This window comes from Echinicola strongylocentroti (genome assembly GCF_003260975.1).
Lineage (GTDB): Bacteria > Bacteroidota > Bacteroidia > Cytophagales > Cyclobacteriaceae > Echinicola > Echinicola strongylocentroti.
In genome coordinates, this window is record NZ_CP030041.1 from 4,251,201 (window position 1) to 4,308,871 (window position 57,671).

The window sequence follows — 57,671 nt, forward strand, 5'->3', positions numbered from 1 at the left end:
GAATGAAGAGACCGTTTACGATATCGAAGGTAAAAAGACCGATTACATTACCGCCGAGATCACGGGATTGAGCACCGAAGGGATCAGGTTGTTTGCCGATAGCACCATTGTCAGGGATCTTTACCTTGATAAAATCGAGATTGGCAAAACCATCGAGTTGGAGAATATCTATTATGATTTTGACAAATGGGAGATCCGACCGGATGCAGCATTGGAGCTTGATAAATTGGTCAAAATCCTAGAGGACAATCCAACGATGAAAATTGAGCTGAATTCCCATACAGATAGCCGCGGATCAGATTCCTATAACCAGACACTTTCTGAAAAACGTGCCCAGTCAGCAGTGGATTACATCATCTCAAAAGGTGTGTCCAGGGTGAGAATTGAGGCAAAAGGCTATGGAGAGTCCAGGTTGCTAAACGACTGTGACGATGGGGTGGAATGTACCGATGAGCAACACCAAGATAATCGTCGTACTGAATTTACGATTGTGGATTATTAAGGAGAGAAGTTTTTTCTAAGTAACACTTTGCCCTAGGAGGGATGAGTTCGGTAGTAGTTAATAATACCCTTCACGTTAATTTTTTAGGTGTCAAGACTGTCCGTTGGGCGGTCTTGGCCTTTTTATGTGTGTTTTTTATCCTGCCTACTCAAGTCAAGGGACAGAAGGTGTATGCGGATAATTATATAGGTAAAAGCGGTAACGTTCCTAGTAGTATTATTGACGCTTTATTTCCCCCGTATAATAAACTGACTGCGATAAATGGAGGTGAAGCTGCCTTGGGAGGTGACGAGCAATATGCGAGGTTACTATCTAGCGCAGGTCTTATTGTTGATATAGGTGCATATAAGGGGTATGTTGAGATCCAATATGATGAGATTGTCCCCGCCAATACACCAACTTATATCAGAGTGAATGGCGATGCGGGATTACTTGAACAATTATTAGGAGGGACGCTAGGTGAGCTTTTGAGTGGGGTGGCCGGCAGCATCCTGGGAAAGCAAATAATCAAAGTAGAAGCAAAAAATTCAAATGGGAATGTGTTATTTGACCGAAGTACACTTGGAGGACTGGGGGCTGATGACCTTAAAATGGTCAAAGATAGAAATGGTAATTACCACTTAAAGTTTACCCCAAACGTGCCTTATCAAAGGCTAAAAATTACCAACCTGACTACTGCTTTAGCTGGTCTTGGGGTTGAATTTTATCTTGATGTGTATGAAGCTTTTTATTTTGGTAATGAATGCAATTATGCTCCCGAATTTATCTCTTACTATGGAAGTGGAATTAATTTAGACGCGTTAAATCTAGGCGGAGGGATCGTGGAGCATCCTGAAAATGCCATTGATGATGATCCCTCCACAGCGTCTTCAGTGAGTCCTGGCTTATTGAACGTTCTAGGAAGTTCCACGCAGCAATTTTACTTCACACAAGCCTCTGCCCCTACAGATGAGGTGATGGTGACATTGAGTGGAGACCCTTCTCTAGTGAATATAGAATTGTTGAGTAATGTTTCCTTTAAAGCTTTTAATGGAGATTTGCAGGTATTTGAGCAAGATTTGGGAGCCTTGTCAGCAGAACTGTTGGGCTTGATCAAGCTGGACCTGCTGGGGCTTCTTGGGGAGGGAGAGGCGGCGACTTTCCCAGTTTCGCCGGGTGTTCCATTTGATCGGTTTGAGATCAGTGTAGGCTCTTTTTTGGATGTCGATGTGGGCGAAGCCCTGAATGTCCACGAGGTGGAACGCACTGTCGGCATGCCCGATTTTGGAGGGGTGACAGGTAATAATTATTCCATTTGTGAAGGACAGTCCCTGAGTGTATCACCGCAGAGCTATGGAGGAGCCTCTCTCCGCTGGTATGAAGCACAAGAAGGAGGTACTCCCATTGGTACCACCGAAAGCTTGGATATCGATGAAGTGACAGAAGATAAAACCTATTACGTATCCAGCGTAGACGAATGCAGCGGCTTGGAAGTAGCGTCCGCTAGGGTAGCAGTGGAAGTGGATGCATTGGCTGTGCCCGAAGAAGAGGATTATGAGGCACTTCCCAGTCAGGCGACCTATGGTGAAGGGGAAGTGGTGGTGTTGGAGCCCAATTTAGAATCGAGTGCTGGTATAGAGGATCCACAATTTAACTGGTCAATGGCACCAGATGGAGTGCCTGCCATTACAGATGAATGGGTAGTGGATAAGGGTGATCACACTGTGACTTACCGCTTACGACCCGATGGAGCGTTGGAGATCGAAGGGCTTCAGCCGGAAGATGAAATCGATGAAGTCTACTTGGTCCTGCAAAATGGTGATACGGGCTGTAAGGCCATTGAAGCAGTGGAGCAGGTGTTTGTCATCCTGCCCATCAGTGGGATGCGATTTGAGGGATATGCGAAAGGGGACGGGAATTATTTGAATTGGGAGTTTAGTGCCCGGACACCACTGATGCAGCTGATTGTCCAACGCGCTGGTCCAGAACTCCAATGGTACGAAATAGGAGATTTATCCCTGTCAGGTGATCATATTTATGGAGGTGTATTTGATTTTATGGATGAAACTCCTGTTGCTGGAGTGAATTTCTATAGGATCAAAACAGTACCGTTTGACGGTAAGGAAGGGTATTCAGCGGTAATCCGGTTGGATCGCGAGAGTAAAAGTCACCAGGTATTTAGTATTTTTCCAAATCCCGTAGTAGATACCCCTGTATTGAGAAACCATACTTCGAAAGAGTTTAATCATATTACCGTGCAGGTCATAGGCCAAAATGGAGAGGTGGTGGATGATTTTACGCTAGGCCAGTTGCTGTCGGGAGAAGCTAAGAAGCTCCACGGGGCCAAATCATTGAAGCCAGGGGTTTATGTTTACATGATCTATACCCAAGGACACACCCAGCGAATAAAAGTAATTTGGTAAAGATTAACTTAAAAGGCTGTATTTATCGGGTCACTTGATTTAGTCTGGACAGGATGTTTTGATAGTAATTTCTACCTACGGGAATCGATTGGTCTTTTATGATGATTTCTTTGGAATTAAGGGCGTCGATCTTATCCAGATTGACGATATGGGCCTTGTTGACTTTACAGAAAAGCATGGTTGGTAACTTGTTTAGGACGTCTTTGAGGACGTTTCTTAATGTGTATACGGTGTTGTTTTCTGTACTGATATGGGTATAGGATCCATCTGCCTTGATCCAGTTGATGTCATCGACGGCCACTTTTTTGAGATAGCCCTTGTCCCTGATAAAAATCGAGCCTTTGATTATTTTGTCATGAAAAATGAGTTCCGAAACTTTGTCGGAGTTTTTACTTTCAAAATTACTAATGGCCAAGGTAAGGGTGGTGATTAAAGTGTCCCTGGAAAAAGGCTTGACGATATACCCATCGGGAGAGATTTCTTTTACCCTATTGAGTGTTTCTTTGTCCGTGGAGCTTGTGAAAAAAATAACCGGAATACTGAACTTTTCACGAATGTCATGAGCTATGTCAATGCCGTTGCTGTTGCCTTTTAAATGGATGTCCAGCAATACCGCAGCAGGAGACTTTTCGAATAAGGTGCCTTCAATCTTCTCGTCTGAATCCAAGATACCGCAGACCTCATATCCTTCAGTTTCCAATAGGTCTTTGGTATTATCAGCCAGCTCAATATTGTCCTCTACGATCAGAATCTGTGTTTTCATAGGTTGTCAAACTTGTGATTTGTATGCAAAATATGTCAATAATAAGCAGAATTTTGGTAAAAAAACATAGGTTTTTCGTAAATGTATGGAAATACTTAAAAAGCCTGAATCGGATAGATCTGAGTTGGTAATATAAACCATATTTATGGGTTAAAAATACTGATAACCGTAAAAAATCAACAGAAATAGGTTAATAAATGACCTAATTATGTTACCTTACCTTTGAAAACAGTTCGATATAATCGGTAGGAGGGGAGGGGCGTAATGGTGATAGAATTTATCGTGTGATAGCAAGATTGTAGTGTTTTTTGTTGTAAAGTACCATGTCGATAGCAATCGTCATAAACTTGAAATTATATGTGGGGGAGTTTGTAGGGAGATCAAATGGCCATTGTTTTTGTATACAATGTCGAAGGACTTGAGAGGAATGTGAGGCCGTTTTTGCTATTGTCTGCTTACGTTTGCTATAAGGTGGATTAAGGCTAAGCATGTTTTTGATAGAGATGAAATAGGAGCTTTAGAAGGTTGCTGAGTGATTCGAGCAGGTTCTTCTAAAATTGGAAGATTATAATTTCATTAGCGAGGTATTGGGATAGTAAAAAAACCTTGTATTTTAAGAAGGAAGGGAATGTTGAAAAATTCATGTTCAATAAACACAAATAACCAGAATTTACTTTTTCAAGGAATTTATCATGAAAAAGGAAAGTACCAACGTAATATGTGTTCGTACAAGGAAGGGGTGACCATACTGAATATTTCTAAAGAGATTTTAAGCATACAGCGGTTGTATTCAAGTGGAAGGATATCTGCTGAAAAAGCGTTCCGGGAATTCGAACGAATGCTTTCTGAGATAGCGGGATTTAATTCCATCCTTTTTGGAAAATGTCAAAAAGATCGTGTGGAGACTTTTGTTTGTTTTGATTCTATCAGCAAGCCAAGCTCCGATTTAGTGTACTGGAACATTACCCAAAATTTGGCAAGCAATATAGTGAGAGCGCATATTGATGCGCTCCACCGCGGGGAGGTTGTCGTCTCTAAAGAGACCATCCAGTTGGATGATGCTGATTTTGTGATCGATAACTTTGTGCTGTTTCCGGTTTTTTTAGATGAGGGCCAGGAAGGTTTCTTATTGCTTTTGAATACCGATACCGAGGCTCTTCTGAGGAATGAGGAAGTGGCGCGGCTAATCGCTGATGCATTGGGGGTGGTGTATCTTTCAGAACAGCAAAAGGGGATATCCAATAAAGAAATAGGCCAAACCAAGAAAGAAGAACTTTTGGACATGTTGGTGGAGCATTCTTCTGATGTGATAGCTCTTTTTAATGTGGACTGGAAACCAAATTACCTATCTCCATCAATCGAGCGGGTTTTTGGATTTGATAGAAAGCAGCTGATGACTCCTTCTTTTTTTGAGCAATTTAGAAGTGGTGCCAGAGAATTTAAAAAGGTCGTAGTTAACGGAGTTGAAAAATACCGCTTTAGCCATCATGATGTTGCTGGTGAAAAGATATGGCTGGAATCGGTTTTTGATACTTTGTATAACAGTGAAGGTGATATCCATGGGTATTTTGCCATCATTAGGGATATTTCTGAAGAACTCGAGGGGAATAAGAAGATGAAAGAGACCTTAGAAAAAGAAAAGGCCTTGAATGAAATGAAATCGCAGTTCATTTCCATTACCTCCCATGAGTTCAAGACGCCCCTGTCCACAATCAAGTCGAGTGTTGAGATTTGTAATATAGAGCTGGAGCGGCAGCTTAGCAAGCATCCTTCTGAAGGAAAGTTCAGAAAGCATTTTAATAGGGTGAACAGTGAAGTGGATCGAATGAACTCGTTGCTGGTGAATCTCCTGAATCTCGAAAAAATCAACCAAGGAATCATTCAAGTTACTGTCAAAGACAAGAAGATCAATAGCTATCTTAGGGCTTTTTTGGAGGACTGGGTAGAGCATGATACAGTGGTGTTTGAGTCATCATTGCCGGATGGTTTTTCCTATCCCTTGGATGTGAGTCTTATGAATCAGGTGATGACCAATCTGGTAGAAAATGCCCTTAAATATGGCAGCAGGGATAGGCACGTGATAGTGGGGGCTAGCCAAGATGAAGGCAGGTTGATTTTGACCGTCAAGGATTTTGGGGATGGTATCCCCGTACATGAGCAAGAGCATCTTTTTAAGCCATTCTTTAGAGCGTCAAACTCCAATAAATATGACAAAGGGTCTGGGTTAGGCCTAATGATTACCAAGAAGTTCATTGAACTCCAAAACGGAACGGTCCGCTTTGAATCTGAGGAAGGCGAAGGTACTTGCTTCTACCTGACATTTCCGTTGGCATGATTCGAAGATAAAAAGGAGGAAATACCCTTAACTAAACGGCATTGATTACGGGGCTAACAATAACTTAGCTAGGTTCCCAACGTGTTCTACTGATCCGTATTTACACCTTGGCTTCCGTAAGAATCAAATGCCAGTATCTGATGTGATTTTCTTCTTCAAAATTCAATTTTTTTTTAAACTGGCCTTGTTTGTCCTTTTTCTGAACTAATTTAATGGTTTGTGAAATTAACCTGATTCAAAAAACATGAAAAGATTACTATTGCCCATTTTAGCTATTTGTATCTGCAGTGCCTGCTCCAAGTCCACCCAACAAGCCCATGAGTCTGATGGAACGGGGGATGATATCGTGTCCATTGACCTTAAACAGGGCTGGAAGTCATTATTTAATGGCAAAGATATGAACAACTGGAAGGTGAAGATTTCCAAGCATGAACTCTATGATAACTACGCCAATACCTTCCGGGTGGAAGATGGCATGATGAAGGTACGCTACGATGGTTACGAGGATTTTGACAAACAATATGGCCATATCTTTTATGATCAATCCTTTTCAGCCTATTTACTTCATCTTGAATATCGATTTGTGGGTGAACAAGCACCAGGTGGCGAAGGCTGGGCATTGAGAAACAGCGGGGCAATGCTCCATGGTCAAGCCCCCGAGAGCATGTTGAAGGACCAGGATTTCCCCATTTCCATTGAAGGGCAGCTTCTTGGTGGTGATGGAGAACATGATCGCACGACCAGTAATCTGTGTACCCCAGGGACGAATGTGGTGATGGATGGAGAGCTGTTTACGCCACACTGTGTGAGCTCCACATCTAAGACCTATCACGGGGAGCAATGGGTGTCGGCTGATTTTTTAGTATTGGCAGATTCCGTTGTCCAGCATATCGTAGAAGGGGATACGGTAATGACCTATTACTCTCCTCAGATTGGAGGCGGAAATGTCGACCCTGTTGATCCGGAAGTCAAGCAGGATGGTAAGCTGCTTTCTGAAGGTTATATTTCCTTGCAGAGCGAAAGTCATCCAGTTGATTTCAGAAAGGTCGAGTTGTTTGATTTGGCTCCTTATATGGATGATCAGGCCTCACTTAAGGCCGTTCTTGATGAGCTGAGAAAACGCTAAAGGATCGTTTGGAAAGGAATCCCTCCTTGACCCATCGGGATGATCTTGGGATAGGATAAATTATTTATTGGATTCCTTTCGCTTTTCTTCTGCCTTTTTGTTTTTGGGTTTCTTATAGAAAAACCACCAAAATATGCCCAGGACAATTACCACAAGAGGAAGTACCAAATAAATAATGATGTCCGAAGTGGTACTTAGGTCAATCGGTTTATCTGTTCTTGGGGTTCCTGTGGGGATTTGTGCATAGACATTTTGATAAGCAATGGCTATCAATCCCATCACAAGGGCTAGTATCCGGTGCATTCGTTTAGTCATCTGCTCCATAGTTGTGTAGGTTTGCTTAAAGTTATGGAATAGATGGGGGAAATGTAAGCGATTGAAGATTAAAAATGACTATTCTATGGTAGTTGGTGACGGTAAGTTCGGGCGAATCCGCATTGTGTGGAGGTGAAAAATAGGGGCGATATCGGAAAGTGACCAGGTGTGAAAAAGCCGGTGAAAGTCTTCACCGGCTTTTTTATATTAGAATGAAATGGCATGATCCGCTTGGACACTAATGCCCGCCCAGGCTTTTTTTGCTGTCCAATCTTCCTCAGGGGCTGTCCAGAATTCATGATCAGCGGGCAAGCCCAATGGTAAGAAACCCAACGTACACAAATAAAGGCTTCCTGTCGAGATATATGAATCTCCCATTTCCGGTTGATGGCCACAAAATCCGATGGTCAGCCAGCCGTCTTTATCAAAGGTACCAGGTGCTTCAAATTGCCTTTTGATAATGGCACTTAAAGCACTGCGGACTTGGGCGCCAGAAATAGCCTCTGGCAGGATGCCCAATAATGCGGTCTCTGCCAATGGCTGGAATGCCCCCACACGATAAGTGATGGACCTTCCTACGGGTGGATAGGTGCCTTCTGGCGAGATCAACCGTTCCTGCTGCTCGGCAAAACGGGTCATCCTTTTGCCAACGGTCTCATAGAGTTTTTCATAGCTTTTCTTTTTGGATGCAGCTACTTTCAGCACTTGGAGCATCATGGGCTGGATGACATAGCCGTTATAATAGTCCATGTGGAAGTTTTGGCCATCGCCGTACCAGCCGTCACCCACGTACCATTCGTCGTGTTTTTTGACGGCAAAATCTATCCGCATGAAATCCCCTCCTTCACCTACAAACAGTAAAAAGGCGTCCAGCATCGCCCCAAAGAGCAGCCAGTTGTTATAATACGGAGGGATAGCTTCTTTCTGATTTTTGATTTCTTGGACAAATCGTCGCTTCACTTCATCGTCCAGCGGCTCCCAAAGTGCTTCCGGTGCACGCATGATACCATGGACCAAAAATGCTCCGTCCACTAGAGGCTGGGAACCTTCGGTCCAGTTGAGGTAATCAGGAGAAGAAGGATCTACACTGTGTGCGATGCTCTTCAGTGCTTTTTCTTTGAGGTCTTTGCGCATATTTCCTTCTTCGTCAGAAGATTCCGGTAGTGCTAGCCAAGGAGCCACACCGGCCAGCGTTCTTCCTAAGGCCTCTAAGTGGGTGACGTTTTCACGACCTCTATAGGCTTTTGGAGGGGTTTCTACGGGCATGGTCGCGCGCAGTTTCCCTAGGCTCATCTGGGTGAGCATAGGAGAGGCAATTTTATATAGGGTCGCAGCCCAATAACTTCTGGAATTAGGGTTGGAGGTCTTGGCTTCCGCAAGAGAGGATTTAGCGGACAAGGTGCTCGGTAATACGCCAATGGCTCCTGCTGCAGGAATGTATTTTACGAAAGATCGTCTATTCATAATGTATGTATTTTATAATTTAAAATTAGTCTATTTGCACTAATTTTCAAGTAACATCTTAGTATTGGCAGTTATTTTTTTAGTACCGGTTCTGGGTGGTTTTTAGGATCGAAAGGATCGTAAAAGTAAATCCCCGCTTTTTGGTAAAGGGCAAGGTGATTTTTCAGTCTAGTGGAGAAGTCTTCAAAATCTTTTTGCTCTTCTGGCGTCCAAGCGATCTCTGCAAGCGCTGCCAGTCTGGGAAAAGTCAAATAGTCCAAGCGATCTTCATTAGTGACCGTTTCTGTCCATAAATTAGCCTGAAATCCCAGAATCAATGAAGTTTTGGAGGCAGGGATGTTCAGCTTGGTTAAGCTAAAATCATAGACACGCTGAAGTGGATTGAAATTACCGCCCCATTTTCTGCCAAAACGGTCATTTTCCTGCTGGACAAAATCAAAATATAGCGGTATTCTCGGGCAGATGACTGTGGGGATATCATTGTCCAATAGTTTTTGTAGCTGCTGAGGCTGATCATGACGCCACCAGAGCAAGATGCTTTGGCTCGTAGGGAGGCCAGCTTCGGCCATTTCGTCCCAAGCAAGTATGGTGTTGTTCAGGGAGAAGAGTGAGTCAGCCATTCGTTTCATAAAGTAATCCTCCACGTCCTTCAGGTCCTCCAATTGCTGGGAGGCCATCAGTTGTTGCACTTCTGGGTCATTTTTCCATTGTTGGTTCCCAAAACTCACTTCATCTCCACCTAGATGGATCATGTGCCCAGGGAAAAGCGCGTCAACTTCTCGGAGAATGTCTGTCAGGTATTGGTAAGTGCCCTCTTTGGCAGGATGAAAGGTGAATTCCGGATATTTTTCTGACCCACCGCCACTAAATTCAGGGTAAGCTTTGTTGGCCGCAGTGGCATGCCCCGGCATGTCGATCTCGGGAATGATATCGATTTTTCTTTCTGCTGCATAGCGGACGATTTCTTGGATTTGAGATTGGCTGTAGTATTGAGCGGGGGCGTAGGGATCGCTGTTATCGCCAATGCCGCCAACCAGCGCCAGTTTGGGGTACTTTTTGATGGCTATTCGCCATCCTTGCGCATCGGTAAGGTGCCAATGGAATTTGTTGAGCTTGTAATAGGCCATCCAGTCAAGTAGGGATTTTACTTTTTCCACACCAAAGAAGTGCCTCGACTCATCCAGCATGAATCCCCTCCAAGCGTATGCCGGAGAGTCGTTGATTTTCCAAGTAGGGATGGCCAGCTGACCGTGGGAAGCATCCGCTTGATCTGCCAATTGCAGCAGCGAGATGATGCCTTGGAATATGCCGGTTTCAGTAGCGGAAGTGATGGTGATACCGGTGGTCTGGTCGATAAACAGTTGGTAGCCGCCATCTTGGGTTTCCGTCAGGGCCAAGTTGATTCCGGATTTTGTCGCTTCGGAGGTTTGTATGCTAATGGGGAATGATTTTCTTTCAAGAAGTTCTTTTTGCAAAAAATAGGCCTCCTCTTTTAGCAGGTCATTTGAGTAGTGGATTTTTGTTTTTGGGGTGATGGAAAAGTATTCTTCTCCACCCTCGAAAGTGGTCGGTAGCGGAATGATTTCAGGGCTGCTTTGGCCGAAGGAAACCAAGGAGGATAAGTAAGCAAAAAAGAATAGGCAATATATTTTCATGGCTTAGGCATTTGCGGGGAAGGATGAATGTAATCAATAATTGAAATATAAGTAGCTGACAAACAAAAAATGCTGACAAACCAGTTGTTTACCGATTGTCAGCATTTTTCAGTGCGAAAGGTACTTAGTTAAGGAACCAATCTTGGTAGCGCTTCAAGGCTTCGATATAATAATAATCTGCATATGTCAGCGGTACGTCTACTTCAGAGTCGTGCGGTAGTGATCCCACACTGTGCAATAAAATAAAACCGCCGTTTTGGCCGAGTTTTGCACGGTACTTATCGGAAGAGAGGCTGATAATGGTTTTTTCAGCAGCAGTTACATATTCTTCAGCTTTGGCTTTATCTTTCGTGTATTTGCTCAGTTCTAAGAAGGCCGATGCATTGAGTGCTGCGGCAGACGCATCCCTATAGGTAGAGTCAGTGGCCGGCGCATCATAATCCCAGTAGGGAACCATGTCCTCGGGCATGTTGGGATGGTCAAGGATAAAAGCCGCAATGTTCTCTGCTTGGTCCAGATAAGCTTGGTTTTTGGTGTCACGATACATGACAATGTAGCCGTAAAGCCCCCAAGATTGCCCACGTGCCCAAGCGGAATCGTCAGCTTTGCCTTGGTGGGTTTTCTTTTCGACCACTTTTCCAGAAGTAGGGTCATAATCGACCACGTGATAGGAGCTGTAGTCATCCCGGAAATGGTGCTTTATGGTGCTGTCGGCGTGGGAAATATTAATGTTGCGGTATTTGTCATCACCGGAAGCCTCAGATGCCCAAAAGAGAAATTCCAAGTTCATCATGTTGTCAATGATCACCGGGTACTTCCAAGAACCGTGGTCCCAGGATTTGATCAGACCCGTTTCTGGGTGAAATCTCGTAGCCAGTGATTCCGCGCCTTGTAGCATTACCTCTTTATAATGCTCATTTCCAGTGATCCGATAAGCATTCCCAAAGCTGCAAAACAGCATAAAACCAAGGTCATGCGTACCGGTATTGTCTTTTTCCTTCTCCAGGATTTCCAGTTTCTGCTCGGCCAGCTCCAGCATGGTAGAGTCTCCAGACATTTCGAAGAGGTACAATAACGTGCCCGGGTAGAAACCTGAAGTCCACCAACTGGTTCCTGATGTGACAAATTTGTCCTCGTCCTTGAGGTAAGTCCTGGGAAGCTTGTCTTCTGGTACCAAAGAACTCAGGTGTTGGTACTGTTTGACGGAAAATGCTACATTTTCCTCAATAAATTCTTGGGTAATAGGTGTCTCGTTTGATGCCTCTTCTTTCTCCTTTTGCTTGGGCTGGCTACATGCACTTGCTAAGAAGCCTGCAGCCAAAAGAGAAAAGGTAAATGTGTAGGTGAGTTTCATGAGTGTTTGATAATTAAAATCCTTAGTTAGCTATTTTTTTATTGTTTTATAGGGATGTAGAGCGATTTTTATTAAAAAAGACCACTTGTAAATATATATTTTTTATAAAGTTATTTTAGAAAATGACCGCTATTTTCAAGCCAATATATTAAAATAAAATAGAAATTATTGCCTATAAGTTTTGATTTGTTTCATTTTTGTTAGTAAATAGTAAGATATTGAAAATATAATATCAGTTTTGTGCAGAAACTGGTAGTTTCTTTTTTGTGAAGAGAGTGCTGTATGAAGTGCCCGACCTGACTCGGTCAAGATTGTAAAAAAGGTAAGAAAGTAAAGCTGATAATGTCATGATAGCAAAGACCCAGGATTTAGAGGAAGTTTGGAGTGCCTTTCTAGATGGTGATGATGAAGCCTTGGGTTGTATTTATGCCGAAAATATAGACCGGCTTTATAATTATGGAAGACAGTTTACCAGAAATAAGTCTTTGGTGAAAGATGCTATCCAAGATGTCTTTTGCCAATTGATCGATGACCGTAAGAAGCTGGGGATTGCCCATTCGGTCAAAGCTTACTTGATGGCCTGTCTGCGCAGGAGGTTACTTGGCGCTCTTAAAGAGGAACGTAGGGATGCTGATGCGGTCCTTGATGAAGAAGCTTTTTTTATCTCTGTGGATGCCACATCCTATTTTATTGACTCCAATTTGTCCATGGACCAAAAGAAAATATTGGAACGATACTGTAATGAGCTTCCAGTTCGGCAGCGAGAGATCATCATGATGAGGTTTTTTGAGAACATGCCCTATGAGGAAATTGCCGAAGTGATGGGCTTGGCCAATGCCAAAACTGTCAGAACGATGATGTATCGCGGACTCAATAAACTTTCGGATTCGCTGACTCCTTATAAATCTCAGCTGTTGCAGGTGCTGATCATGATGGAGTTGATGAGGTGACGGCCCGAGGTGACAATCTCCCCACTTTCCCTTAACCAAACGACATTGAAACGGAGTTAAAAAACCCAAGCCCCCGATTCCGCAGCCCAGCTGTCGTCGCAGCACCAGTTTTTTCCCAAACCCCTTAGTGTATTGGCGCCTTCGTGGCACCTGTTTTTATTGCCACAAAGACACTACGTCACCAAGAAGACCTTGCTTTTTTTCTATTTCTTAGCATCCAGCCTTATTTTCCAAAGCAATAAGCAAGGTGTACTATTGAGATAAAAACCCAAGTCCCCCGACTCCGCAGCCCAGCTGTCGCAGCGCCAGTTTCCCCCCTTAGTGTCTTGGCGCCTTCGTGGCACCTGTTTTTATTGCCACAAAGGCACTACGTCACTAAGAGCACCTTACCTTGCTTTTTCTATTTCTTAGCATCCAAGCTTAGTTCCCAAAGCATTAAGCAAGGTGTACTATGGAGATAAAAAACCAAGCCCCCCGATTCCGCAGCCCAGCTGTCGTCGCAGCACCAGTTTTTTCCCACCCCCTTAGTGTCTTGGCGCCTTCGTGGCACCTGTTTTTATTGCCACAAAGACACTACGTCACCAAGAAGACCTTGCCTTACTTTTTCTATTTCTTAGCATCCAGCCTTAGTTCCCAAAGCAATAAGCAAGTGTACTATTGAGTTAAAAAACCAAGTCCCCCTATTCCGCAGCCCAGCTGTCGCAGCACCAGTTTTTTCCACTCCCTTAGTGTCTTGGCGCCTTCGTGGCACCTGTTTTTTTGACTTGAAGCCACTTTGAAACCTTCACTGATTATAGGCAATTAGACCATTTGACCACGATGTAAAACCTAGTGTTCAGAATTTTTTGAAAAAAAACGAATAATGGAGTGGTCTTTTGGTGATTTTCCCTCTCTACAATACAAAAGTAGCCTACTATAAGGAATTTTAGTATATGGATTTCAAAAGTATTGTTTTTAGGGAGTTGCTGGAGGATGAGTATTTCATCCAATGGCTGATAGCGCCTGATCAAGAATCGGACAAGTATTGGCAAGCATGGATGGTAAATAATCCAGACAAAGCGGCAGTTTTGAGAGATATCAAGGCAGTGGTCAACGCCATAGAGCCCAAGCACATTCATCAACTTGACAGCGATGAGAAAGCCGATATACTAGGACATGTCAGACAATATGCGGGTCAAAAAAAGCGGCAGGAAATGCTATGGAGCACCAAGCCCAAGCGAAAAAGGTGGGGCAATTGGGGTTTAATGGCTGCGTGTTTTGTCATCTTGGCCATTCTTACCGCCAATTTTTTCGGGGTGTTTGAGCCGGAAATGGCCACACCGGAGCTGACAAAAGAACGCATGGTGGTCAAGCAAACCTCCAAAGGGACCAAATCGAGCTTTTACTTACCGGACGGCACACTGGTGAAGCTGAACTCCAGCAGCTCATTGGAGTTTCCTATAGCTTTTACGGATAGCTTAAGGCAGGTAAAACTCATTGGACAGGCATTTTTTGAAGTAACCAGAAACGAAGCAGCACCTTTTATTGTGGAGACAGACCATATGGATGTCCAAGTGTTGGGGACCTCATTTGATGTGTTAAATGATGCAGAAGGCAAACGTTTTGAAGTGGCAGTGGCCTCTGGGAAGGTAAAAGTCAACTCCTACGCAGGCAATCAAGAAATCCTTGCCAAAACAGAAATGACCCGGTTAGATGTAAGCAGTGGCCAATTGATCAAAAGCCATTTTGACCCTACCTATCAGCTAGGCTGGAAGGACGGGATATTGGCATTTGAAGATGAGTCTTTTGAGGCGGTGTTCGGTCGGTTGGAAGACTGGTATGGAGTGGCCATTTCGGTGGATCCTGCGCTGACAATCGATAAATCCTATACGGGAAAATATGACAACCAGTCCCTTGAAAATGTCCTTACAGGAATGTCCTCAGTTCTTGGATTTCAATTCAAGATCAATGGCAAACAAGTGACCATCTCTCTATGAATATCTATTAAATAAAAACCCAAAATAAAATAGTAATGTTAACCATAACCAAAGAAAAATGAAAACACACCTACTTTCCAAATTGAAATATTTGGGGATGTTCGTCGCGGCTGTACTCATAAGTCTTGGCGACCTATCTGCCCATCAGTATGCTTATGCCAATTCGACTTGGACCCGGCACCAAAAGCTGGAGGATGTACAGGTGTCTTTGCGCATGAAGAATGCCAGTATGATTCAAGTCCTTAAGGAAATTGAATCATCCACTGCTTTCCATGTGGCATTTATGGAGGAGGAGCTTTCTAACGAGAAAAACATATCCCTCAATGTCAACAGTCAATCGTTGCTTCATGTGTTGGAAGAGTTGTCTCGGGATCACAATGTGCGGTTTACCCAAGTGAACAATACCATTCATGTTGCCGCAAAGAATGCCGCAGCCTCAGAAGAGATCATAGAGGAACGCAATATTTCAGGAAAGGTACTGGATGAAGAAGGAATCCCTATTCCAGGGGTCAATGTAATCGTCAAAGGAACCAAAAGGGTGACCGTAACAGATCTGGATGGTACATTTTCATTTGAGAATGTTTCCGACGATGCCGTTTTGGTCTTTTCCTTTATAGGTTTTGAATCACAAGAGATTACGGTGGCCCACAAGGAGGTGATTTCGGTGACCTTACTGGAGGATGTGGGTGATCTGGAAGAGGTCGTAGTGGTAGGGTATGGTACCCAGAAAAAAGCTAATCTGACCGGAGCAGTATCCACCGTAGAAGCCAAGGCTTTGGAGAACAGGCCAGTGAGCAACGTGGCAAATGCCCTTCAAGGCACCACTCCTGGTCTTAATATCACCCGTTCCGGAGGTCAGCCGGGAAATGAGAATGTGGGCATTCAGGTAAGGGGCGTGACCTCGGCCAATGGTGCTGTGGACCCGCTCTTGATGGTAGACGGTGTGCCATCACCGCTCTTTACGTTGCAAACCATCAACCCCAATGATATCGAGTCAGTCACTGTCCTAAAAGATGCTGCCGCAGCGGCTATTTATGGTGCTCAGGCCGCCGGGGGAGTGATCTTGGTGAAGACCAAAGGTGGAAAAAAAGGAAAGACGACGTTTGAATACTCCAATCAGTTCGGTACAGAATGGGCGCTGAATGTGCCAGAAAGGCTTTCACTATTGGATGAAGCGTTATACTCCAATCTGGCCAGGGCCAATGCAGGCCTAGGGCCAGAGTACAACGAACAAGCCTTGCAGTACATTCGTGACGGCGTCGAGTTTGTGCCAAGCGAAACCAACCCCAATAAATGGGTGACCTATAACCAACAAAGCATTAGGGACCAGGTACTAAGGGAGTCTTCCCCTATGCAGACGCATAATCTAAGCGCCAGAGGTGGCTCAGAAAACATAGATTACTTGGTTTCACTGGGCTATTATGACAAAAAAGGTGTCTTTAAACTGGGACCGGATAGTTTCGAGAGGTACAATGCCCGGTTTAATTTAGGAGCCAAACTAACGGAGCATCTATCACTTGATTCGAGGATTTCTTATGCCAACCACTATACGGAATCCCCTTCTCGTGGAGCCAGTGGGTATGGCCTATTGCAACAAGTATATCAAGCCCGGCAGCGGTTTCCTGTTTTTACCCCAGAGGGCGAGCTGTTTGGCGGAGCAGGGACTTCAGGAAACAACACCTATGCTTATTTGTCCCAAGGTGGATATGATAATACCCAAAGGAATGATTTTGACGGGGTGTTTACAGGGACATTGAAGGATGTGGTAAAAGGCCTGACCATACGGTCTATTTTTGGCAGGCAATACAGAAGAGCAGATAGGGAGCGTTTTGCCAGAACGGTCGACTTATGGGACCGCGGTGGCGATGGACCTGCTTATGTGTTGAACAATCCCAATACATACGAATTGTATCAAGATAATACGGTCAATACCAGCTTCCAGATGTTGGTGGATTATGACCTGACCTTAGCGGATCAGCATGTGTTTCATGTGCTGGCCGGGTACCAGTGGGAGGACTTCAGATGGACCAGACTGTACTCTAGAGCGAGCAACTTGATCAATAATGATCTGCCTACGCTGAACTTGGGGGATGATAATACCAAAGTGGCTACCCAGAGTATCAACACTTTTGCCAACCAATCGGTATTTGGAAGGATTAACTACAGTTATGACGAACGGTTCCTATTTGAGGGGACACTGCGAATGGATGAAAGCTCTCGTTTGGCTCCTGATTTGAGAACCAAGGTTTTTCCGGCTGCATCCGTAGGTTGGAATATGCACAGGGAAGACTTTTTTGGGAATACGCTGCCTTTCCTTTCTGAATTTAAGCTAAGGGCTTCATGGGGCCAGTTAGGCAGTGCACTTGGCGGAGATATTATCGGGTATTATGATTACCTGAATGTGCTATCCAGGGGTTCTTCGTTGGTAATGGGCAGCGATGAGACACGATCAACTTATTTTTATCAATCTTCCGTTCCTTCCTCAGAACTTTCCTGGGAGACGATCGAGACGTGGAACGGCGGCGTAGATTTGGGCTTATTGGAGAATAAGTTACAGATGAGCTTCGATTACTATGTCAAGCACAATAGAAACATGCTTACTCCCCTCCAGCTGCCGGCGACTTTTGGCGTTGGTACTCCTAAAATAAATAACGGTGTTTTGAAATCTTGGGGATGGGAATTGGCGGTCAATTATCGGGATCGTGTAAATGAAGACTTTAATTATACGGTTGGTTTTAACCTTAGTGACAACCAGAATGAGTTGATCGAATATTCGGGAAGAAACGTGGTGAGTGCAGGAGAAAATAACATTATCGAAGGATTTCCATTAAACACCATCTGGGGATATGAGACGGCTCCGGGGTACTTCACGTCAGCAGATCAGGTAGATGCTGCGGCTTTTCAGGACAATCGTACAGGCCCTGGAGATATCCAATATGTCAATCAAGATGGAGACGATAGGATTACCGTGGGGAATGGAACAACGGATGATGCCGGTGATCTTATGCTGCTTGGGACCAATCAGCAAAGGTACCTGTTTGGTCTAACGGCCTCTGCACAGTGGAAAAATTTCGATCTGTCCATTTTCTTCCAAGGGGTAGGGAAAAGAAGCTTTATGCCCACCCGTGACATGATCATGCCGCTCAGCCAAAGTTGGTTTATGCCGATGAAACATCATCAGGATTATTGGACTCCTGAGCATACCGATGCGGCATTTCCACGGCCTTATTTGAATGGACATCATAACTACCTTCCCTCTGATCGGTGGGTGCTGGACGGTAGCTATATTAGGCTAAAGAACTTCCAGGTTGGGTATTCGTTGCCAGCGTCCTTGATCAATCGGGTGAAGGTAAACCGGGCAAGGATCTTTGTGACAGGTCAGGATGTGCTGACATTTACCAGCATGGGCGTGTTTGATGGGGTTTTTGATCCTGAAAATTCCAATAATGTCCGTGCTGACTATCCTTTCTTTGGCACATTGGCAGTGGGGCTTAACCTATCCTTCTAAACCTAAACTCGAAATTAAATCCTAGAAACAATGAAGTATAGCAAAATATATATAATGGCAGGTTTGATGGCCTTAATTGTTGGCCTTGGTAGTTGTGATGTAAACAGGCTGCCAGAAACCCAGTTGAGCGACCCGGCTTTTTGGAGGAATGAAAATGACCTGAAACTGGCGGCAAACTACCTTTATACTTACTTGCCCGCCTTGCCGGTGACCTCCGATGTATGGTCGGATGATGCATTTGGCAAGTCACCAAATACCGTCAGTGATGGGACACGCATTGCTCCTGCCACAGATGGGAATTATAATAATGCCTATTTTTTGATCAGGGCTGCTAATAACATCATAGAAAAAGCACCTAGAGCATTGGAAAGTGGAGTGGATCCGGCGGTGGTCGATCGCTATGTAGCCGAGGCGAAATTCTTCAGGGCCTGGGCGTATTTTAGATTGGTGAAACGTTACGGTGATGTGCCGCTGATAGGAACGACATTGGCCGAAAATTCAGAGGAACTGTTTGCGCCTGCTGCACCAAGAGCAGAGGTGTTGGCACTCATCTACGAGGATTTGGACGAAGGAACAGCTAATTTGCCTGCTCCATCGGAACTGGACGGGGCTGATTATGGACGAATCACCAATACTGCTGCATGGGCCTTCAAATCAAGGGTAGCGCTATTTGAGGGAACACGGTCAAAATATCACGGCTACGGCGATCCTCAGATGCACCTTACCCTTGCCAAGGAAGCTGCAGAGGCTTGCATGAATTCTGGTGAGCATGATTTGTTTGGGTCTTATTTTGACCTGTATCAGTATGAAGGTGAAGGGCCAGGAAACAAGGAGAATATCCTGGTGAGACAATACGGTGTGAATGTTTCTGAATCCATCACCAGTCATACTGCCCAGAGAACGCTGGAGACAGGTGCTTCAAATCCCACCAAGTCGCTGGCCGATGCCTATCTGATGGTGGATGGCCTTCCGATGGATAAGTCCCCGCTGTATTCAGAGCCCCAGAGTATTTTGGAGGTTTTTGATAACAGGGACCCAAGAATGTCCGATACGTTTTATAAAGAAGGAGATGAATATATCGGTACCCAGCCGGTGTTCAATGTTCCCAATCTGTCATTTGTCAGAACGGGATTTGCGAACAGGCGGTACGCCAATATCACTGACTGGCAAAATTCACGGTCGTATATCGACTACACCATTATCAGGTATGCAGAAGTTCTATTGAATTATGCAGAAGCTGTTTACGAATTGAATGGTAGCATAACCGATGAAGAGCTGGACAATAGCGTTAATCTGCTCCGCCAGCGCGCAGGGGTTAGCGAACTGAGCAATGCCTTTGCCAGTGCCAATGGGCTCGAAATGCTACAAGAAATCAGAAGAGAGAGAAGAGTGGAGCTGGCCTTGGAAGGGTTCCGGTATTGGGATTTGATCCGTTGGAAAACTGCCGAGGAAGTAATGCCGCAAGCGGTACTAGGGAATTATTACTTTGAAGAATATGGTACGGAGGTTACGCCAAACCTGACAGAAGACAATATCATTCTTCTTCAAGCAGAGGAAAACCGAAGTTTTGATCCTGATCGGGATTATCTCTGGCCACTGCCCATCAATGAACTTGGGCTGAATCCTGCACTGGAGCAGAATCCTAATTGGTAGTGTAAGTTGGATAAAGGGACCATGGCTCAGGCTGGGTCCCTTTTTTTATTCATATTAACCTTTTACAATTATGAAATATATAAGACTTTTAGCCATTGTAGTATTGGGCTGCTGTATTCAGTTGCAGGGATTTGCCCAGAGTGATTTTGATGTCATAATGGAACGGATCTTTGCTGATTATCAGCAGTCGCCTTCCACGACGAACCTGGACAGCCAGGTGGCTTCAGTACGTGCCAGTATGGACATTGACGGGAGTTGGCCGGATATTAATTATGCTGATCAGTCCCAGACCAATTGGCAGCCTGTAAAGCATTATGAACGGGTAAGTGTGTTGGCCAAGGCCTATTCGAGGACAGAGAGCAGTTACTACGGGGACTCCACTTTATTGGCAGATATTACCACTGCCATGGAGTATTGGCTGGGGCTTAGTCCAGTTCCCTACAGTACCAACTGGTGGTTCCTCAGTATCAAGGTGCCCAAGGATATTGGGAACATCCTTATTGCGCTAAGAACTACCCCGGTGGGTATTGACTCGACATTGGAAAGCAGTATGATCGAATGGATGGACAAAGGTGTTTCCATGACCGTTTCCCCCGGAAAGGATGGTTCCAATCTTACGGACATTGGGCAGCACTATATCATGCGAGCTTGCCTGACCGAAGACAGTGGCCTGATGCAGCATGCCGTGACCGAAACGGGCAATTCGATCAAAATCAGTGCAGGTGAAGGCATCAAGCGGGACAATTCCTATATGGCGCACGGAGCGCAGCTTTACATCTATGGATATGGAAGGGAGTATGTGTCGGGGATCAGAAACATCGCAGTGAACATAACGGGTACTTCCTATGCCTATCCTCCAGAAAAAGTAGCCATATTTTCGGATTTTGTCAGGAATGGATTCATCAAGACTTCCCGTGGTGCATATGCCGATTTTAATGCCTTTGGGAGAAGCATTACCCGCTCAGGTGTAGGGCGTGCGGATGTGAACCTGATCGAGCAGGTCAAGAATGTTGATTTGCCCCAGTACCACGCCAGCTACGATACGGTCATTGCTAGGATGCGGGCGCAAGAAAGCCCTGATTATGGAGTGACGCCAGAGCATTTACATTATTGGCAGTCAGATTATACCATACACCACCGTCCTGACTATATGGTGGGGCTGCGCAATGTCTCCACTCGGACCGTAAAGTCTGAAATGGGCAATGGTGAAAATATTAAGGGGCACTTTTTAACAGACGGAGCCACTTATATTGCGGTAGATGGTGATGAATATTTTGGGGTTTACCCTGTTTGGGACTGGAACAAAATCCCCGGTGCCACTACTCCTGCGATCACTTCTTTTACGCCGAGGTCATCATGGGGCAGCAATCCAGGGAAAACCAATTTTGTAGGAGGAGTGTCCGATGGCCAATATGGAGCCTCGGTCTATGATATGGATGATTACAATACCAAAGCCAAAAAAGCATGGTTCTTTTTTGACGAGGCAGTAATTTGTTTGGGAGCGGCGATCAATGCTACTGCGCCAGAGGCGATCAACACGACCATTAACCAAGCCCTATTGGAAGGAAGTGTGGTGGCCGATACTGGTAGTGGGGGAGCTACATTGACTTCTGGGAGCCATGCTTTTTCAGATAACCTCAATTGGGCATGGCACAATGACGTCGGCTATGTGTTTCCTGAAGGAGGCCAAGTGAAACTAAACAACCAAAGCCAATCAGGCAGCTGGAGCAGTATAAACCAAACACAGTCTTCCGCCCAAGTGACCGAAGAGGTGTTCAAATTGTGGTTTGAACACGGGACCACTCCCGTAAACGACAGCTATGCTTATATCTTACTGCCCGGAGCCACGCAACAGGCAACCGCCAACTTTGGTACCAATGAAGTGGAGATTTTGGTCAATTCAGATACCGTCCAAGCGGCCAGGCATAGTGGGTTGGATATGGTGCAGGCGGTTTTTTATCGTTCAGGGAGTTATCTTCTGGACAGTATAAAGGTCAATGTGAGTAAACCATGCGTATTGTTGCTCAAAGGAGGCAGTACCTCTACGCTTCATGTGACCGCGGCAGACCCAACCCAGGGGAATTCCGGTGTGCTGAGGGTCGGAATAGAAACTACTGCATTGGGCGAAATGAAAATGGTGGACCTCTCCTTGCCCGAAGGGGATCTCGCAGGGAGCAGCGTGTCAGGAGAAATCAACCAAAGTTCACCGGCATTTGAACAACTGGTGGAGCCGCAGGTGCTTGGAGCAGTGGCCGATGCCTATGTGCGGGACGGTAGCTATGCAGGCACCAACTACCCCACAGGAAATCTGGTGGTAAAAAAGGACGGTTCAGGGTATCACCGAGAAAGTTTCCTTAAATTTAACACGACTAATTTGAGCAGTCAGTTGGACAGTGTGAAGCTTCGGCTGTGGGTAAACAATGCCAATACGACCGTGACGGATACCAATTGGGAAATCCATCATGTGTCAGATGATACCTGGCAGGAGGCGGGCATTACGTGGAATAATATGCCTGTGAAGGATAGTCTGCTCGGTCAGATCCCCGGTGTTCCCGCAGGGCAGTTTGTGGAGCTGGACGTGACGGGTGCAGTTTTGGGAAGTTTGTCTGGAGATGGGGCTTTTTCGGTCAATATCTCCGGTACCTTTCAAGGCAGCAAAACCGATGCGCAGTTTGCTTCAAGGGAACATGCCGATCCAGCGCGTCGTCCCGTTTTGGTGATCTACAAAACCGAAATTGCAGGAGGCGAAGAGGGGAGTCTGCCAGTAGTAGCAGATACCTTTGTCCAGAGGGCTGATGCCAATGGTGACGCCAGTGATAAAAACTATGGAACCGCAGGATATCTCGTAGCCCAAAATGGAGGCTATGACCGGGAGATTTACCTTAAGTTTGCGCTATCCGATCTCACCGCTCCCGTACAGCAGGCAACGATCCAGCTGTATAGTATGCGGTCAGCGAGTGCCACGTCTTGGGAGCTGTACGGTGTGACGGACGCGAGTTGGGAAGAAGGAGTGGGCAATTGGCAGGGAAATAGCGCCGAAGGCCTTACTTGGAATACTAGGCCTACTTCAGGTGCCTTGCTCCAGACCATCCCAGGAAGTGCACAAGAAGGGCCAGTGGAATTTGATATTACGGGCTACCTGCAGCAAGTGGCGCCCCAACAGGATACAGTAGCATTTAAAGTGGTGTCCACGGCCTCTGGAGTCTACACTTCGTTTGCCTCAGGAGAGAACAGTGATGGCAGCCGATATCCGAAAATCCAATATGTGTTGGAGCCTGAGGTCGTTGCTGAAGAGCTAAAGCCAAGCCCTAAAAACAAGGTGTTGCTTTTCCCCAATCCATTGGAAGGAATGGGGACCGTGACTTCTGAGCGGCTCATTCGTCAGGTGGTGATCAGGCAGCGGACAGGAGAGGTCGTTCTAGAAAAGCAAGATGTCAATGGCTATGAGTATGAGCTGGACCTGACCGGGATGAAAAATGGCCTGTACTATGTCGTCATCATAGGTGATGATTATACCGAAGTACGAAAGGCCATAAAAAGAAAATAACAATATCCAATGGATCGTCATGGGCTACGAAGGTCAAGCGCATGACGATCGTATAAAAAACAATAACTGATGAAAAGTAACGTGATTTTTACTGGACGAGGAATAGCTTTGTGCTGTTTGTTGATAGGGGTGATTTTTGGGGTGTCAGCACAGCAAAAACGGGATTTATTGACGAAGGAAATAAACCAATCAGGAGATTTCTCTTCTTGGGCAATGGATCCACAGGCAATTTTTTCTGATAGAGCCGCTGTTCACGAGCAGCTCGTTCAGCTTCCGAAAGAGATCCAAGGTCAGTTGGTGAAGGAAGGCAATAAAGCCATGGAATATGAATGGCCCGCTATACCGGTGTCGGCATATATGGATTTTGTACGCAATGGAAATCGCACCAGGATGCAGTCTTACCAAAACCAGCGGACAAAAGCACTGAAGAGTTTGGTGCTGGCCGAACTGCTGGTACAAGATGGAACTTACCTTGATGCCATCATGGATGGAGTTTGGGCCATGTGCGAACAATCCACGTGGGTGTTGTCTGCCCATTTGAGCGCTCAGGAGGATAAGTCTGGGATGCCCGATGTGGAGGAACCCGTCATTGATTTGGGCGCAGGGGAAGTGGCCAATCTGCTTTCTTGGATCCATTTTTATTTTAGGAATGATTTTGAAACCATTTCGCCGCTATTGGCCAGAAGAATAAAGATTGAACTGGAGGAACGGATCATCAGTCCCTATTTGGCCAGAGACGATTTTTGGTGGATGGGTTTTGATTCTTCTTTTGTCAATAACTGGAATCCTTGGTGCAACTATAACGTCCTGCTGACGGCTTCTCTGGTGGAGAATGACCAAGAACGACTTCGGCAGGTGGTAGAGAAGAGTGCACGCTCGGTGGACCAATTTATCAATTATTACAAGGCTGATGGTGCCTGTGAAGAGGGACCAGCTTATTGGGACCATGCTGCCGGAAAAATGCTGGAATACCTGGAGCTGCTCAAGACACTGTCAAAGGGACAAGTAGATGTAGGACAAGCTTCAGTGATCCAGAACATGGGGAATTATATTAGGGAAGTCCATATAGCAGATGACTATTACGTGAATTTTGCGGATGCGTCAGCTAGGCTAAAGGCGCATCCAGGGATTATATTTCGATACGGTCAGTATATTTCGGATGAACGACTGAAGGGATTTGCTGCCGATGTGGCCCAGAAGGAGGATTTGGATCAATGGCTGCTGAAGGGAAGCTTGGATCGCACGATTCATAATCTTATGGAGTACCGGAAGCTGGAATCCCAAAAAGCCTATCAAGAGAAAGCGCCTTACTTTTGGTATCCGGAGACAGAAGTCGCTGGAGGGCGGGGTGATGATGGGTTGTTTTTTGCCGCAAAAGGTGGCCACAATAATGAAAGCCATAACCATAATGATGTGGGGACATTTGTGCTTTATTATCAAGGGAACCCAGTTTTTATCGATGTAGGAGTAGAAACGTACTCGGCCAAAACCTTTAGCAAAGATCGCTATGATATCTGGACCATGCAGTCGGATTTTCATAACCTTCCCCAGATCAACGGCGTGCCGCAGCAAAATGGCAATGACTTTAAGGCATCATCGGTGGATTTTTCCGAAGGGAAGCGATTCATTCGTTTTGGTGTGGAGATAAGCCATGCCTATGATGAGTCGGCGGCGAGTGAATTTTGGAATAGGAATTATGAGTTGGACAGGAAAAAAGGAGCATTTACGATTGCGGACCAGTTTTCATTGGATAAGAGGGTGGCCGGGTCTGAGGTGCATTTTATGAGCCTTTACCGTCCAGAAAAATCAGCAGAAGGGATGGTCACCATCACATTGCCCAATGGCCAGGAGATGATAGTGCATTATCCTGCAGATAAGCTGTCGTTAACCATCGAGGAATGGCCTGTAGAGGATCCTCGGCTGTTACAGGTTTGGGAGCAGGAGGTGGTTTATCGCTTGGTTTTTGGACAGGTGGGTGAGCAGCTGAAAGATAAATGGGAGATAGAAGTGACCACACCCTAAATCCCCCAGCTAGGACTAGTGCTGAGGGATTTAGCAGAGGTCGGTTAATCCATCTTCAGGTCAGTCTCCTTCTCCCGACACCCAAGCGTTTTTGCCTGATGTCGGCACGAAGTACGGGTGGGGGAGTTGGGCGAGCCATTGGTCGTACTTTTCCTTCATTTTCTGGTATTGTTGAGGGTTGCTTTCCAGCAGGTCGTCTTCCTCTGCCAGGTCTTGGTCCAAGTTATAGAGTTCATGGTTGCCCTTGTTCACGATAAGCTTCCACTGCCCTGATCTGACGGCACCATTATATTGGCTGGTGTGCCAGTACAGCTCACGATGGTCCTGTTCCTGAGGTTTGTTGATAAGTTCCAGTACCGACTTTCCTTCCAGGTTTCTTTTGGAATATCCTACGGCATCCAAGATGCTTGGCAGGATGTCGAGACTTGAGGTGATGGAGTGGCAGACGGTTTCACGATTGATCTTTCCGGGCCATCTTACCGCAAAAGGAACTCGGATGCCTCCTTCATATAGTTGGCCTTTGTAGCCTTTCAGGGGACTGTTGTTGGCGCTGATGTGCTTTGACCCGCCATTATCATTGATGAAGAAGATAATCGTGTTTTCCAACTCGCCCATTGTATCCAGCTGATCGAAGACTTTGCCGATATTTTCATCTAGGGAGTAGGTCATAGCGGCCAGGATGTCCCTTTTAGGATCGCCGGGGAATGTGCCTTTGAACATTTCTACATGTTCAGGTTTGGCCTCTAAGGGGCTGTGTACGGCGTTATAGGCCATGTAAAGGAAGAAAGGTTTTTCGCTGTTTTTGGAAGCGAACTTCAGTGCCTCATCTGTGATGGCATCAGTCATATAAGGAATGGTGGCTGCGTCAACAGGTCTTCCATTGTCAATGACATCAATGGCTTTTCCTGTATGGTAGTGGTTTGAACCCCAAAGGAATCCCCAAAAATGGTCAAAGCCTTTTTGCTGTGGCTGGAATTCTTCGGCAAAACCTTCATGCCATTTGCCAAATGCTGCGGTAGCATAGCCTAATGGCTGAAGGTATTCCCCGATCATTTTGACATTGTGAGGTAGTCCATATTCATCTTGGTCAATGCTATAGGTCACGCCTTTGATGTAGTTATAAATATGGCCAAACTCGGGTTGGTTGATACCGGAAAGCAGTCCGGCCCGAGAGGGGGAGCATACACTGGCCGTGACATAGGCGTTGGTGAATTTTGCGCCTTCATGGGCGATCCTGTCGATGTTTGGCGTAGCCGTGAGTTTATCCGATTGGAAGCTAAAGTCAGCGTATCCTGCGTCATCACTGACGATGACAATGATGTTCGGCTTTTCTTGAGCTATGCTGCCAGTTATGACAAATAGAGAAAGGAAAAAGAATGAATAGTATAGTTTCATGTTTTAATAGTTGTTTTGAAATAAAGTGATAAAGTAGGCCATAGGATTAAGTAATGAAAGTTTTTTATCAAAAAAAGACAAGGTTTTGAATAATATTTCGCTCCTATGGTCCTTTGTTAAGAAGGTGGAGTTTGTTTTTCATTTTATATTCGGTTGATTTTGGTGTTAAGTGGAGTTTTTTAAGACCACTATTGTTGATCAGTTGAAATTAGCCTGATGAAGATTTTTTATTGTGATTATGAAAAATTATAATGCTTTCAATTGCTTTCTTTTTAAAATTAAATGGTAGTTTTTGACTTATATATAAAGTGATTAAATCGATTTTTAGGTGATTAAAACCTAAAAAATTTTACTTTGTTATTTTTTTTGTCTAAAAATTTTTATGTTTAAGAAATGTCAGATTATGAGAAGACTAATAAAATATAAAGAGAAGGAGTTGGTGACTCTGATGAAAGAGGGGGAGTTGGCGGCTTTTGATGAGCTGTATTATCGGTATGCACCACGTGTAATTGGGTTTGCTAAAAGTGTTTTTCATAATAATGATATTGCAGAAGACGCCGTTCAGGAGGTTTTTGTGAAGGTTTGGGAAAAACGTGGTGGTATAGATGAAGCATTGAATTTTAAGAGTTATTTGTTTACTGCTGTAAAACATCAAGTATACAATAGGATAAGGCAGGTGAAGCATACTGTGGGATTAGAGGAAATGGCTCAGCCCGTTTATCATGAAGTTTCCGGTTTGGAAGAATTAGAATACAAAGAGTTCGAACAGACCGCCTTGAACTTGATAGATAGTCTTCCCGGTGTACAAAAGCAGGTGTTTAAGCTGAGTCGGTTGGAGGGGGTCAGCCACAAGGAAATTGCCGAAAAGCTCGGGGTTTCTGTCCGGACGGTAGAACATCACTGTTATTTGGCCACAAAATTCCTAAAAGGACAATTGCTACAACAGGCATCTGTCATCACCCTAACCTTGTTCAGTTTGATTTTTTTGCACAATTAATTGGTTGTTTTCAGCCTGTTATAGGATGCTAAGTGTATTTCCATGTCTCCTTTATTTTTTGCCATTAATACCCAAAGGGGATTAGTTAGGGTATGTCGTGCAATCGGGTCGTGTAATCGGTACGTTGAGAAAGTAACGTAAAGTAGCTAACTTATTTGACAGCCACATTAGGCACAGAGGGCACAATAGGGAAAGTGTCCAAAGTAACACCTCACTCAGGCTGAAAGCCTAGTTCAGCAGCTCCCTCTACCCATACAAAACCCCTGATATAAAAGCTTTCCGAATTTTTTTAGATGACGATCCGTGATTTTGCACGTCGCCTCATCGAAACGAACTATTCAAGCAAGACCCAATATTCGGCCTTTGAAGAAGGCTCCATGGCCTAGATTTTTGGCTAATGCATATTCCGGTTTCAATGCCGTTTAGTTAGTGTGTATCTGGAAAATATGGGTTCTATATTTTTTCCTTGGGCAGCATTTCGTCAAACAAGCCTGCCTTTTTGCCCACCCGCTTTTTAATTTCTTAACGCCCAATACCTGCAAGGCGGATCCGATTAATAAGTTTCTTATGGATAAATTATCATCATTATTCCATGTAGTGGTATATTTTCTTAAGTAACCAAGTTGAGCGAGAACTATAAGCCCCCCTGAGCCAAAAAAGGTATCGCTTCCTTATTACGGCCCTTGGTATGCCTGTTTTCCAGCCGATGGTGGAGGCCGTTAAGAAAGGGAGTTGGCTCGCGTCGTGGAACAGCGAGACCCACTCACTTTTAGGTCGTAGCCATCGGGTGGAAATTAAAATGGGTGACGGATCTCGGTCGCAGGGTAAATCCATGTTCCATTTTAAAAGGCATACCACCGGCCTAGATTTTTTTCTTTCTTTTTTCATCAATAGCCTGCCCCGAAGGCTTTCGGGGGAAAAAAGGAAAAGGATAATCCACCAAGATGATCAGGTTTCCCCAGCCAAAGTCAATCAAAAAAAGGACTTTTAGGTATATGAAAAGAAGGAAATCCCCTTAACTAAACGGCATTGATTCCGGGTTTAGGAGATCCTGCTACGTGTGCGTGAATATTACTCGTTTAATTTTTTATCTTAACTTATAATATACTGAAATTCAACTACTTATAATTTTTTAGATTTTTTTATGTAAATAAATTAAGTAGTTATGACCTTTTATGTGTAGTACTGTCAAATCACAAGTAAAATTGGAAAAAGAACTTTTATATAAATACCTAGCGGGGACTGCTTCCCAAAGTGAAAAAGCAGCTGTAATCGATTGGCTCGAAACTGATGAGGGAAGAGCGCAATTGGAATCCCTGATGCAAGAAGAGTGGGGACAGGAGCCGGAAAATATTGAGGGGACAGAACTAGGGAGATTGCTTACAGGTGTTCACCAACGAATTGGTGAAGCTACTCCCCAAAAAAAGCTACCCAAGGGAAAGGGGTATAACTGGGGGAAGGGGCTAAGGATAGCTGCATCGGTGATGCTGGTTTCTTTATTGAGTGTGTTGCTTTATAAGCAGCTTAATTACTCTGCTCCCATATTGCCCCCGGAGATCACGACCTACACCAAACATGCCAAGGTAGGGGAGAAACTGAGGTTACGCTTGCCCGATAAGACTTTTGTGATTTTAAATGCCAACTCTACGATAAGTTATACTTCGGGATTTGGCAGAGGAACCCGTGAAGTGGAGCTGGAGGGAGAGGCATTTTTTGAAATTACCCCAGATAAGGCGCGGCCCTTTATGGTGAGGGCAGGAGATGTGGTGGTGACCGCTTTAGGTACGGCTTTTAATACAGAAAATCGAGAAGGCAATGTCTCTGTGGCACTCACAGAAGGAAAGGTAAGTGTGGAAAACGAAGTGGAGGGAAATGAAGATAGTGTCATCCTGCTTCCTGGTCAAATGGCCTCAGTAGATAATAGCGTCAGAGGGGAATTAGCTGTAGCAGCGTTTGACTTGGAGGATGTTACCGCATGGAAAGAAGGTAGAATCCACTTCAAGAGTAAACCGCTCGGGGAGGTTCTCGATGACTTACAGGAGTGGTATGGTGTGGATATCACGTCAGAAAGAGGCGTGAATGCTGCGCGAAAAGTTTCAGGAACTTTTAATAATGAAAACCTCGAAAATGTGCTGAAGGGACTCACCTTTTCCCTTGGCTTCGAATATGAAATTAATAACGAACAAGTGATACTCAGAAAATAACATTGCCTATGTAAAAAGAAATCAGGACAGCCTTCCATCGCCAAATGAATCAACTGCCCTGAAAGTTTCAAGTGATTAACCTTAAAACATTTACAAAATTATGAAAAGAAAGTTACTGAGCCTAATTAAAATGGTGTCTAAGAACCTGTTATATGGTATAATAATTCAGTGCATATTCCTTACTTCCCTTATGGCAGCGGAAGGAAATGCACAAATCAAGCCCTTGGACAAGGCCTTTGTGAAGCTGGAGCATCAAACCAAATCGGTGCAGTCGCTGTTTGAGGAGATGGAGTCCAAGACAGATTATGTCTTTGTCTATCCAGATGATTTGCTTAACAATAACCCAACGGTGACTTTGGAGAGAGGGAAGAAGTCAGTAGAAGAAGTGCTGATCGAAATCGCCAAAGCCACCAAACTAAAATTTAAACAGGTCAACAATACTGTCTATGTCGGCAAAAATGTTCAGAACAGAGCTGACGCTGTGGAGATAACTATTGATGAAATAGAGCTGGTAGGCGCCGTTACCGACGAAGGAGGTAATCCGCTTCCCGGAGTAGCGATCGTCGAAAAAGGCACCACCAACGGTACCGTGACGGACTTGGACGGAAAGTACAGTATCAGTGTCCAAGAGGGGAGTGAACTAGTGGTTTCCTACGTGGGCTATAAGTCCCAGACAGTACAGGTGGGGAGTAGTTCCCAGCTGGATATCGTGCTGGAGGAAGATCTGGGAGATTTGGAAGAAGTCGTTGTAGTGGGCTACGGTACTCAGAAGAAGAGTACCTTGACTGGTTCAGTGACAGACCTTAAAGCAGATAAACTGGCCAAAAACCCAACGACCAATGTGAAGGGACTTCTAGTAGGACAGGTTCCTGGACTAGTGACCAACCAAAACCCAGGACTTCCCGGTTCTGATAATGTGGACATCAGTATCAGGGGATTTGGTTCTCCGCTGGTGATCGTGGATGGCGTAGAGTCCCACTTGGACCGGTTGGATCCCAATGACATCGAGAGCATTTCGGTGCTTAAAGATGCTTCTGCGGCGATTTATGGTGCCCGTGCCGGAAATGGTGTCATCCTAGTCACCACCAAAAGAGGTACTTCAGGTAAGCCGAAGGTGTCCTATCACGGTTATTTTGCGACACAAAAAAGGTTGACTTTTCCTGAGCAAGTAGATGCGGGGAGTTTTATCAAGCTCGGTAGGGATGCGGTTTTCAATACACAGTATGACCCTGCCAATCCAAATGCGGACATTTCTTACGGTACATTGTTTACAGAGGAGAATTTAGAAAAGTACAATGCCCCGGGTGCGCCCAGCTATGACTGGGCAAATGCAACGGTCAAAGAAGGGGGCTCTCCTTTACAAAACCATAACCTGAGTTTTAGAGGTGGAAGCGAGAATGTGAAATATTATGTTAGTGTAGGGATGCAAGACCAGTCAGGGATCTTCAAAGGAGATTATGACTATAAAAAGTTTTCGGTAACCAGTAACACGGATATTAAACTTTCTGAAGGTCTCGACCTGAAATTAAACGTGAGCCATATCAATGAACAGCAGGATTATGCCTCCTCAAGCATCGGCGATATATGGAATGACTTAAGGACAGCTCAGCCTATCCACCCTACCGTTTTGCCTGACCCAACCAAGAATCCCTATTCGGGGTTCAATGCCAGATCCCCTGTGACTAGGATCAATAAAGACGTAGTGGGATATGAAAACACCAATAAGAAAACAACGGCCGGGGCGGCAGAATTGAGCTATAATCTGCCGTTTTTTAAAGACCTGACTGTCGGAGCAAGGATGAATTTTCGCTTTAGAGGAGCTGTTAGGGAGCGATTGACGAAGTTTTATGAAGTATATTCTTATAATCCTGATGACATCACCGAAGAGTTTGATGGGTATAAATTAGAGGGATCCCAAGGGATCAATGCATATACCAAGTCGATTTTCGGCCCTGGTAGCGATCCGAGAAGCAGATTCCTTTATAGAGGATATGCGAGGTATAACAAGGACGTTTCCAAACACAATTTTTCTGCCTTGGCTTTTGTGGAGCGGGAAGATAATGTGTACAGTGATCTATCCGTAACGCGTAGGGACTTGCTTTCACCTGATATTCCACAGGTAAGTGGAGCCAATGAACTGACCATCACCAATGGGACTGGACGTGATATCGAATATACTCGGATCAGCGTAGCGGGTCGGTTTAACTACTCCTATGATGAGAAATACCTGTTTGAAGCGACCCTTCGGGCGGATGCGAGCTCTAAGTTTGGCCCTAAAGTAAGGTGGGGCTATTTCCCTTCCGTTTCTGCAGGTTGGAATATCGCCAGAGAGGACTTCCTGAAAGATGCAGCAGTACTGGACCAGTTGAAGTTGCGGCTTTCATACAGTCAGACCGGTGTGGATAACAATCTCAGCAATACCTCTTTTGAGTACCTGACGGGGTTTGAAGAAAGGGTAGGGAATATCTATGTCCTAAACGGTAGTCAGGTTCCCCAAATTCAATCCAGTGGTTTGCCCAATGAATTGGTGACTTGGGAGGAGACAACATTATATAATGTCGGAGTAGACTACACTTTATTTGACGGTCGTGTGTTTGGCACCTTCGATGGATTTTATCGTTATCGTGACGGTCTGCTAAGGACTCCTTTGGAGGATTTGCCAGGTACATTCGGAGCACCCCTTCCGGCGGTAAACCTTGATGCTAGGAGCAACCGCGGTTTTGATGCTTCACTTGGTGTGAGAGGTTATGTGGGTGATTTTAAGTATAATATTGTAGCAGGAGTGGGGTATACACGGGAGAAATACGAAAAGTACCAAGAAGATATCGATGAGACGGATCCGGTACAGGTTCGGTTTGATAAAAGGACAGGCCGCTGGGTAAACACCGTCTTTGGGTATAAGTCTGATGGGCTTTTCAATACACAGGCCGAAGTAGATGAATACCTGGATACCCACACTTTTGAGGATATCAATGGAAGCCCAAAACCGGGAGATATCAGGTATGTCGATCTCACGGGAGATGGAGTGATCAATAGAGAGGATCGGTATGAGATCGGGTATGGAAATGACCCACAATTGACCTATAGTCTTCAACCTAGCTTGACATATAAAAACTTCAATCTCTCGATGCTTTGGCAAGGAGGTTCTCAGTTCAACGTGTTTGTAGTAGGTGCATTTAGGGCAGCGTTTGACAATGAGCAGGTTCCGCTAAAACTACATGAAGAGTATTCTTGGATCCAAGATCCTGCTAATCCAGGAGTAGGAGCAAATCCCAACGCACAACTGCCGGCATTTAATAGGGACGGAGCCAGAGCATGGAATGATACCCAATCCGATTTTTGGATGAAGGACGGAACCTATGTGAGGCTAAAGACGGCTACTTTATCGTATACCTTCAGTCAGCAGATTTTGTCCCGTGTAGGAGTGGATAGGTTGTCGGTGTATGTGTCCGGGGACAATATAGTGGCATTTAACAAGCTGGGGATTTTCAAGGGGAATATTGATCCTGAGGAGGCTTCCCGTCCAAATGCCTTTAACCTGCCTCTGTTGAGGACGATGTCTTTTGGTGTTCAAGTAGCGTTGTAATTTAAAGCAGACCGTAATGAAAAACATAAGAAACATATTAATACCACTTTGCATCTTCGTGCTATTTTCATGCGAGGATGAGTTGACCAAGGTTCCGAATTTCATTTCGGAGGACAATATTTTTGAATCAGAATCATTGACCGAGGCCTATTTGGCTAAGATCTATCAGGATTTGAGGTTTATTAATTTCGGAGGGGATAATGGATATAACGTCGGCATGATCCCTGCCATAGGCGGTGAACATATTTGCTACGCAGATTGGCAGACGCCAAATACTACTTATCAGCGTACTTATTCAGCAGCGGCAGGAGATGGCCCAGTGGGGTATTATCCATGGAATAACATTCGCGATGCTAATTATGTTATTGAGAATATTGCCAATAGCTCCTCCTTTGAGCAAGGTTATATTGATGCCAAAACCGCCGAGGCCAAATACCTTCGCGCCCATATGTACTTCGAAATGGTAAAACGCTACGGCGGGGTGCCCCTGATCACAGAAGTGCAATATGTGGATGACCCAGAGGAAACGCTGTACCCAAGCAGGAGTACAGAACAGGAAATCTATGATTTTATTATTTCAGAGCTGGATGCCGCCATACCTTTTTTGAGTACTGACCCGACTGGTGGACAGGGGCGTGTGGACAGGTGGACGGCATTATCGCTTAAAAGCCGGGCTGCATTATATGCTGCTAGTATCGCTAACTTTGGCGAGGTACAGCTGGATGGAGTGGTCGGTATACCCAATGCCCAAGCCGAAAGCTACTACCAAATGAGCTATGATGCCTCCAAAGAGATCCTTGACTCAGGTAATTTCAGTCTTTACAATGCTTATGATGATAAGGTAGAGAATTACATCAACCTGTTTCTAGATGATGGCAATAGTGAAGTGATTTTTGCCCAAGTTTTTGAGCCGATTGTGAAAGGAACAGGTTTTGACCGCTTGGCTTTTCCGGCCGAATTCCGTGGTGGCTGGGGCTGTAACTTTCCGGTGCTATATGATATCGTGGAGTTGTTTGATTTTCAGGATGGCAGGTTAGGGACTTCCATTTCAAGGGATGAACTTACTGCAAATAATTCCTGGGACATTGACGAGTTTTTCGGAAACAGGGATCCACGCTTTAGGGCATCGGTTTTTTATCCGGAAACTACGTTTAAAGGTGGTCTGATCTATTTTCACAGTAGCACACTGTATACCAATAACGTGGGTGAAAAAGTGGAGAGCACTTCAGGAAACCTGGACAGGGGTGGCGAGGTATGGCCAGCGGCAGCGCATCCAAGAAACGTAAGGAATACTGGCCTGCTGAGGCGGAAGAGTGTGAATGAATCCCTTGATTTGCCAAATAGTGGAGAATCAGGTCAAGACTTTTCCATATTCAGGTTGGGAGAGATATACCTGAACCTGGCCGAAGCAGCATTTTATCTTAATAATATGGATGAGTCACTTGCTGCGATTAACATGCTGAGAGAAAGGGTCGATATGCCGCTATATGATCAAATCACTGAAGATAATCTACGAAAAGAAAGACAAGTGGAGTTGTGTTTTGAGACGCATCGCTACTGGGATTTGGTGAGATGGAGGATTGCTCCGGAATATTTGGATGACGTCAGGATGAAAGGCTTGGTCTTTAAATATGACCTGGATGAGGACAGATATATCGTTACCTTGAAAAACGCAGAGCCCGTTACCAGGGAGTTTGGCCCCGAACGATACTATTTTCCCATTGATCAAGGGATAATAGCCGATAATCCTAAGTGGATCCAAAATCCGGGCTATTAACAATAATAGGTGTTTGAATTAAAAAAAAGACCGGTTTTTTACCGGTCTTTTTGTCTTTGGCGAAGGTTTGTTAGAGCATCTGGACTATATTTGAAGTGACTATTAAACGATAACTATGAGCAAGATTTATTACGTTGGATTGTTGTTACTATTGATTGGCTTTTCTTGTAGCAATAAAAAGACAGCCACCAGCGGTGAAGAGAAGTTAGCTACTAAGGAACCCAATGTTCTGGTGATCTATACAGATGACTTGGGCTATGGAGATGTGGCGCGGTATGGAGGGCAAATCCCGACCCCCAATATTGATGAATTGGCAGCAGATGGCCTGCTGTTTACCAATGCGTATGCCACCGCAGCTACTTGTACGCCTTCAAGGTATGCGATGCTGACCGGTGAATATGCCTGGAGGGCAAAGGGGCGTGGAGTAGCGCCAGGAGATGCTTCTGCATTGATCCGTCCGGATCGGGAAACCTTACCTTCGGTTATGCAGCGAGCTGGCTACAGAACGGGTGTGATTGGCAAATGGCACCTAGGATTGGGAGGAGACGAGGGGCCGGATTGGAACGGGGCATTAAAGCCGGGTCCGTTGGAAATTGGCTTTGACTATTCTTTTATCATTCCAGCCACAGGAGATAGGGTGCCTACGGTATTTGTCGAGGATCATCACGTAGTGGGATTGGATCCTGAAGATCCTATCGAGGTAAGTTACCGAGATAAAGTAGGTGATCGGCCCACAGGCAAAGAGCATCCCGAGCAGCTTAAGATGATGTGGTCACACGGGCATAATCACACCATTGTCAACGGTGTCAGCCGCATTGGTTACATGGCTGGTGGAGAAGCGGCCTTGTGGAGGGACGAGGATTTTGCCCAGACCTTTGTAGACAAGGCGAGCCGATTTATTACACAAGAATCCGATAAGCCATTTTTTCTTTATTTTGCCACGCATGACATCCATGTGCCGCGAATCGCCCATGAGAAATTTCAGGGAACTACTGGTTTTGGGCCGAGAGGTGATGTGATTGCACAGTTGGATTGGACAGTGGGTGAGTTGGTGAAGCTCCTGAAAGAGGAAGGACTGGAAGAGAATACGATGATCATTTTTTCCAGTGACAATGGCCCCGTACTGGATGACGGATATGAGGATAAGGCCAGGGAGCTGATCAGTAACCATAAGCCTTGGGGAGCACTTAGAGGAGGGAAGTACAGCGCCTTTGAAGCGGGAACAAGGGTGCCGTTTATTGTGAAATGGCCTGCAAAAATCGAGGGAGGGAAGACCTCCGATGCGATGGTCAGCCAAGTGGATTTGGTGGGATCGTTCGCGGGTTATTTGGGACAGGAATATAATGCCCAGCAAGCCGTGGATACCCAGAATGCTTGGCCGGCACTAGTTGGTGAGGATAACGAAGGTAGAGAAGGTTTGGTACAGGAAGCATTGTTCAGCAATTTGACCTATATCCGACGTGACGGTTATAAATTGATTCCTGCGAATAATGGCCCCGACATGGTGCCTTGGGGGCCGATCATTGAGACAGGGTTTTCAGAAGAAGACCAATTGTACAATGTGAAAGAAGATCCAGGAGAGACGAAGGATCTCTCGGCAGCGTCTCCCAAAGTCATGGCGGAAATGAAGTCTACCCTGCAACGGATCAAGGATAAATGATGGTTTCAGCATGGGGCTTTGGCGGGATGGAAGGAGGCCTCTTCCAAAGTGCATTGTATGTCAACCATAAGAATAAATAGTGAAAAATGTACCTGTAAGCATATGCCTGATTTTGGAAATAAGAGGATAGTTAGCATTCACTCTTTAAGTTATTTTGTACTGCTTTTTGTGGTATTTTCCTGTGAATCCCCGAAAAAAGTGACGGGAGACAAACATCCGAATATTGTTTATATTCTAGCTGATGATATGGGGATAGGTGATGTGCAGGCTTTTAATCCGGATAGTAAAATCCCGACTCCCTATTTGGATCAGCTGGCATCGGAAGGTATGCGGTTTACCGATGCGCATACTTCTTCAGCGGTCTGTACCCCTACGCGGTACAGTATTTTGACAGGAAGGTATAATTGGCGGTCCACGTTGAAGAATGGTGTGCTTTGGAGTGATTCTGCTCCCCTGATAGAGACCGAAAGAAGTACTGTGCCTGCTGTTTTACGAACCAAAGGCTACCATACGGCATTTATTGGAAAATGGCATCTCGGATGGGATTGGGGCCATGATGCAGATGGTAATATTGACTTTACAATGCCAGTGACCCATAACCCCAATGATCTTGGATTTGATTACGCTTATGGGCATGTAGCCTCCTTGGATATACCTCCGTACGTTTATGTGGAAAATGGGCAAGTGACCGCAATGCCCATAGATTCCACGCAGAGTGAGGACAGGTATGGCTGGTGGAGAAAGGGGATTACCGCTCCTGATTTTATTCATGAGGATGTTACTCCTAATTTTTTCAGGAAAAGCATCGCTTATGTTGAAGAGCGGAGCAAAGAAGAAAAACCGTTTTTCCTCTATTTGGCTTTGCCTTCTCCCCATGCTCCGATCCTGCCTTCCCCGGAGTGGCAAGGAAAGAGCGGTTTGACACCCTATGGAGATTTCGTTATGATGTTGGATGATTATGTAGGGCAATTAATGGCTGCGATAAAGGAGGCAGGAATAGAAGAGAATACCTTGGTTGTCTTTGTGAGTGACAATGGAGTGGCACCAGCTGCGAAGATAGATGAGCTGATCGCAAAAGGCCATTATCCAAGTGGCATTTATCGTGGACACAAAGCCGATATTTATGAGGGAGGCCACCGCGTTCCGTTTATTGCCAAATGGCCCAAGGTAATCAAGGCAGGAAGTGCAAGCGCTCAGACTATCTGTACCACAGACCTGATGGCCACTTGTGCAGAAATCGTGGGGTACCAGCTGGAGGACGATGAAGGAGAGGACAGTTATAACCTGCTGCCATTGTTTTCAGGAGAGAAGCTGGGGAGGCCTTATCGTGAAGCTACGGTTCACCATTCAGACAAAGGAGCTTTTGCCATTCGGCAAGGAAAGTGGAAATTAGCGATGACAGCTGGGTCAGGTGGGTGGAGCTTTCCCACTCCTGAAGATGTCGAGAAGATCGATACCCTGCCTCCTTTACAGCTTTTTGATCTTAGCAATGATCCCCGAGAAGAGAATAATCTACAGGCAAAATATCCTGAGAAAGTCAGTGAACTGAAAGCACTCCTGACCAGATACATCCAAGACGGAAGAAGTACTCCCGGGGCACCCCAAGACAATGACGGAGAGAAAATATGGGAGCAACTCTGGTGGATGCGTTTATGAAAGGCAAAAGCGATTATAGCCCGACTGCTATGACGGTGAGAATAACGTAAAGTAGCCAGCTTATTTGACAACCACATTAGCACATAGGGGCATAAGTAGGGGCCAATGTGCTGGTTGGGGAATTTGATTAAATCAATAGGTGCTTTTATGGCAAAAATAGTATTGGCATTAGAGAAATTAACTAGAGCATTCGCCCTTAATTTGGGGTAAATTAGAGCTTTAATTTATTTAATGGGTTCAATAGGGTTTGAAAGGTGAAAATCCCCGAGAATGTATTCGGGGATTTTTTTGCTTTTATAAGAAAGTTCATCTGCTTGTACTTGACTAAAGGAAGCTTATTCCATTTCGCCAATGAACGGCAGTTCCTCTTGCATGGCATTTCGGATGGTAGAATGGATATAGTCATCTACTTGCATAAATTTGGCGGCATCCATTGCACTGGTTGCTTTCTTGAATTTTTTATAGTATTTGCTGTGCAGCTTGGTCAGTTTGAGCGAGTTGCTTAATGTTCTTTTGGCTAGATTGTCCGCTTCCTCCTCATCCAAGGTGGCGTAATTGTCCAAGTATTCATTGGCGATCAGGATACGCTCTCTTGCGATGGATTTCCTTTCATCCTCATAGGCTTGGTACACATGCCAAAAAGCTGCTTGGTCGGACTCTGGTAGATCCATGTAACTTTCGATTAGGGTTTTCTTTTCCATTCCGAATTCATCTTGGATGAGTTGGATTTCTTCATCAGCAGTTATTTGTGCTTGGGTCAAAAAAGGCAGCATTAGCATTGATGCTAAAATAATAAACGGTCTATAAAGTTTCATAATGAGTTGTGTTTGTGTTCTTGGTTTGTCTTTGTTTCATTTTATACTACCAAAAGTACTCGCTGCCGTTGGGGAACAGGTGGGGAATGCTAAGTTGCTTGCCAAAATTCATCTATTTTTGGCAAGCACGATGGATAGGCAGTGTTTTGGCAGATGACAAATATGCAGACGGGATTTTGGCCTTTTATGAAGCCATATGAGCTGAGGAGGAGCAATGTGGCAGACAGGGACTCTGTTTTCTGTTTTACAATTCAGGCAGATGGAGAACATTTTACCCCTCTATCTAAAAGTAGCCATAATAGGTTGGATGCGCTGCAAATCATATAGGAGTCAGTAACGAAAACTGATCAAAAGATGGTTTTATAAAAAGCATGGCGACATTGGTGCTAAGTACCTCGAAAAAAAACTTCTTTTCTATCATTCTGAAAGTGTCACCTCAGGCTTACTATGTTGTTAAAATGAATTCGGCTATGCCATTTAATATGGATATGCGGGTATTGTTTAAAGTGTTTTAATAAGTTTATTTGCTGAAATATTTTGTCATGGATATGTTGAATTTATATTTTTAGAACTTTTTTGTTAATTAATAATAGTTTGGCAAGGGATGTATTGTTATATTTGTGTCGGAAGATGTTCTACAAAGTGTGGATATTTTCTACACAGTCTCCACACTTTGAGGTTCGGGAAGTGTCTTTTAAGGCCGTTTTCATTAATGGCACGGCTTATGGATATTAGTTTTGCAAATGAAACAGTAAATGAGTGAGCTGAGAAGAAAGGTGCTGTTGTTAGTGTTTTTGATTGGTTTGTTCATGGTGGCATTACTTGGTGCTACCGGCGTGCAATTGAAAAGAGAAGTGAGCAAATTTCAGCAAAAACTTGCTTCTGGCGAATCTAACAACAGTATATTTTATCAACCAGATAAGTTAGTTCCATGAAGTTGATAGTGTGTATGAGTGTTATTGCAGCGGTGTTTTTAGCCTCTTGTAATGACAAAAGGGACAAAAAAGAAGTATCGGGTCAAGCGACTTCCCAAGCAGAAGAAGTGATGCCAGATATTGATGGGGTGAGTGAATTGCAGACTCCTCCAGAAGAGGCTGAGAGAAACGAGATTGCTGAAGGAGATCTTCCAGATGAAGTGATTAATATGCTGGAAAATGATTCTTTGCTCTCTGCACTCCAACTAAAGAAGGTTCATAAAATCCAAAAGGGTGGTGATATTTATTACGACTTGGCTTTTATAACTGATGAGGAAGAGACTATGATGGTTTCTGTAAGTGAAGAAGGCGAAGTACTGGAATACTAAACCAATTTAACCTATAGATGAAGAAAGTGGCTTTCATTATTGCCCTAAGTGTGCTTTTGGCACATGGCGTGAAAGCTGCGGAAGCGATATCGCCAAAAGGGCAGGTCGTGACATTACAGGATAGAATAGAAATTGCAGCTGAGGATTTGCCTCAGGCAATTAAAGATACGATAGACGAAAAGTCTGAAACCAAAGATTTAACCATTTCGAAAGCCTATCAGGTGACAGATGAAGAAGGAAATGTCATCTATGAGGTGAAATTCGGAACGGGCGAACGAAGCATCGAAAAGAAGTACGATGCTGAGGGAAAAATACTAGTAGAGGAGTAGTAGTTTCTTTTTATTCATGACTAAAGCACCGATTTTTTGAGTCGGTGCTTTCTTATTTTTAGCCAAAATCACTTCCGGGCAGCTAAGAGGAGATCAAGCCATATTTCTGTGGGGCGATAAATTTCTTTATCGGAACAATGATACGCCACCAAGACTCCAAGGCACAAAGCAAATATAAATCCCTTTCAGTACAAGTTTCAGCATGCACTTGGTTCCTAAGAGGGGGCAAGTGGAAAAGCTGGAGGTTTGTGGTTTGTTAGGATAGAACGCTGATGCCGTGGATGATTCAGGTTTACGCTGATTTATTTTGAAGGCCACAAAGGCACCAAGTCACGGGTCAAGCAATCTATCTGGGGGATTTTTGCCACACTTTCTTAAACCCGGATTATGCGTTAGGAATCGTAGAGAGAGCTGAAATTGCAAGAAAATCAGTTAGTTTGGAGGCATTAGCGTAGCACCGCTACGGTTATGCCGAAAACTAAAGTGAAACGGCTGATTTTGAAGCAGTTTCAGGTCGCAACACCTGTGCGCCGTGGCGTAGATAGGCTAATGCATATTCCGGATTAAAATTGCTTCTCCCTACTGATTATTAACCTCAGTTCGATTATGAAACCGTTTCTGTACAGTGGTCGGAACATGCACTGCGAGGCTTAGAGGGGGCTCTGAGCGGGTGGAAGCCGTGGCAGCTCGCCGCGGCGAGTTGCCACACCCTTTTCCAACCCACATCCTCCTAAAAAGGGTATGACGCTTTTTATACTAAAATTAAGTCGAGCTCAGGTTATTAGAATAAAGCGCTGTTTGCGTTTAGGGTTTTAGCGTGAATTTATAAGCATCTAGGAAGATGGTTGCTGCTAAAACAATAAGATTATTTTTGATGTTAGCCACGGGCGCTGTCCATGGCTAAGGATGTTACGCCCTTTCAGGGCTTTTTTTATGCTACTTATCTTGTCCGATTTAAGCAAAAAGTCACCGCAAATCTTAACTATCTGCTCCATCAGCGTTCTATTAGAAAGAGCCACTATTCCCCAATATTTTTGCTTGATCCCAAGTCACCAAGGGATCTGTAAGTGATGGTGCCAGATGATGGATACTGCCAACATCTCCTTCGTGCCTTCACGTCTTTGTGGCAGAAAAGTAGGCCACAAAGGCACCAAGTCAGCAAGAGTATTGAAAACACGGATAAATTGAATAGATGAATTTACTTCTTACTGTGTCCTCTACCATATGGTTAAGTTCAAGTTGTTCCGCAATCTTCCCGTTTGATCCCTGATGGGACAGGTTTTACTGGTGTTATTTTTAATATATGGAAGAAAAAATCAGCGCAAATCTTATTAATCTGCGCGATCTGCATTCTATCAAAAGAAAGATAACATCAAGCTCGCAACTTTGCTTAACCCCTTATTTGGTACGCTGCCGGATGACTTCGTAGATCAGTACACCGCTGGCCACGGAGACATTGAGGCTCTCGATATTGCCGGCCAAGGGAATGCTGACAAATTCATCACTGAGTTCCATTAGGTCTTCGGATATGCCGTCTTCCTCAGAGCCCATGATGATGGCCGTAGGTACAGTATAGTCTGCATCGTACATTTTTCGTTCTGTTTTTTCAGTACAGCTGACGATGTTCAGTCCCATTTTCTTGAGGTCTTTTACCATAAAATGGAGGTTGCGTGCCCTACAAATAGGGAGGAAGTTGAGCGCTCCTGCGGAAGTCTTTACGGCATCAGAATTGATTTGGGCAGCACCTTTTTCAGGGATGATGATGGCGTGTACGCCAGCGCATTCGGCCGTTCTGGCGATGGCACCAAAATTCCGTACATCGGTGATCCTGTCAAGTACCAAAATGAGTGGGTCTACTCCTTTCGAGAAGCATTCAGTGATGACATTATCGATGGAGGCGTATTGGAGGGCAGACATGTGGGCTACCACTCCTTGATGGTTTTTACGGGTGATCCTGTTGAGTTTGGCATCGGGAACCCGCACTACAGGGACACGCTCCTGCTTGGCAAGGCTTAGGAGCTCCTTGATCAGGTCATTGTTCAGTTCTTTGTTGACGAGGATTTTGTCGATATCCTTTTGGGCATGGAGAGCCTCCATGACTGCTCTGGTGCCAAATATGAAATCTTTGTCGTGTGCTCCCTTGTCGATTAGAAAGCCATCTTTCCGCTTCTCCATAATGTAATGCTTTGGAACCATTCCGGTTGGTATGACCTAGAGCGGTTCAACTTGTAATAATTTGGTGTGAAAATATTCCTGATCCGTGCAAAGGTAAAGCTAATTTTCGACTTGGAGCCTATTTTATCATAAATCCAGATTTCTTTGTCCACATCAAAAAACACACTGACAGGTGGCCCCATCACGGTATAGATCATGCCGCGGTCAGTTTTCCAGCCTTCCTTAAAGTCGGTAAAAAGGATATTGGCAAACTCGATTTGACGGAAGTATTCCCGGATGATTCCTTGCGCCTTTTCCGTGTCATGGGTCAATTCCAGCCAGTATTTGTCCAATGCTTTTTTCTTGTCTTCTGCAGCGCGTAGTGCTTCATGCTCATTTCTGGTAGAGATATATACCAATTTATCGATCATTTCATCGTAGGTAGAAACCCGGGGATAGGCATCAGATGTGGTCTTGACCATAAACCCTGTTTGCTTGGTTGTGTCAGTTTGTACGAAATAGTAGCCTTGTTCATCAAATGGCTGCGGAACGTTTACGAGAAATTCCCCATTATTTATGACCTCAATGTCCTTGGCCACTGGCGCAGGCCTAGTTTCCATGGGAGGAAGAGGGATTTCAAAATCACGTGGATAGAAATAATTGTAGAGGTTCATGCTTTTGTCGCTTTTAAAAAGCAGGGCCTCGCCTTTGTTGATATAGGTTTGGTCAAAGGGGATGTCATTGGCATAGTACGCGCCAAAGCTCGGGAGATCAGTTATAAAGGGGCTGATCAGGTCTGTATGGTAGATATATTGGTCCCCTTGCCGGGTATCCTTGCAAATGATGACCGCATAGGCTTCTTTTTGGTCATTAGGGACAGAGATGGCCTTCTCAAAGTAAAAATGCCTGTCGGTATCTTTTTTTAAATCTGACTTGGTGAGAGGTACAATATTTTTCTCGTTGATCTCTTCGTTAAAGTCTTTTACCACGACATAGGAAAAGGCATAATCATCAAAATTGGGATTTTCTTCAATCTTCTCCACGGGCATCTGGAGCAGAAAATCCCTTTCTCCGGTCTTTATAGGGATGATTTTTGGGGAAATCCTGGAATACCGGGAATACCGGAGATTTTGGTTGATGTTTTTAAGATTGCTCTGTCCATGGACATTTCCTGCTGAGAACCAGTATAGTAGGGTGCAGCAGAGTACTGTTAATTTTATAGTCTTTGTCGTTGTCATCATGCGGTTTTAAAAATTAACCTTATTTTTGCTTAAAATAATAAAATTTTAAATGGCTACCTATACAACGGAAATTGCTTCCGATAAGTTGGTTAGTGATAACCCTATACATCAACGATTATTAAAAGCTTACATTGCGGCAAAGCCCTTGGTAAGTGGTGAATTGTTGGAAATTGGCTGTGGAGAAGGCCGAGGAGTGGAAGTGCTCAGTGATCTGGTGCGTTCGTATCATGGTCTGGACAAAATCGGTGAAGTGATCGATAAGTTACAGCAAGAATTCCCCCAAGCCAAGTTTGAGCAAGCGGTAATTCCTCCATTGGCGACCGTGCCATCAGATCATTACGATACCGTGGTGAGCTTTCAGGTGATCGAGCATATACAAGATGACAGGCTGTTTTTGGAAGAAATCTACCGTGTGCTAAAGCCCGGTGGCAAGGCCATTATTTCTACACCAAATATTCGTCATACACTGAGCAGAAACCCTTGGCACATTAGGGAATATACCGGTACTGAGTTGATCCAACTTTGCGAGCGGGTGTTTGACAAGGTGGATGCCAAAGGAATCGGCGGCAATGACAAGGTCTGGAGCTATCACGAAGCCAATAGGAAATCTGTCAATAAAATCATGCGTTTCGACATTTTTGACCTACAGCACCGCCTGCCAGCATCCGTTTTGCGCATGCCATATGAGTTACTGAACCGGATGAACCGCAATAAGCTCCACAAACAGGGAGGCAATACCGTGACCGATATTACCCATGAGGACTATGTGGTGGTGGACCATCCTGACAAAGGGCTGGATTTGTTTTATATCTTGGAGAAGTAATAAAATGGATATTCCATTTAATATTACAAAGGTCAGCAAAGAGGAATATCCTGTAATACTAGCTGTTTGGGAGGCATCTGTGCGGGCTACTCATGATTTTTTGAAACCGGGAGAGATCGAGCGGCTTAAGCCATTGATCCTAAACCAATATTTGGCTATGGTGACATTGGCCTGTATTAGAAATGAAGGAGATAAGATTGAGGGGTTTGTTGGGGTGGCAGAGGATAAAGTAGAGATGTTGTTTGTTCATCCAGCTGCAATGGGGATGGGGATCGGAAGAGCATTAATGGAATATGCCATTCACTGCCTAGGAGTCAAAAAAGTAGATGTCAATGAAGATAACGGTCAAGCAGTGGCATTTTACAAGTATCTTGGCTTTGAGGTGGCGCACCGTTCGCCCCTGGATGGCGAAGGTAATCCTTACCCAATATTACATTTGCAATACCGAAATTAGTGTTTTTGGGTAGGGGTCTGTTTTTTTGGTAGGAAAAAAAAAGAGCGGCTTAATGAGCCGCTCTTTTAGTTTTTTTATTTCCTTTTCTGCAAAATACCTCTCGGGGAAGCAGCTGGCCCCATTACCTTGTCCAGGTTGTTCTGGATCTCAGTGGCCAATTCGTCGTAACCGCGTTCTTGTAGGAGAGGGACGAAGAAGCGCATCATCTCTAGGGAATACATCGCTTCCCTATCCATGGCACGGCCTTTTTCTTGGTAAAACTGCAGCATCTCGAAGGCTCTCTTTGAAAGCACCTCGATAATGTCCATGGCCATATCATCTTCCCCTAATTCGAACAACGAAGGTACAGACTGTCCACTGGACAGGTCATATGGTATGGCTTCGTTAGGGAATTTTTCCATGCTTAGCTTTTGGATGTCGGCGGCCATGTCCAGCTTATCTTCCATGATCAGCGCATTGGTCAGGCTGTTGAACATGCTGCGGTGGTTAGAGGTAAACCTTCTGTATTCTTCATCGAAGTAACTGTCTGGGTTGTCCATGCCACGGTAGGCAAAGTTCTCTGTTACGTTTTTGTAAGCCAAGTCTGTATTGACAAATTCATCGACATTCTCCGGTTTTTGAACGGGTAGTAACCGGTAGGTAAGTCCCTCCATTACCACATGGTTGCTCAGGTCCAGACTGACCGAAGATAATGAGGTGTTGTTAAAGTAAATTGGCCGTTCCCAGTTGTTGGTAGCGATAAGGTCCAATAGCATCAGGTTTCCCTTGGTGAGGTAATTTCCTTTTACCCTAAGGTTCATATGGTTGACGGTGAGGTCTTCCATGCCTTCAGGTACCACGCCGTCTTTGATGACTTGTGCAGAATCCACTTCCAAGATGAGGTTTCTGGAAGGAACTTGATAGATGGTATTGGTATAGCCGGATTTTACTTTTAATAAGTCGCTCTCGTTTTTGAGCAGCTTTAGGTACTCTTTGACCGATATTGCTTCCAATCCCTGTCTGTCATTGACAAACAAGATGTCATTGGTGCCCCGTTTGAAATTCTTTTTCTCAAGGGAGAAAGGTAGTGCAGCAGATTGGTTGATGGGGCGGGTCATTTGTTCTACGTACCAGTCCGTATCGAAATAACTCAGCACGATTACCCGCACATCGGTTCTAAAGCCTTCCACTTCCTGCACGTACCATAGTGGGAAGGTGTCATTGTCACCTCCGGTAAATAGGATGGCATTTTCTTCACAAGATGCCAGGAAGTTCCTAGCAGAGTCGACAGAGAAATAGCGATTGGAACGGTCATGGTCATCGTAATTTTGGGAAGCCATCAGTACCGGTACCGGGAAAGCGATCAGTGTCGCCAGGATACCGGCCACCGCAAAATTCTTGTTCAATTTGGCCAGCCCGTGAGCAATAGCCAGTACGCCCATACCGATCCAAATGGCAAAGGCATAAAATGAACCTACGTAGATGTAATCTCGTTCGCGGGGTTCTACAGGGGGGGAATTGAGGTACAGTACCAGTACCACTCCCATCATCAGGAAGAGCATGGTGGTGAGCCAGAATGACTTGGTGTCATATTTGGCCTGAAAGAGCAACCCAATGAGCCCCAGTAGCAGGGGTAGCATTAGGTAATTATTGTGTGCTTTGTTGTTTTCGATAAAATCTGGATAATCTTCAAAGGCATTGGTGATTCCTGTCCATGGAGCATCAGTGATGTCACTTTCCCTACCTGAGAAGTTCCACAAGAAATAGCGCCAGTACATGTGTCCCAGTTGGTGGTCCAGCATAAAAGCGATATTGTCCGCAAAAGTAGGCTCTTCACCTTCCCTTAAGCCAAGTTTTTGGCGGTAAAGCCGTTTGTGTTGGGCCTGTGTGGAATAAATACGTGGGAGAATAGTTGTTTTTTCCGGGTCGTATTCGGTGACGATTTCATAATCGACAATTTCGTATTTGTCATCTCCTTTGGCGTATACCGGATCACCCTCTTTTTGCTCTTGTACTTCGGCAGTGAAGTACTGTCCGTGCATCAAAGGACGGTATCCGTACTGCTCCCGTTTGAGGTAGCTTACGAAGCTGATGATGTCCTTTGGCGCGTTTTCATTGATAGGTGTGTTGGCATTGGAGCGAATGACGATGAGCGCATACGAACCATAGCCGATCAAGATAAATGTCAATGAGAGCAATACCGTGTTCAAGATCACCTTTTCCTGTTTGATAGAGTAGATGATGGCCGCAATAAGCCCACCTAGGAATAAGGCAATAAATACGATAATTCCTGAGCCAAATGGAAGTCCAATGCTATTGACAAAGAAGATTTCCATGGATCCTGCCAAGCTTGGCAGACCAGGAATGATGATATTATTGATCGTGACCAAGGCCACCCCGCCCAAAAGGAAAGCGACGATGGCTCCTTTGAGGTTTGGGTTTTTGTATTTCTTAAAGTAAACTACCAAGGCCAGAGCCGGCAAGGTTACCAAATTGAGCAAATGGACACCTATGGACAGTCCTACTAGGTAGGCAATGAAAATCATATAGCGGTTTTCGTCCTTTGGATTTTCGATGACATCCCATTTTAAGAAAGCCCAGATCACAATGGCCGTAAAGAAGGATGACATGGCGTATACCTCGGACTCTACAGCCGAAAACCAAAAACTATCTGAAAAGGTGTAAACCAAAGCCCCAATAATGCCTGCGCCCATAATAGCAATGGTATGTCCCTTGCTTTCTTTGCCTTTTTCAAGTTTGAAGAGCTTACGTCCCAGCAATGTGATGGACCAGAACAGAAAGAGAATCGTAAATCCACTGAATACGGCACTTCCCGCATTCATCCAGTAAGCAATCTCAAGAGGGTCACCTAGCGCTAAGAAAGAGAACATTCTGTAAATGAGCAGGAAGAAAGGGGCTCCTGGGGGATGGGGTACTTGTAGCTTATAGGCTACAGCAATGAATTCTCCTGGGTCCCAAAAACTGGCCGTTTCTTCTATCGTCAGAAGATAAACCAGTGAGGCAATTAAAAATAATATCCAGCCTGTGAGGTTGTTGACTTTTCTATAGTTAATCATGCTTGAGTTACACTAAATGTGAAAGGCGAAAATAAAAAAATATTCACGAAATCAGGGGGATTTAACCAATTTTAAAAGGTATACGAAGAAAGACGACAAAAAAGGGGAAAGCATTTGCTTTCCCCTTTTGGGATTTCTTTAGGATGTGATCCCTTGTTTTTTGTTCATTTCATCGACAAGCTGTCGTTTTAGCTTGCGCTCTCTTTCCAGTGTGTTTTTTCGATGGGTTTCAAATTCCTCTTTGGTTTCGATGAGATCTTTTCTTGTCTCTGCAATTACCTTGTGGCTATTGGAGTATTTATAGATGAAATAGGCCAAGGCAACCCCTAGCCCGATGATGATGCTCCACATCATGGTGCTGTAGGTGGTCTTATATACCTGGATGCCTAAGAAGGAAAAACTGTCCTTGGCGGCCAGTGTTTCGTTCAGTTCATTTTCAGCATTTTTGATCCCCGTGTTCAGTTGGTCAATCTCAGCATTTTGCTCATTGATTTTGCTGTTTTTTTCAACGATCTGATCTTTGAATACTTTAAGGGAGTCAAGGATATTTGATTTGATTTTGCCTAGGTTTGTCTTTTTGACCACCTTGTATTCTTGGTAATTGTTTGATACGTCGTTAAGGTAGTCAAATTGGCTTTCAATGGTCCCACTGTTGAGGGAGTTCTGTGGTTTTTCAGGCGCAGGGGATTCCTGCGCTAAAGAGGTATAGCATACAGCGATACATACGAAAAGTGCTATGATAATACTTCTTTTCATCTTGATTTGGTATTTAGAAATTCTAGTTGGTTTGTTATTGTAACACGAGAATACAGGTTTTATTGCACTTTTGAAAGTAAAAAGCGTATTAAAAGCCCTTTATGACCGAAAAAAGCCTGATTTTTACCGGATTTATGGAAAATTGTCGCTTTTTTGCTGCCAAATCTTATTTTGGGGAGAAGTATAAAATTCGATTTCATCCATGGAAAACTGCATCTTTTTTTAAGATGTGGAAACTATAATGAAGGCTTTGTGGTTTCCATGTTCAGTCAAAAATTAGCGAATTAGCGAAAAAAATCTAGTTCGTTTGAAATTACGAACGATGATCTGCGTTATATACGTTTAGTCGTTGTAAAATAATTGTCAGAATTTTCCTAAACGAAATTGAATAAGGTCGTAATTTTGTTTAAAAATAATTGGATGCGGATCATTACTTGCCTTGTTATTGTTTTGCTGCTTGGGTCAGAGATGGTTCGAGCGCGACAGTTTCAAGTAGATACAGCAGAGGTCAAGGCTGATAGGCCATCCTACTTGCTATTGGATAAAGGCCTTCAGTTTAGGATAACTGAAGCGATCAATAGCATGTATAATTTTGATTTTGAGACTGCCGAGAGAGGTTTTGCGGTGATGCGCTATAATTATCCAGAGCACCCTCTTCCCTATTTTCTTATGGGCTTGGCCCAGTGGTGGAAGATTGTGCCGGATATGGAGAACGATCAAAATGACGAGCTGTTTATGAGGTTTATGGAGGAGACCATTGACAAGGCCGAAGTGATGTTGGAGGATGAGCCTGAGAATAAAGAAGCGGCGTTTTTCTTGGCGGCAGCCTATGGTTTTAAAGGAAGGTTGTTGAGTGAAAGGGACAGTTGGACAGCTACGGCCATTGCCGGCAAAAATGCACTCAAATATATGGAGCTCAGTAAAGGAGATGAAGAACTTAGTCCGGAATTATTGCTTGGAGATGCACTTTTCAATTATTTTTCGGTTTGGATTCCTGAAAATTACCCTTTGATGAAGCCGGTTATGGCCCTATTCCCAAAAGGTGATAAAGCGCTGGGATTGATGCAGCTGGAAGAAGTGGCCAAAAATGCCTTTTATGCTCGGGTAGAAGCCCAGTATTTTTTGTTCAGACTCTATGCTTCAGAAGAAAAACGCCCGTATGACGCATTGCAAATTACCGAATATCTTCACGATAAATATCCTGATAATCCGTACTTCCACCGGTTTTATGCGCGGCAGTTGTATGCCGTTGGAAGAGGAGCGCAAGCAAAAGAACAATCTCTTGAAATTCTCCAACGGATAGAAGCAGGCCAGGAGGGGTATGAGTCGAATAGTGGGCGATATGCTTCTTTTTTCACTGCACAGTACTATGATCGGATCAATGATGTGCCGCATGCCAAGGAATATTACTTGAAGACAGTGGCCTTTGGAGAAGAGTCCGAAAGCCAGGAAAGCGGGTACTACCTGTATTCACTGCTCCATTTAGGAAAGATAGCTGCCAGTGAGGGTGAGGACAAGGAGGCAAAAGCTTACTTGAAAAAAGTGAAAAAATATGCTAAGCGCAAGCATCCTGCCCACCAAGAAGCGAGAGATTTTTTGAAAAAGAATAAACTTTAATCGGATAATGAACGTCTATAGTTAAATGAATCAAGAGAAAATTTGAAATTTGGTTCGTAAAAAAGCGTTATGAGGTGAAAAGTTCTAAATATTCAATAGTAAAATCAACAATATTTTGTATTAATGACCGTTTTTTGTCTTAAATAGCTTTAAAATAATTTGAAAATATATTACCTTTGCACGACATAAAATTTTGCAAATACTTTAAATCATGGATAATCACATAAAAGTAAAATTCGACAAAATTGATCGCAAGATCCTTGAAATTCTTCAGGCAAACGCTAAAATTACCAATGCGCAGCTTTCAAAAGATATTGGATTGTCTCCAGCTCCTACCTTGGAGCGTGTAAAAAAACTGGAGCAGTCAGGTATTATCAAAAGCTATCATGCGAAGCTGGATCCTGAAAGAATAGGTCTTGGAGTAAGCACCTTCGTATTGGTGAGCCTGATCGGTCATAACAAAGCAAATATCGATGCTTTCATGAAGGAAATCGATTCGATCCCTGAGGTGATCGAATGTCACCATATCACAGGTACCGGAGATTTTATATTGAAAATCATCTCTAAGGACATTACTTCTTACCAGAAATTGATGCTGGAAAAAGTAAGTGAAATCAAAGAAGTGGATTCTATGCAGTCCATGGTCATTCTATCTACATTTAAGGACAGCAAAGTACTGCCGATCCCTGTCAATTAAAAATACTTTAATCATTCAAGGGGTGGCTGTTCGGTCACCCTTTTTTTTTGATAAAACCAACGTTATGGAAGAAAATCCTTGGAAAACCAAGTCAAGACGTTCACTGTATTCCAATCCCTGGATAGAACTTGAGGAGCACGAGGTAGTTACGCCGGCGGGTACGGACGGGCTTTATGGAAAGGTGAAATTTAAGAATAAGGCAATGGCCATTTTGCCAGTAGATACTGATAGGAATACCTGGCTGGTGGGACAGTACCGCTATACCATTGATGAATACAGCTGGGAAATCCCGGAGGGAGGCAGTCCCATTGGGGAGGATATTCTAGATGGGGCCAAGAGAGAGCTGAAAGAAGAAACGGGGTTGACGGCCCAAAAGTGGACAATGATCATGCGATTTCATACCTCCAACTCTGTCACAGATGAGGAAGGATTTGCCTACCTGGCAGAAGGGTTGACAGAAGGTGAAACGGCTTTCGAGGACACCGAGAAAATCCAGGTCAAAAAGCTCCCTCTTGCGGAGGCAGTACAGAAGGTCCTCGATGGAGAAATTACCGATGTGATCAGTGCTGCTGTACTGCTGAAAGCCGCGAGGATGCTTGAGATTTAAATCGAGTTAAAATCCCCGTAGCCATTTGGTAAGGTGCTTAGCCGAGCTGCTTTATTAGGCAGCTCGGGAGCCACCTGTATTGCGATTTTTCAAAAGCCTACTATTCATTTCAAAGCAGCTCTGCTGCTGGAAGGTTATGTATTTAAGACAACTGAATTTTAAAGAGCATTTTTCTAAGACATTTACATTGGCCTATCCGGTCATGTTGAGTCAGCTTGGTCAGGTACTCGTGGGTGTAGCGGATAGCATGATGGTGGGGCGGCTAGGAGCCGAGCCGCTCGCTGCTGCATCACTGGCCAACAGTATTTTCTTTGTGGTGATGATGTTTGGTACGGGGGTTTCCATGGCCATGACGCCTTTAGTGGCTGCTGCCGATGGAGAGGACAAGCCGCGTAAGATCACGCGGGTTTTTAACCATGGTTTTGCCATTAACGGGTTTACGGGAGTTATTTTGTTTTTGGTGATCGTATTAGCGTCACCACTTCTGGCGCATATGAACCAGCCTCCGGGAGTGGTAGAAGAAGCCGTGCCGTTTCTGGGGGTGATTACGCTTTCTTTGATCCCCTTGATGTTTTTTCAGACGTTCAGGCAATTTGCCGAAGGCTTGAGCCATACCAAGGAGGCCATGCTGATCACGATCTTTTGTAATGTGATCAATGTTTTCCTGAACTGGGTGCTGATTTATGGCAACCTGGGTTTTGCGCCAATGGGGCTGAATGGAGCCGGATGGGCGACACTTATCTCCAGGGTGTTGATGGCATTGGTGATGGCGTATTTTGTGTGGAAAAGTCCTTTGTTCAAGAAGTACAGACTGAAGCTGGATTTTCGAAAACTGTATTTCCCGATGTTCAGTAAGCTCCTGAAAATAGGCGTTCCCACGGGTTTTCAGTTTGTTTTTGAGGTAGGGGCGTTTAGTTCCGCCGCCATTATGATGGGCTGGATAGGAGTAAATGCACTGGCTGCCCACCAAATTGCCATTAACTTAGCGTCTGTCAGTTATATGATGGCTTCTGGATTGTCAGCGGCCGCCATGGTGAGGGTGGGGAATCAGTTGGGCAGAAATGATATCAAGACCCTTCGTGAGGCCGGTTTTACCTGTTTTGGGATGATTGCAGTATTTATGTTGTTGTTCGCAGGGATTTTTATTGCTTTCAAGGACTACCTGCCATTGCTTTATATTGGGGATGCAGAGGTGGTGCAAATGACGGCCGGGCTGCTCGTAATAGCGGGGTTGTTTCAGCTGTCCGACGGTATTCAGGTAGTGGGACTAGGGGCACTCAGGGGTATGGCCGATGTGAAGATGCCTACTGTGATCACTTTAGTGGCTTATTGGGTGATCGCCCTTCCGCTTGGATACATGCTGGCCTTTCACTGGGGAGCTGAAGAAAAAGGCATCTGGTATGGGTTGTTGATTGGCCTGACGATTACCGGTGGCTTGTTGCTTTGGCGCTTTCAGCGGTTGAGTTTGAGGTTGCTTTCTCAGAAGAACAAGTGATTGGAAGGAGTCTGATTCTATAATTCGATAAACGCTAATAGCTTGTTTGGGTAGAATTCAGCCTTCTTCAGGGTCTTTTGGAGAGTTTGTTTTATCTTTATCGAATTGTTTCCAGTTTTTAAAGAGACCAACCATGAGTATACATAAAGAAATAGCGAGAACGTCTGCTTTTTCCAGAACCACCATTACCGAATTGATGATTCCTTCTTATGCCAATTTTGGAGGGAAGATACACGGTGGGATTTTACTTTCGCTGATGGATAAGGTGGCTTATGCCACTGCGAGTAAGCACAGCGGAGCCTATTGTGTGACCGTTTCGGTTGATACGGTGGATTTTTTGCAGCCTGTGGAGGTGGGAGAGCTGGTGTCTCTCATGGCTTCCATCAACTATGTAGGAAACAGCTCCATGGTAATAGGAATAAAGGTGATTTCTGAAAATGTAAAAGTGGGAAATGTCAAACATACCAATACCTGCTATTTTACGATGGTGGCAAAAGGGGAAGATGACAAGCCTACTAAAGTGCCCAAGTTGATCCTAGAAGACGCTACTGATGTAAGGAGATTTGTAGAGGCGATTTATCGCCGGAAGTTCAAGCAAAATTATGAGACCAACCTGAAGGAGATCAAATCCAACTGGGAAAAACAAGATATCAATAAGCTGTTAAAGGATCAGCGCTGCATTATTCAGACTAAGCAACCTTAGAAAAAAAGCAGTATTTCTAGAGAAATGCAATAAGGAAAGTAGTGTCGAGATGTGAGTATGGAGTATTGAGTCAAACTTCTCACTTTGTAGGTGGGCTTAGCTGGAGTTATTTTATACCTGGTTGTGCTGGGTCCCGGTTGTGTTGGGACGCTGTCCCAGCATTGGCGGACACTGAGTCTCTGACTCAACGAGGTAAAAAATCCACCTCAATCACCTCACTTTTGAAAGGGGGTGGGTGGGGTTTTGGAGGCAGTTTTGGTGATAAATAAGTAAATGAAAGCTACCAAGGCACCGGCAGCACCCATAAGGAATACAAGAGGGAATCGCTCGTGTTGATTGGCATAAATCCATCCAGACCCTAAAGCGCCAATGCCGATACCCGCTTCCAATGCGATGTACATGGTCGCCAGTCCCCGTCCTCTGAAAGCCGATAGAGACAGGTCGATGGTCCATGCAGCGATGGTCGGTGAAGTCATGCCCAATGCAAAACCAAAGAGTACACCTGAGAAAATCAGCATTTCCTTGGAGTGGCTAAAGGCCGTGGCGGTCATGGCCAAGGCAAGGCAAAAGGTGGCTGCCTTTAAGACCGGAATCCTTCCGTAGCGATCCGAAGCTCTTCCGGCCAGCAGCCGTATGGCCAATGAGCTTAGCGTAAATACTGCAAAGAAAATTCCTTTGTTTTCGATTTTTAGAAATGTTGAAAAATCAGGAATAATGGTGAGGATGATGCCAAAAGATAGGTAAGAAAAAAACAGTACGAAGCAGGGAGAAAATACCCTTTTTTCGAATATTTCATCCTTTTTTAATTTGAAATGCCCCATTCGAAAGGGCACTGTTTCCGGTACGGTCTCCTTCAATCGGACCAGTAGTAGAATGGAAATCAGCGCTACACCAGATGAGCAATAAAACAACGGAGTGATACCGTGAAGGCTGGCAATGTAACCTCCCAAAGCTGGGCCGGCTGCCATCCCCAGTGAACTAAAGAGTGACTGGAGCCCCATAGCTTCTCCGCGGCGATTGAATGGTACGATGTCTGCGACATATGCAGAGATCCCTGTAGGTGTAAAACCTGTGCTAAAACCATGCAGGAAGCGCAGGCATAAGAAGCCAGCCACTCCAGAAATCAATGGGTAGAGCAAGCTCACCACCAAACAAACCCCTGCGCCAAAGATCATGACGGGCACTCGGCCTATGCGGTCTGCCAGCTTGCCGCTAAAGGGCCTGGACAGCCCTGCTGTCAAGGTAAATAGGGATATGATCAAGCCTTTATAGTCCTCACCGCCCAAACTGCTCAAATAAGCAGGAAGTTCGGGAATGATCATATTAAAACTGGCAAAGAAGAGGAATGAGCTCAGGCATAACTGCAGAAAGCGCAACGTGAAAAACGGAGGGAGTAATTTTTGCAAGTCCATGGTTTGCCAGTTAAAACAGAAAAGCACACCGGAAGTACTCCGGTGCGCTCATTAGTTTTTGGATAAAGGAAAAGGTCAATTATTTTCAGCTTCTTCTTCACTTTGAGCCAATAGGTAGGCTTTGATGAAGTCATTCAGACCACCGTCCAAGACAGTCTGTACGTCAGAAGTTTCGTGACCAGTCCTTGCGTCTTTGGCCAACTTGTATGGATGCAGTACGTAATTCCTGATCTGCGAGCCAAAGTCAATCTTCATTTTGCCCGCTTCGATCTTGTCCCTCTCGGCGTGGCGTTTTTCCATCTCCATCTGATAGAGACGCGATTTTAGCATTTGCATGGCCTTTTCACGGTTGGCAAGTTGAGACCGCTCTATCTGACAGACTACTACAATCCCTGTAGGCTTGTGCGTAAGTTGGACTTTGGTTTCCACCTTGTTTACGTTTTGCCCTCCGGCGCCTCCCGAACGGGAAGTATGTAGCTCGATATCTGATGGGTTGATTTCGATCTCAATGGATTCATCCACCACGGGGTACACATATACTGAGGCGAATGAGGTGTGTCTTCGGCCGCCACTGTCAAAAGGCGAGATCCTCACCAAACGGTGGACACCGATTTCTGATTTTAGGAAGCCATAAGCCAATGGGCCATCAAATTCCAGCGTAACGGATTTGATGCCTGCTACATCACCTTCCTGTAGGTCCACTTCCTTCACTTTGTAGCCGTTTTTCTCTCCCCACATGATGTACATCCTCATGAGGATGGAGGCCCAGTCGTTACTTTCTGTGCCACCTGCTCCAGGGTTGATTTCCATCAGTGCACTTAGCTGATCTTCTTCATTGCTGAGCATTTTTTTCAGCTCCAGCTCTTCGATTTCGTTTAGTGCCTTTTGGTAATCTGCTTTGATCTCATCTTCTTCTACGTCTCCTGCGGTGTAGAATTCATGCAGTACTTCCAGATCTTGGATCTTGGTTTCTGCACTTTCATAAGAACTGGTCCAGCCCTTCCGTGCCTGAATCTGCTTCATGGTCTTTTCGGCTTCTTCAGGATTGTTCCAAAAGTCAGGTTGGGCAGATACTGCTTCTAAATCTTCTATTTCTGCTTTCTTACGATCGTAGTCAAAGATACCTCCTTAAGGCCGTGATACGCGCCTTCAAGTCTTTCAACTGTTCTGATGTCATAAATTTATTTTCGTTTAATTGATTTTTAAGAGATGCGAATTTCGTCAAATTTTATGGCTTTACCTAAATCTCTACGGTGATCTTTCTAGGGGCATTTGGATTCCATTGGATTTTGGAAATTATTCTCCAAAAGTGCTCCACGGTAATGGGTTTGATGCAAGGATTGTTGCCACGAAGACGCTAAG

Annotated in this window: 40 protein-coding genes (1 of these 40 only partly in view); 27 read left to right on the plus strand and 13 right to left on the minus strand. The window is 44.7% G+C overall.

Going from position 1 to position 57,671, the window contains the following annotated elements; all coding sequences use genetic code 11:
• Positions 1-502, plus strand: the 3' portion of a protein-coding gene (locus tag DN752_RS25260) for an OmpA family protein (protein WP_112784959.1). It extends 1,478 nt beyond the left edge of the window; 502 of the gene's 1,980 nt are visible here — the last part of the coding sequence; its start codon lies beyond the left edge, outside the window; it ends in the stop codon at positions 500-502.
• 41 nt (positions 503-543) lie between these two features.
• Positions 544-2,904, plus strand: coding sequence for an Ig-like domain-containing protein (locus tag DN752_RS16455; RefSeq protein ID WP_112784960.1), 2,361 nt, complete (start codon positions 544-546; stop codon positions 2,902-2,904).
• A 22-nt stretch (positions 2,905-2,926) separates the two neighbouring features.
• On the opposite strand, the gene DN752_RS16460 is transcribed toward DN752_RS16455, so the two are convergent.
• Positions 2,927-3,667: a LytR/AlgR family response regulator transcription factor gene (locus tag DN752_RS16460; protein WP_112784961.1), complete on the minus strand. Its 741-nt coding sequence runs from the start codon at positions 3,665-3,667 to the stop codon at positions 2,927-2,929.
• A 718-nt stretch (positions 3,668-4,385) separates the two neighbouring features.
• Between DN752_RS16460 and DN752_RS16465 the strand changes: the two genes are divergently transcribed.
• Complete coding sequence (locus tag DN752_RS16465) at positions 4,386-6,002, plus strand: PAS domain-containing sensor histidine kinase (RefSeq protein ID WP_162633236.1); 1,617 nt, start codon at positions 4,386-4,388, stop codon at positions 6,000-6,002.
• Between the two features lie 244 nt (positions 6,003-6,246).
• The gene (locus DN752_RS16470) at positions 6,247-7,128 is read left to right on the plus strand and encodes a 3-keto-disaccharide hydrolase (RefSeq protein WP_112784963.1); all 882 of its coding nucleotides are present in this window, start codon (positions 6,247-6,249) and stop codon (positions 7,126-7,128) included.
• Between the two features lie 60 nt (positions 7,129-7,188).
• Here DN752_RS16470 and DN752_RS16475 read toward each other — a convergent pair whose 3' ends face one another.
• From DN752_RS16475 to DN752_RS16490, 4 genes are all read right to left on the minus strand, one after another.
• Positions 7,189-7,452: a hypothetical protein gene (locus DN752_RS16475; RefSeq protein ID WP_245949272.1), complete on the minus strand. Its 264-nt coding sequence runs from the start codon at positions 7,450-7,452 to the stop codon at positions 7,189-7,191.
• Positions 7,453-7,650: 198 nt separating this feature from the next.
• On the minus strand, positions 7,651-8,907 hold the full coding sequence (locus DN752_RS16480) for a DUF2264 domain-containing protein (RefSeq protein WP_112784964.1): 1,257 nt from the start codon (positions 8,905-8,907) through the stop codon (positions 7,651-7,653).
• A 71-nt stretch (positions 8,908-8,978) separates the two neighbouring features.
• Positions 8,979-10,562 (minus strand): beta-N-acetylhexosaminidase, encoded by a 1,584-nt coding sequence (locus tag DN752_RS16485; RefSeq protein ID WP_112784965.1) that lies wholly within the window; start codon positions 10,560-10,562, stop codon positions 8,979-8,981.
• A 124-nt stretch (positions 10,563-10,686) separates the two neighbouring features.
• Positions 10,687-11,916: a glycoside hydrolase family 88 protein gene (locus tag DN752_RS16490; protein WP_112784966.1), complete on the minus strand. Its 1,230-nt coding sequence runs from the start codon at positions 11,914-11,916 to the stop codon at positions 10,687-10,689.
• A gap of 347 nt (positions 11,917-12,263) precedes the next feature.
• Here DN752_RS16490 and DN752_RS16495 point away from each other — a divergent pair, with 347 nt between their 5' ends.
• From DN752_RS16495 to DN752_RS16520, 6 genes are all read left to right on the plus strand, one after another.
• Positions 12,264-12,866 (plus strand): RNA polymerase sigma factor, encoded by a 603-nt coding sequence (locus DN752_RS16495; RefSeq protein ID WP_112784967.1) that lies wholly within the window; start codon positions 12,264-12,266, stop codon positions 12,864-12,866.
• A 932-nt stretch (positions 12,867-13,798) separates the two neighbouring features.
• Positions 13,799-14,842 carry a FecR family protein gene (locus DN752_RS16500; RefSeq protein ID WP_112784968.1) on the plus strand — a complete coding sequence of 348 codons (1,044 nt, stop codon included), beginning with the start codon at positions 13,799-13,801 and terminating at the stop codon, positions 14,840-14,842.
• Between the two features lie 58 nt (positions 14,843-14,900).
• Positions 14,901-18,350 carry a SusC/RagA family TonB-linked outer membrane protein gene (locus tag DN752_RS16505; RefSeq protein ID WP_112784969.1) on the plus strand — a complete coding sequence of 1,150 codons (3,450 nt, stop codon included), beginning with the start codon at positions 14,901-14,903 and terminating at the stop codon, positions 18,348-18,350.
• A 30-nt stretch (positions 18,351-18,380) separates the two neighbouring features.
• Positions 18,381-20,003 carry a RagB/SusD family nutrient uptake outer membrane protein gene (locus DN752_RS16510; protein ID WP_112784970.1) on the plus strand — a complete coding sequence of 541 codons (1,623 nt, stop codon included), beginning with the start codon at positions 18,381-18,383 and terminating at the stop codon, positions 20,001-20,003.
• A 70-nt stretch (positions 20,004-20,073) separates the two neighbouring features.
• Positions 20,074-23,550 carry a polysaccharide lyase family 8 super-sandwich domain-containing protein gene (locus DN752_RS16515; RefSeq protein WP_112784971.1) on the plus strand — a complete coding sequence of 1,159 codons (3,477 nt, stop codon included), beginning with the start codon at positions 20,074-20,076 and terminating at the stop codon, positions 23,548-23,550.
• A 69-nt stretch (positions 23,551-23,619) separates the two neighbouring features.
• Positions 23,620-25,572, plus strand: coding sequence for a heparinase II/III domain-containing protein (locus DN752_RS16520; protein WP_112784972.1), 1,953 nt, complete (start codon positions 23,620-23,622; stop codon positions 25,570-25,572).
• A 60-nt stretch (positions 25,573-25,632) separates the two neighbouring features.
• Here the strand turns inward: DN752_RS16520 and DN752_RS16525 are convergent, their stop codons facing one another.
• Positions 25,633-26,967: a sulfatase-like hydrolase/transferase gene (locus DN752_RS16525; RefSeq protein ID WP_112784973.1), complete on the minus strand. Its 1,335-nt coding sequence runs from the start codon at positions 26,965-26,967 to the stop codon at positions 25,633-25,635.
• 403 nt (positions 26,968-27,370) lie between these two features.
• Between DN752_RS16525 and DN752_RS16530 the strand changes: the two genes are divergently transcribed.
• The 7 genes from DN752_RS16530 to DN752_RS16560 all read left to right on the plus strand — a co-directional run bounded on the left by DN752_RS16530 (position 27,371) and on the right by DN752_RS16560 (position 38,847).
• The gene (locus DN752_RS16530) at positions 27,371-27,964 is read left to right on the plus strand and encodes an RNA polymerase sigma factor (protein ID WP_245949273.1); all 594 of its coding nucleotides are present in this window, start codon (positions 27,371-27,373) and stop codon (positions 27,962-27,964) included.
• A gap of 688 nt (positions 27,965-28,652) precedes the next feature.
• Complete coding sequence (locus DN752_RS24525; protein WP_162633237.1) at positions 28,653-28,955, plus strand: hypothetical protein; 303 nt, start codon at positions 28,653-28,655, stop codon at positions 28,953-28,955.
• 214 nt (positions 28,956-29,169) lie between these two features.
• Positions 29,170-30,168, plus strand: a complete 999-nt coding sequence (locus tag DN752_RS16540) for a FecR family protein (protein ID WP_162633238.1) — start codon at positions 29,170-29,172, stop codon at positions 30,166-30,168.
• 100 nt (positions 30,169-30,268) lie between these two features.
• On the plus strand, positions 30,269-33,754 hold the full coding sequence (locus tag DN752_RS16545; RefSeq protein WP_112784977.1) for a TonB-dependent receptor: 3,486 nt from the start codon (positions 30,269-30,271) through the stop codon (positions 33,752-33,754).
• A 16-nt stretch (positions 33,755-33,770) separates the two neighbouring features.
• Entirely contained in the window at positions 33,771-35,531 is a 1,761-nt protein-coding gene (locus DN752_RS16550) for a RagB/SusD family nutrient uptake outer membrane protein (RefSeq protein WP_112784978.1), read from the plus strand.
• A 115-nt stretch (positions 35,532-35,646) separates the two neighbouring features.
• Positions 35,647-37,191, plus strand: coding sequence for a sulfatase family protein (locus DN752_RS16555; RefSeq protein WP_112784979.1), 1,545 nt, complete (start codon positions 35,647-35,649; stop codon positions 37,189-37,191).
• A 102-nt stretch (positions 37,192-37,293) separates the two neighbouring features.
• The gene (locus DN752_RS16560; RefSeq protein ID WP_170134459.1) at positions 37,294-38,847 is read left to right on the plus strand and encodes a sulfatase family protein; all 1,554 of its coding nucleotides are present in this window, start codon (positions 37,294-37,296) and stop codon (positions 38,845-38,847) included.
• Positions 38,848-39,182: 335 nt separating this feature from the next.
• Here the strand turns inward: DN752_RS16560 and DN752_RS16565 are convergent, their stop codons facing one another.
• A complete protein-coding gene (locus DN752_RS16565; RefSeq protein ID WP_112784980.1) occupies positions 39,183-39,662 on the minus strand; it encodes a hypothetical protein in 480 nt (159 codons plus the stop codon).
• A 755-nt stretch (positions 39,663-40,417) separates the two neighbouring features.
• Between DN752_RS16565 and DN752_RS16570 the strand changes: the two genes are divergently transcribed.
• From DN752_RS16570 to DN752_RS16580, 3 genes are read left to right on the plus strand one after another with little or no spacing between them, the layout of a single operon-like run.
• Entirely contained in the window at positions 40,418-40,597 is a 180-nt protein-coding gene (locus tag DN752_RS16570) for a hypothetical protein (protein WP_112784981.1), read from the plus strand.
• Positions 40,594-40,965 (plus strand): hypothetical protein, encoded by a 372-nt coding sequence (locus DN752_RS16575; protein WP_112784982.1) that lies wholly within the window; start codon positions 40,594-40,596, stop codon positions 40,963-40,965. Before DN752_RS16570 ends, DN752_RS16575 begins: the two co-directional genes overlap by 4 nt.
• 17 nt (positions 40,966-40,982) lie before the next feature.
• Positions 40,983-41,294, plus strand: a complete 312-nt coding sequence (locus DN752_RS16580) for a hypothetical protein (protein ID WP_112784983.1) — start codon at positions 40,983-40,985, stop codon at positions 41,292-41,294.
• A 1,398-nt stretch (positions 41,295-42,692) separates the two neighbouring features.
• On the opposite strand, the gene rlmB is transcribed toward DN752_RS16580, so the two are convergent.
• The gene (gene rlmB, locus DN752_RS16585) at positions 42,693-43,469 is read right to left on the minus strand and encodes a 23S rRNA (guanosine(2251)-2'-O)-methyltransferase RlmB (protein WP_112784984.1); all 777 of its coding nucleotides are present in this window, start codon (positions 43,467-43,469) and stop codon (positions 42,693-42,695) included.
• Complete coding sequence (locus tag DN752_RS16590; protein ID WP_112784985.1) at positions 43,442-44,689, minus strand: GWxTD domain-containing protein; 1,248 nt, start codon at positions 44,687-44,689, stop codon at positions 43,442-43,444. The genes rlmB and DN752_RS16590 overlap by 28 nt, the downstream gene beginning before the upstream one ends.
• 49 nt (positions 44,690-44,738) lie before the next feature.
• Here DN752_RS16590 and DN752_RS16595 point away from each other — a divergent pair, with 49 nt between their 5' ends.
• Together DN752_RS16595 and DN752_RS16600 are read left to right on the plus strand one after the other, a co-directional pair.
• Positions 44,739-45,512 carry a class I SAM-dependent methyltransferase gene (locus DN752_RS16595; protein ID WP_112784986.1) on the plus strand — a complete coding sequence of 258 codons (774 nt, stop codon included), beginning with the start codon at positions 44,739-44,741 and terminating at the stop codon, positions 45,510-45,512.
• 4 nt (positions 45,513-45,516) lie between these two features.
• Positions 45,517-45,966: a GNAT family N-acetyltransferase gene (locus DN752_RS16600; protein ID WP_112784987.1), complete on the plus strand. Its 450-nt coding sequence runs from the start codon at positions 45,517-45,519 to the stop codon at positions 45,964-45,966.
• 74 nt (positions 45,967-46,040) lie between these two features.
• Here the strand turns inward: DN752_RS16600 and DN752_RS16605 are convergent, their stop codons facing one another.
• Positions 46,041-49,022, minus strand: coding sequence for a glycosyltransferase family 117 protein (locus DN752_RS16605; protein WP_112784988.1), 2,982 nt, complete (start codon positions 49,020-49,022; stop codon positions 46,041-46,043).
• A gap of 138 nt (positions 49,023-49,160) precedes the next feature.
• The gene (locus tag DN752_RS16610; RefSeq protein WP_112784989.1) at positions 49,161-49,778 is read right to left on the minus strand and encodes a hypothetical protein; all 618 of its coding nucleotides are present in this window, start codon (positions 49,776-49,778) and stop codon (positions 49,161-49,163) included.
• Between the two features lie 420 nt (positions 49,779-50,198).
• Here DN752_RS16610 and DN752_RS16615 point away from each other — a divergent pair, with 420 nt between their 5' ends.
• From DN752_RS16615 to DN752_RS16635, 5 genes are all read left to right on the plus strand, one after another.
• Positions 50,199-51,395, plus strand: a complete 1,197-nt coding sequence (locus tag DN752_RS16615) for a tol-pal system protein YbgF (RefSeq protein ID WP_112784990.1) — start codon at positions 50,199-50,201, stop codon at positions 51,393-51,395.
• 211 nt (positions 51,396-51,606) lie between these two features.
• The gene (locus DN752_RS16620) at positions 51,607-52,092 is read left to right on the plus strand and encodes an Lrp/AsnC family transcriptional regulator (RefSeq protein ID WP_112784991.1); all 486 of its coding nucleotides are present in this window, start codon (positions 51,607-51,609) and stop codon (positions 52,090-52,092) included.
• A 64-nt stretch (positions 52,093-52,156) separates the two neighbouring features.
• Positions 52,157-52,699 (plus strand): NUDIX domain-containing protein, encoded by a 543-nt coding sequence (locus tag DN752_RS16625; RefSeq protein ID WP_112784992.1) that lies wholly within the window; start codon positions 52,157-52,159, stop codon positions 52,697-52,699.
• Positions 52,700-52,835: 136 nt separating this feature from the next.
• Positions 52,836-54,194 carry an MATE family efflux transporter gene (locus DN752_RS16630; RefSeq protein WP_112784993.1) on the plus strand — a complete coding sequence of 453 codons (1,359 nt, stop codon included), beginning with the start codon at positions 52,836-52,838 and terminating at the stop codon, positions 54,192-54,194.
• A 133-nt stretch (positions 54,195-54,327) separates the two neighbouring features.
• Complete coding sequence (locus tag DN752_RS16635) at positions 54,328-54,897, plus strand: acyl-CoA thioesterase (RefSeq protein WP_112784994.1); 570 nt, start codon at positions 54,328-54,330, stop codon at positions 54,895-54,897.
• Between the two features lie 215 nt (positions 54,898-55,112).
• On the opposite strand, the gene DN752_RS16640 is transcribed toward DN752_RS16635, so the two are convergent.
• Both DN752_RS16640 and prfB read right to left on the minus strand, forming a co-directional pair.
• Positions 55,113-56,309 (minus strand): MFS transporter, encoded by a 1,197-nt coding sequence (locus DN752_RS16640; protein WP_112784995.1) that lies wholly within the window; start codon positions 56,307-56,309, stop codon positions 55,113-55,115.
• Between the two features lie 75 nt (positions 56,310-56,384).
• Positions 56,385-57,486, minus strand: a protein-coding gene (gene prfB, locus DN752_RS16645) for a peptide chain release factor 2 (protein ID WP_112784996.1) whose coding sequence is annotated in 2 segments (ribosomal slippage) — positions 56,385-57,425 and positions 57,427-57,486 — 1,101 coding nt in all. Because the reading frame shifts where the segments join, the coding sequence is not laid out codon by codon here.
• Between the last annotated feature and the right edge of the window lie 185 nt (positions 57,487-57,671).

Bases quoted from the DNA above. Each gene is read 5' to 3' on its own strand.
- DN752_RS16455 (WP_112784960.1), top strand. From the start codon at position 544: ATGAGTTCGGTAGTAGTTAATAATACCCTTCACGTTAATTTTTTAGGT.
- DN752_RS16460 (WP_112784961.1), bottom strand. From the start codon at position 3,667: ATGAAAACACAGATTCTGATCGTAGAGGACAATATTGAGCTGGCTGAT.
- DN752_RS16465 (WP_162633236.1), top strand. From the start codon at position 4,386: ATGTGTTCGTACAAGGAAGGGGTGACCATACTGAATATTTCTAAAGAG.
- DN752_RS16470 (WP_112784963.1), top strand. From the start codon at position 6,247: ATGAAAAGATTACTATTGCCCATTTTAGCTATTTGTATCTGCAGTGCC.
- DN752_RS16475 (WP_245949272.1), bottom strand. From the start codon at position 7,452: ATGGAGCAGATGACTAAACGAATGCACCGGATACTAGCCCTTGTGATG.
- DN752_RS16480 (WP_112784964.1), bottom strand. From the start codon at position 8,907: ATGAATAGACGATCTTTCGTAAAATACATTCCTGCAGCAGGAGCCATT.
- DN752_RS16485 (WP_112784965.1), bottom strand. From the start codon at position 10,562: ATGAAAATATATTGCCTATTCTTTTTTGCTTACTTATCCTCCTTGGTT.
- DN752_RS16490 (WP_112784966.1), bottom strand. From the start codon at position 11,916: ATGAAACTCACCTACACATTTACCTTTTCTCTTTTGGCTGCAGGCTTC.
- DN752_RS16495 (WP_112784967.1), top strand. From the start codon at position 12,264: ATGATAGCAAAGACCCAGGATTTAGAGGAAGTTTGGAGTGCCTTTCTA.
- DN752_RS16500 (WP_112784968.1), top strand. From the start codon at position 13,799: ATGGATTTCAAAAGTATTGTTTTTAGGGAGTTGCTGGAGGATGAGTAT.
- DN752_RS16505 (WP_112784969.1), top strand. From the start codon at position 14,901: ATGAAAACACACCTACTTTCCAAATTGAAATATTTGGGGATGTTCGTC.
- DN752_RS16510 (WP_112784970.1), top strand. From the start codon at position 18,381: ATGAAGTATAGCAAAATATATATAATGGCAGGTTTGATGGCCTTAATT.
- DN752_RS16515 (WP_112784971.1), top strand. From the start codon at position 20,074: ATGAAATATATAAGACTTTTAGCCATTGTAGTATTGGGCTGCTGTATT.
- DN752_RS16520 (WP_112784972.1), top strand. From the start codon at position 23,620: ATGAAAAGTAACGTGATTTTTACTGGACGAGGAATAGCTTTGTGCTGT.
- DN752_RS16525 (WP_112784973.1), bottom strand. From the start codon at position 26,967: ATGAAACTATACTATTCATTCTTTTTCCTTTCTCTATTTGTCATAACT.
- DN752_RS16530 (WP_245949273.1), top strand. From the start codon at position 27,371: ATGAGAAGACTAATAAAATATAAAGAGAAGGAGTTGGTGACTCTGATG.
- DN752_RS24525 (WP_162633237.1), top strand. From the start codon at position 28,653: ATGCCTGTTTTCCAGCCGATGGTGGAGGCCGTTAAGAAAGGGAGTTGG.
- DN752_RS16545 (WP_112784977.1), top strand. From the start codon at position 30,269: ATGAAAAGAAAGTTACTGAGCCTAATTAAAATGGTGTCTAAGAACCTG.
- DN752_RS16550 (WP_112784978.1), top strand. From the start codon at position 33,771: ATGAAAAACATAAGAAACATATTAATACCACTTTGCATCTTCGTGCTA.
- DN752_RS16555 (WP_112784979.1), top strand. From the start codon at position 35,647: ATGAGCAAGATTTATTACGTTGGATTGTTGTTACTATTGATTGGCTTT.
- DN752_RS16560 (WP_170134459.1), top strand. From the start codon at position 37,294: ATGCCTGATTTTGGAAATAAGAGGATAGTTAGCATTCACTCTTTAAGT.
- DN752_RS16565 (WP_112784980.1), bottom strand. From the start codon at position 39,662: ATGAAACTTTATAGACCGTTTATTATTTTAGCATCAATGCTAATGCTG.
- DN752_RS16570 (WP_112784981.1), top strand. From the start codon at position 40,418: ATGAGTGAGCTGAGAAGAAAGGTGCTGTTGTTAGTGTTTTTGATTGGT.
- DN752_RS16575 (WP_112784982.1), top strand. From the start codon at position 40,594: ATGAAGTTGATAGTGTGTATGAGTGTTATTGCAGCGGTGTTTTTAGCC.
- DN752_RS16580 (WP_112784983.1), top strand. From the start codon at position 40,983: ATGAAGAAAGTGGCTTTCATTATTGCCCTAAGTGTGCTTTTGGCACAT.
- rlmB (WP_112784984.1), bottom strand. From the start codon at position 43,469: ATGGAGAAGCGGAAAGATGGCTTTCTAATCGACAAGGGAGCACACGAC.
- DN752_RS16590 (WP_112784985.1), bottom strand. From the start codon at position 44,689: ATGATGACAACGACAAAGACTATAAAATTAACAGTACTCTGCTGCACC.
- DN752_RS16595 (WP_112784986.1), top strand. From the start codon at position 44,739: ATGGCTACCTATACAACGGAAATTGCTTCCGATAAGTTGGTTAGTGAT.
- DN752_RS16600 (WP_112784987.1), top strand. From the start codon at position 45,517: ATGGATATTCCATTTAATATTACAAAGGTCAGCAAAGAGGAATATCCT.
- DN752_RS16605 (WP_112784988.1), bottom strand. From the start codon at position 49,022: ATGATTAACTATAGAAAAGTCAACAACCTCACAGGCTGGATATTATTT.
- DN752_RS16610 (WP_112784989.1), bottom strand. From the start codon at position 49,778: ATGAAAAGAAGTATTATCATAGCACTTTTCGTATGTATCGCTGTATGC.
- DN752_RS16615 (WP_112784990.1), top strand. From the start codon at position 50,199: ATGCGGATCATTACTTGCCTTGTTATTGTTTTGCTGCTTGGGTCAGAG.
- DN752_RS16620 (WP_112784991.1), top strand. From the start codon at position 51,607: ATGGATAATCACATAAAAGTAAAATTCGACAAAATTGATCGCAAGATC.
- DN752_RS16625 (WP_112784992.1), top strand. From the start codon at position 52,157: ATGGAAGAAAATCCTTGGAAAACCAAGTCAAGACGTTCACTGTATTCC.
- DN752_RS16630 (WP_112784993.1), top strand. From the start codon at position 52,836: ATGTATTTAAGACAACTGAATTTTAAAGAGCATTTTTCTAAGACATTT.
- DN752_RS16635 (WP_112784994.1), top strand. From the start codon at position 54,328: ATGAGTATACATAAAGAAATAGCGAGAACGTCTGCTTTTTCCAGAACC.
- DN752_RS16640 (WP_112784995.1), bottom strand. From the start codon at position 56,309: ATGGACTTGCAAAAATTACTCCCTCCGTTTTTCACGTTGCGCTTTCTG.